This is a genomic window from Leisingera sp. ANG-Vp (assembly GCF_000813725.1).
Classification (GTDB): domain Bacteria; phylum Pseudomonadota; class Alphaproteobacteria; order Rhodobacterales; family Rhodobacteraceae; genus Leisingera.
The window spans coordinates 1-49,802 of sequence record NZ_JWLD01000004.1 but is presented as its reverse complement, the minus strand read 5'-3'; the positions used below and the strand labels follow the sequence as shown (position 1 = coordinate 49,802).

The window sequence follows — 49,802 nt, the reverse complement described above, 5'->3', positions numbered from 1 at the left end:
GGTCTCGGTCTCGGTCTCGGCCTCGGTTCCGGCAGGGCTGGTGCCCAGCTTAGCCAGCTGGCGGAACAGATCATCCCGCGGCGCAGGGTTCTGCAGCACCCCGTTCACAAGCTGGCGGATTTCTGGGTCATTGGCGGCCTGCGGGCCGGAATTCAGCAGCAGCACCGGCACCCCGCTCCAGGGACCGGCCTTGAGATCCTTGGCCAGTTGAACGCCATCCAGGGCCGGCAGGCTGTGGCTGCTGATGATCAGATTGATCTCCGGCCGCATTGCTGCCAGCGCAGCGGCTGCGGAGTCTGCGGTGCTCACTTGAATGCCCAGCATCAGGAGATGCTTCTGCAGGATCTCGCAGTTGAGCGGCACGTCATCCACCAGCAGCACATGGCGCAGCGTGCTCGGCAGCTGCGGCGCGGGCTGCTCCGGGACGCGTTCCATCGGCAGCGGCAGGCGGAACCCGAAACAGGACCCTTTGCCTTCCTCGCTGTCGACCCAGATTTCGCCGCCCATCATCTCGATCAGCCGCTTCGAGATCGCCAGCCCCAGCCCGGTGCCTTCGAACTTGCGGTTGCGCTCGTCCTCGACCTGATTGAATTCACCGAAGATATGCTCAATCTTCTCTTCCGGGATGCCGATGCCGGTGTCCTCGATGGTGACATGCACCGCGCATTGCATGTCGTCCGGCGAGGAGATGCCGGTCACCCGCAAGGTCACGTGGCCCTCCTTGGTGAATTTCACCGCGTTTCCGGCCAGATTGGTCAGCACTTGCCGGATGCGGCCCGGGTCGCCCACGAATTTGGTCGGCAGGAACAGGTCGTAATCCACCAGCAGCGCCAGCCCCTTGTCCCGTGCAGAAGGCTGCAGCAGCATCACCACCTCATGCAGGCTGCGCTCCAGGTCAAAGGGTTCGGGGTGCAGCTCCAGCTTGTCGGCCTCGATCTTGGAGTAGTCGAGAACGTCATTGATGATGACCAGCAGCGCCTCGCCCGAGTTCTTGATGGTGTTGGCGTAGAGGCGCTGCTCTTCGTCCAGCTCAGTATCGCTCAACAGCTCGGCCATGCCCACCACCCCGTTCATCGGCGTGCGGATCTCGTGGCTCATATTGGCGAGGAAGGCGGATTTGGCACGGTTGGCGGCCTCGGCGCGGGCGCGGGAATCGCGCAGCTCCTTTTCGTAGCGCACCGTTGAAGTGATATCGAGCGCCAGCGACACCACGTCGCCGCCATGGCCGCGCTGGTCCATCAGCCGCAAATAGCGCTCATCCCATAGCTGGATGTCGACTGGCTCCGGCGCCGGCAGCTGCCAGCGTTCGGTCATCATGGTCTGCCAGTCCTGCGGGCTCATATCGCCGGTATTGATCAGGCCCTCATCGGTCAGCAGCTGCAGGATGCGCATATAGGAGATGCCGGGTGTGACTTCCTCCAGCCCGTCGAAAATATTGAGATACGCCGTATTGGCGCCGATCAGGGTGCCGTCGGAATCAAAGAAGGCAAACCCGTCCTGGAACGCCTGGATCGAATGCCACAGCCGCCGTTCCGCGGTTTCGATTTTCTCATTGGCGGTGTTGAGGTCGGATTTGACCTTTTCGTTTTCGTCGCGGACGGTGGCCACCTCGGCCTGGGTCTGGCCGATCTGCTTGGTCAAGGCCAGCGCATGGCGGCCAAGTTTGCGGTTGGCGGCGGAAAGCTCGGCCTGCTTCAGCTCAAGCAGCCGTTCGGCGGCCAGCCGGGCCCGCCTTTCTTCCGCTAATTTCTCTGCAAGGCTCATCCCTGCGAACTCCGGCAATACGATAACACGAACAGCGCGCGGCAATTTCCGCACGCATGCGGCAGCAGGGCTGCTCCTATCGTGTTACGCGGTGGAATCTTGCTATGACGTTAAGCCCGTGCCAGCCTGCACCCAGTATTGGAGGGTGCCATGCCGCGTCTTTTTGCCTGTTTTTCCATTTTCTGCCTTGGACTTCTGATTTCCTTTTCCGCCGTTCGTGCAGGGCCGGCGGTGCCGGAGTTCCGCTATCAGTCTTTTGCCAACACAGATTTCTTCGGATCCGACCTGCAGCCGCTGTTCGACACCGATCAGGCCGCCTGTGCGCGGGCCTGTTCGGCGCAGGCCGAGTGCACTGGTTTTGTGTTTAACCAGCGCTCCAACGCTTGTTTCCCGAAATCGGTGCTGCAGGAGCCCAGTCCTTACGAAGGTGCGCTTTCCGCGGTGAAGCAGCCGGCGCCTGCCGGGCTTGCGGCCGCAGCACAGGAGCGTGCCGGCCGGCTTACGGCCATCGGGACGCAGGACCTGCAGCGGGCGGTGGATCTGTCCCGGTCGCTGGGGCTCGAATATCCGCTGGCGGCCAATGACGCGGCAGAGGCTGTTGCGGCGGCCCGCTCTTTGATTCGCGCAGGCGATCCGCTTGCTGCCCTGCGCTGGATGGGGCAGGCGGTGGTATTGACCGATTCAGCGCGCGACTGGACCCGTTTCTCGGATTACCTCCTGCGCGCCTCCAAGGAGCGCAGCAGCAGCCGGCAGCAGCGCCGGTTCCGGCAGGAGGCTTATCTTGCGGCCCTCAACAGCTACCTGCGGGCCGATGATCCTGCGGAACAGGCTGCTGCACTGGCTGCTGCCGCCGATGCGCAGGAAGCCCGCGGGCAGGGGCGCAGCATGATCCCGCTGCTGCGCCTGGCCGAAGATCTTGCGCCGGGGGCTGTCCCGGCCGGAAGGCTGGACGATGCCATTGCCAAATACGGCTTCCGGGTCACCGGCTCCACCGTAGAAAGCGACAGTGCCGCACCGCGGATCTGCGCCGAGTTCTCCGAAAATCTGGAACAGGCTGGCACGGACTACGAAAACTATGTCCGTTTGCCGCAGGGCGGCCTGGCGGTCAGCGCCTCCGGGCGGCAGCTGTGTTTTGACGGGGTGGAGCACGGCCAGCGCTACCGCCTGACCCTGCGCCGCGGCCTGCCTGCGGCCAGCGGCGAGCAGCTCTACAAGGATGTGGAGCTGACCCATTACGTGCGCGACCGCTCTCCGCTGGTCCGCTTCCCGGGCCGGGCTTATGTGCTGCCCGCGGGCGGTGAAGCCGCGCTGCCGGTGGAGACGGTGAACCTGACGGAGCTGGACCTGCGGCTGCGCCGGGTCAGCAGCCGCAATGTGCTGCGCACCCTGCAGGAGGGGTATTTTGCCAAGCCGCTCTCCCATTGGGAGGATGAGCACTTTGCCTCCGATATTGCTGAAGAGATCTGGCAGGGCAGCGCCGAAGTGGACACGTTCCTCAACCAGGCCATGACCAGCCGCCTGCCGCTGGACCAGGCTCTGTCAGGGCAAAAGCCGGGACTTTACGCGCTGACTGCGCGGGTGCCGGGCGCCGATCCCTATGATGATGCCGGCGCCACGCAGTGGTTTGTGATGACCGGCCTTGGCCTCAGCACCATGTCCGGCAGCGACGGGCTGCATGTGCAGGTGCAGGGGCTGGCGGATGCCACGCCCCATGCAGGCGCCGAGGTCCGCCTGATCTCTGCCGCCAACGAAGTTCTGGCCACGGAAACCAGCGACGCCAGCGGCTACGTCCGCTTTGCCCCCGGCCTGATCCGCGGCTCCGGCGGCGGTGCGCCCGCGCTGATCACCGCGCAGGCCGGAGCGGATGATTTCACCTTCCTGCCACTGACCGACGCGGCCTTCGACCTCTCCGACCGCGGCGTTGCCGGCCGTGCTGCGCCAGGTCCGGTGGATGTCTTCCTGGCCACCACCCGCGGCGCCTTCCGTGCCGGCGAAACCGTGCATGTGACCGCGCTGGCCCGCGACAGCAGGGCCCAGGCCATCGACGGTCTGCCGCTGACCGCGGTCCTCTTGCGCCCGGACGGGGTGGAATACACCCGCCAGACCTCCGCCGCCGGTCAAAAGGGCGGCCATGTCTTTGCACTTGCGACCGGCCCCGCCGCCCCGCGCGGCACCTGGCGGATCGAGATCAAAAGCGACCTGAAAGCACCCGCTCTGGCCTCCCGCCAGATCCTGGTCGAGGATTTCCTGCCGGAACGCATCGACTTTGACCAAGATGTTGCCAATGCAGACAGCCTCCAGCCCGGCGGTGCCGCGCAGATCAGCCTGCAAGCGGATTACCTGTTCGGTGCGCCGGGGGCCGGGCTTAAAGTGGAAGGCGATATCCGTCTCACCGCTGCCAGCACTCTGGAGCAATGGCCGGGTTTCCAGTTCGGCCGCTATGATGAACCTTCCTCAGCCCAAACCGCCTATTTCGGCGGGCAGGAAACCGGTGCCGATGGCCATGCGGCCTTCCCGGCCGGCCTGCCGGACACCATCCCGGCCGAAGGCAAACCGCTGCTTGCTGCGCTGACCACCCGCGTTGCCGATGGCGCCGCGCGGCCTGTGGAACGCAGCCTTGAGCTGCCGGTGAAACCCGCAGGCCCCGTAATCGGCATCAAGCCGCTGTTTGACGAGGTGGCCGCCGAAGGTGCGGAGGCCGGCTTTGAGATGATCGCCCTGGCGCCGGACTTTACGCCGATGCCGATGCGGGTGAAGTGGACGCTGAACCGGGTTGAGACCCGCTACCAGTGGTATCAGCTTTACGGCAATTGGAACTGGGAGCCGGTCACCCGCCGGACCCGCATTGCAACGGGCGAGGCGCAGCTGGGCAGCGATCCCCTGCCGCTGTCGCAACCGGTTGAGTGGGGCCGCTATGAGCTGGTGGTGGAACGCCTCGACGGCAGCTATGCCTCCGCGGCGCTGGACTTCTACGCCGGCTGGTACGCGCCCGCTGGCAGCCAGGACACGCCGGCCCGGCTGGAGCTGTCGCTGGACCGCGAAAACTACACTCCCGGCGACACCGCCCGCCTGCGCATCGTGCCGCAGGCCGCAGGCACGGCGCTGGTCTCGGTGGTTTCGAACCGGCTGATCCACCGGATGGCGGTTGACGTGCCCGCGGGCGAAACCGTGATCCCGCTGGACGTGACGCAGGACTGGGGCAGCGGTGCCTATGTGACCGCAACGGTGATCCAGCCTGTGGCAGGCAAAGAAGGCCGCAGCCCGCTGCGCGCTCTCGGCCTGGCCCATGCCGCTGTAACACAGCCGGGCCAGCAGCTGCAGGTTGCGATTGATGTGCCGGACGTGGCCCGCCCGCGCGGCACCCAGGTGGCGAAGCTCCGCGTTGATGGTGCGGACGAAGGCGAAGAAGTCTGGCTCACCGTTGCAGCGGTTGACCTCGGCATCCTCAATCTCACCGGTTTCGACAGCCCGGACCCCAGCACGCATTACTATGGCCAGCGCCGCCTCGGCATGGAGCTGCGCGATGTCTACGGCCGGCTGATTGATCCCGGCAATGGCGCCATGGGAAGGATCCGCTCCGGCGGCGATGCGGACAGCGGTCTCAAGATGCAGTCGCCGCCGCCCACCCAGGACCTGGTTGCGCTGTTCTCAGGCCCACTGCGCGTGGACGAAAACGGCGAGGCGGAATTCCCCCTGAACCTGCCGGCCTTCAACGGAACGGTGAGGCTGATGGCGGTGGCCTGGTCGGGCAAAGCCGTGGGCCAGGCGGAAGCCGACATGCTGGTACGCGACCCGGTGGTGGTTACTGCGTCGCTGCCGCGCTTCCTGGCACCAGGCGATGTCAGCCGCGCCCGCATAGAAATCGTGCACGCCGACGGTCCGGCAGGAGACATGGCGCTGACGGCCAGCACCGGCGGCGGCCTTTCGCTGGGCAGCCTCCCTGCCGCTGTTACCCTGGCGGAAAAAGGCAAGGCGGTGCTGGAGCTGCCGGTCTCTGCGGAAACCGTTGGCGACCACCAGCTGACCCTCACCCTCATCACCCCGGACGGGCAGGAGTTGCGCCAGGACCTCCGCCTGCCAGTGCGGGCCAATGATCCGGTGGTGGCGCAGACCCGCCGCTTCACTCTGGCGGGCGGCGACACCTTCCTGTTCAACGGAGAGGTCTTCACCGGCCTGCGTCCCGGCACCGCCCGTGCAACCATCTCCTCCGGTCCGCTGGCCAAGTTCGATGTGCCGGGGCTGCTCGCTGACCTCGACCAGTACCCCTACGGCTGCACCGAGCAGGTGACCTCCAAGGCGCTGCCGCTCCTCTACCTCAGCAGCGTTGCCGGTGCGGCGGGGCTGGGCGATGGCCCGGCAGTGGACAAACGGATCAACGCCGCTATCCGCAAGGTGCTGACCCGGCAGGCGCCCAGCGGTGCCTTTGGCATGTGGCGGGCCGACAGCGGCGAGTTCTGGCTGGATGCCTATGCCAGCGACTTCCTGAGCCGCGCCCGCGCGCAAGGCTATGAGGTGCCGCAGCAGGCCTTCGCCCAGGCGATGGACAACCTGCGCAACCGCATCAACTATGCCCCCGACTTCGACAAGGGCGGCGAGGAGATCGCCTATGCGCTCCTGGTGCTGGCCCGCGAAGGCGCCGCGCAAATGGGTGATCTGCGCTATTACGCCGATGTGAAGGGCAAGGCCTTTGCCACCCCGCTTGCTGCCGCCCAGCTGGGGGCGGCACTGGCGGCCTATGGCGACCAGCGCCGCGCCGACCGGATGTTCGCCCGCGCCGCGCAGATGCTGAAAGGAGGCCGCGAGGACACCGCCCTGTGGCGCGCCGACTTCGGCACCGCCCTGCGCGACACCGCCGGTGTTTTGGCGCTGGCGGCCGAGGCCGGTTCGGAGGTGGTGGACCGCAGCAGCCTGTCGGCCCGGATCGTGCAGGCCTCCAGCCGCCGCTCCACCCAGGAAGCCGCCTGGACCCTGATGGCGGCCCACGCCCTGGCGCAGCGGCCCGAGGATTCGGGCCTGCTGGTCAACGGCCAGCCGGTGGAGGGGCCTTTTGTGCAGGCAGCAGGCGGGCTGGAAACACCGGAGCTGGCCCTGACCGCCGCCAGCGGGCGCACGGCTGAGATCACCCTGACCACGCTGGGCGTGCCCGAAGCTGCACCTGCCGCGGGAGGCTTCGGCTACACAATCGACCGCAGCTATTTCTCGCTGGAAGGCCAGCCGCTGGATATCCAGGCGGTGCAGGCTGGTATGCGCTTTGTCACCGTTCTGCAGGTTCGCCCGCATGAGAAAACCGGCGCCCGGCTGATGGTCAACGACCCGCTGCCCGCAGGGTTTGAGATCGACAATCCCAACATGCTGCGCTCCGGCGATCTGCGTGATCTGGACTGGCTGAACCTGGCCGAGGCCGGTCACGCCGAGTTCCGCAGCGACCGTTTCCTGGCCGCAGTGGATGTGCGCGGCGGCGCGCCGGTGACGCTGGCCTATATCGCCCGAGCGGTGACACCGGGCAGTTTCCACCATCCGGCAGCCTCGGTCGAGGACATGTACCGGCCCGCCTACCGCGCCCGCACAGCAACGGGGCGCGTGGTTGTACAGTGAAACGCTGGCGGGAAAAACCTGAGGGCAGCGCCCGGCCCGGCGGGAAGGGACGGGTGCTGTCCGGCCATCGGCCAGGCAAAAGATGGAGCCGCCGTGCCCTAAGCTTGGCGTTGCTGATTGCCGTGGCATTCACCGCATGGCGCAGCTTCGACAGCTGGATCGACAATACCAGCCTCCCTCTCACCCTTGCGGACACCTCCACCGAAGTTCTCGACCGCAACGGCAGGCTGTTGCGTGCCTACCCTGTGGGCGACGGTCTCTGGCGCCTTGCGGTCCGTCCGGACCAGACCGATCCGCGCTTCCTGGAGATGCTGCTGCGCTACGAGGACAAGCGGTTCCATTCCCATGCCGGCGTCGACCCCGTCGCCCTCCTGCGCGCCGCGGGTCAGGCGCTGTGGAACGGCCGCACGGTCTCCGGCGGCTCCACTCTCACCATGCAGGTGGCGCGCCTGCTGGAAGACGGCAGCACCGGCCGCTGGTCCGGCAAGCTGCGCCAGATGCGGGTGGCGCTGGCGCTGGAGCGCCGCCTCAGCAAGGATGAGATCCTGACCCTCTACCTGACCCACGCCCCCTATGGCGGCGCGGCAGAGGGCATCCGCGCGGCTGCATATGCCTGGTTCGGCAAAGAGCCGGGGCGGCTGACGCCGGCAGAGGCTGCGCTGCTGGTGGCCTTGCCGCAATCGCCGGAACGCCGCCGTCCTGACCGCTTCCCAGAGGCCGCGCAGGACGCCCGCAACCGGGTGCTGGCGCGGATGCAGCGCCAAGGCGTTCTGACCATTGAAGACGCCGAGGCTGCACGCCGCACTCCGCTGCCGCACCGCATGGCTGCTTTCCCGCGTTTGGCGCCGCATCTGGCGGACCGGGTGGCCGCAGCCCATCCCGGCAAGCGCCAGCACCGCCTTACCATTGACGGCGCGGTGCAATCCCGGATGCAGCAGCTGCTGGCAGAGGCCGTGCGTGCCAGCGGCCCGCAGCTCTCGGCTGCGCTGATAGCGGCCGACCATCAAACCGGCGAGGTGCTGGCCCTGGCCGGCTCGCCAGATTATGCCGGTACGGCACGGCGCGGATTTGTGGACATGACCCTGGCCGTGCGCTCTCCGGGCTCCACGCTGAAACCGCTGGTCTACGGGCTCGCCTTCGACCAGGGCTTGGCGCATCCGGAAACGCTGATCCACGACGGGCCGGTGAATTTCGATGGCTACGCGCCGCAGAATTTCGACAATAGCTTCCGCGGAGACATACGGGTGCGCGAGGCGCTGCAGCTGTCGCTCAACATCCCTGTCGTGAAGCTGACGCAGGAATTGGGCCCGGCGCGGCTGATGGCGGCCATGCGCGCAGGCGGTGCCGGTCCGCGGCTGCCGGGCGGCGCGCCGGGGCTGGCGCTGGCGCTGGGCGGTGTCGGGATCAGCCTGCAGGACCTGGTGCAGCTTTATGCGGGGCTGGCCGCAGGCGGGCAGGGGCCGGGCCTGCAGGTTCTGCAAGGCGGGCCGCCGCTGCGGGCCGGACGGGTGATGTCAGCCGAGGCCGCCTGGCAGGTAGGAGATATCCTGCGCGGCCTGCCGGTGCCTCCAGGTGCCAAGGCCGGGACCATCGCCTACAAGACAGGTACCTCCTACGGCCACCGCGACGCCTGGGCCATCGGCTGGGACGGGCGTCATGTGATCGGCATCTGGATGGGCCGCGCCGATGGCACCCCGGTGCCCGGCATCTTCGGCGGCGATCTGGCAGCCCCGGTCCTGTTCGAAGCCTTCGGCCGTCTGAAGCCCGCGCTGGAACCTTTGCCGCCGCCGCCGCCCGCAGCGCTGATCGTCAGCTCCGCTGAACTGCCGCCGCCGCTGCAGCGCTTCCGTTCGCGCAGCGCGGCATTTGACGGCAGCGCTGAAGCGCCCGAACTGGTCTTCCCGCCCGAGGGCGCCCGCCTGGCTCTGGACGGCGGCAGCCTGACCCTGAAACTGCGCGGCGGCACCGCGCCCTTCCTGGTGCTGGCTGACGGTCTGCCGGTTCTCTCCGGCCAGCGCCGCCGCGAGTTCCCGGTGCCCAGCCCCGGCCCCGGCTTTTCCTCTCTGGTGATTGTCGATAGCGCTGGCCGCTCCGACCGGGTTAACCTGCGGATTGATTGACACCGTGTTTGCTGAGGCCTCTTCATGCTGAAACCCCTGTTCGCGGCCTGCGCCGTGGCTTTTGCAGCCCCCGCCGCCTGGGCGGCTTGTGCAACGGACGCAGAAATCGCGGCATTTGTAGGCAGCTACACATCCAGGACACCGGCCAAGGCTCTGTCCCCTGGCGGCAGCATGGCAGATGCGCTTTGCTCGCAGGCCAAGCTCGCAGCCGCGCTGACACCGCACATGGGGCCGGTCACCGGTTACAAAGCAGGGCTCACCAGCCGGCCCGCGCAGGAACGCTTTGGCGCCGGTGAACCCGTGCAAGGGCTGCTTTATGAAAACATGATGCTGGACACCGGCGCCACGGTGAAGGTGCCCTGGGGCGCGGTGCCGATGGTGGAGGCGGACCTGGTTCTGGTGGTCAAGGACGCCGGGATCAATACGGCAGGAACGCCTGAGGAAGTGCTGGCCCATACCGCCGCTATCCGCCCGTTCATTGAGCTTCCGGATCTGGCGCTGGCCAAGGGAGAGCCGATTACCCCGGTGACCATCACGGCAATGGGGGTGGGCGCCCGGCTTGGCGTACTCGGCCCTCTGGTGCCGGTAGAGGATCCCGCCGCGATGGCCCGCATGCTGGAAGAGATGGATGTCACGATGCACGACGGCGCAGGAGATGTTCTGGTGCAGGCACCGGGCCGTGCGGTGCTGGGCAACCCGGTGAACTCGGTCCTATGGCTGCGCTCCAAGGGGGTCTTTTTCAAGGCGGGCGACCTGATTTCCGTTGGCTCTTTCGGCCCTTTGTTCCCGCCGCAGAAAACTAGTGGCGGGGTCCGGGTCATCTACAAGGGGCTTCCAGGCAATCCTTCCGTCTCAGCGTCCTTTGCTGACTAAAGCCACGATTTCCGGCCCAGGGGCGGGCGGCAGCCGCCAGATAGCAGAGGTATTCCGCTCCGGCACGGATTCCGGCAGGAACCCGATGATGGGCGGGAGCGCATCTTTGGCGGATAGAACAATGTGCTGCGGCAAGAGCGCAAAAGCTCAGCGCCGCCCCTCGCGCAGCCAGCCGGCCACCAGGAAGAACGCCGCCAGCGCCAGCGCAAGCCAGGCCGGCAGCAGCGGGCCCTGGCTCACTGACAGGGTTTCATAGGCCTCCCGCGGCGTCAGGCCGATCCAGCCGCGGCCCGCTGCGGGCCGCCCGGCGCGCACGCTGCGCAAGGCAGGCAGGCCGTCCTCCAGCCGCAGCACTCCGCCCCGCAAAGGCGCCAGCACCGGTGCCAGAACAGCGCCGGTGGCAATGGTTTCCTCAAACTCCTTCGGCGCCGCAGGCCCCAGCCCGGCCACCGCGGTCTCGCCGCCTTCCTCCAGCCGGTAAAGCCCCTGTTCCGGCCCCTCGTACCGGGTTTCCCACTGGCCCGGTGCGGTCTGGCGCAGCTCCAGTTCCACGGTGGAGCCATCCGGATTGGTCACCGTGACCGGCCCGGCCTGCCCTGCAAGCGTGCGGCGCAGGATGCGCATCCGCTGGCCTGATGCCTCGGCCCAGAGCGCCTCCTCTTCCAGCTCCGGCTCCTTCATCATCCAATGCGCCAGACGGCGCAAAAGCTCCAGCTGCGGCCCGCCGCCCTCATAGCCGCGGCTCCACAGCCAGGCGTGGTCCGAGGCCAAAAGCGCAACTCGGCCTTCGCCAACCCGGTTCAGCACCAGCAGGGGCCGCGCGCCCGCCCCGTTCATCAGCACATGGCCCTCCGGCGTCCTGAGCTCAATCTGGCGCAGCCAGCGGCCCCAGTCCCCGGTGCCTTCCAGGCCCGAGGTCACCGGATGCTGCTTGCCCAGATCGGTCACTTCCGGCCGGTAGGGTTCTTCCAGCACACGGGCGGAAGGCTCGGCCGGCAGGATCAGCGACAGCGGCGAGCGGTAGATACTGTCGGCACTGGCAAAATCCGGCCCGGCGGCCACCAGAACGGCGCCGCCGCCCATCGCGTAATTCGCCACGTTGTCCAGGTAAACCGCGGGCAGGATGCCGCGCCGTTTGTAGCGGTCAAAGATGATCAGGTCGAAATCGTCGATCTTCTCCAGGAACAGCTCGCGGGTGGGGAAAGCGATCAGCGACAGCTCCTCCACCGGCACCCCGTCCTGCTTTTCCGGCGGCCGCAGGATGGTGAAATGCACCAGATCCACCGCGCTGTCGGATTTCAGAAGGTTGCGCCAGGTGCGCCCGCCTGCATGCGGCTCGCCCGAGACCAGCAGCACCCGCAGCCGGTCGCGCACCCCATTGATCTGCACCAGAGCGGTGTTGTTGCGCGCGGTCAGCTCTCCGGGTTCCTCCGGCACGCTGAACTGGATCACGTTGCGGCCGCCGTGCTGCAGCACCATCGGCAGCTCGAAATCCACGCCCACCGGCAGGGTGAACCGCTGCGGCTCCTCGCCCCGCACGGAAATCTCCAGTTCGGCAAAGCCGCCCGGTTCCGGCACCGCACCCTGATCCTCGATCCGCAGGGTCAGCTTCACCGGCTCGCCGATGATGGCAAAGCCGGGGGCGTTCTTGACGATCAGCCGCCGGTCCCAATCCTCCGCGCGGCCGGTCAGCAGCAGATGCATCGGCGCGGGCAGGGCCACCACCTGGCCTGCGTCATGCACCTGCCCGTCCGACAGGGCGATAATGCCCGCCACCCGCGCCCGCGGCTCATCCGCCAGCGCGCCGGCAATTGCCTCCATCAGCTGGGTGCCCTCATCGCCGGTCCCGTCTTCCACCGTGACCCAGCGCACGTCGGTCCCGGGCCGGTCTGCCAGGGCAGCCTTCAGCTGGGTGCGCGCCCGCGCCATCTGCTCAGGCCGGGTGCTGAGCTGCTGGCTGGCGGTCTGATCCTCAGCCACAATCACGATGTCATTGAGCGGCGCGCGGTCCTCGCTCTGATGCACCGGGCCGGCAAGGGCCGCCAGCAGCACCAAAGCTGCCAGCGCCCGCAGAGCCCAGCCCGAGAGCCCCTTCCACAAGCCCAGGATCAGCGCCGCCAGGGTGATGCCGCCCGCGGCCCAGATCACGGGCCAGGGCACCAGCGGGTCAAACAGGATCGTCTGTGTCATCTCACGCTCCTATTGCCCCAGCCGGTCCAGCAGTGCCGGCACATGCACCTGGTCCGATTTGTAATTGCCGGTCAGCACATGCATCACCAGGTTGACGCCAAAACGGAACGCCAGTTCGCGCTGCCGCTCGCCGGCATAGCCGCGCCCCACCGGCAGCAGCGGGCGGCCGTTCTCATCCACCGCCCAGGCCGCGGCCCAGTCGTTGCCGCCGATCACAACCGGTGTCACCCCGTCATTGAGATTGCGGAAGGGGATGCCCTCGGCCTGCTCCGCATCTGGCGGCGCCGCCTCGACCCAGACCGGCCCGCGGCTGTGCCGCCCGGGAAAGGCCTGCAGCAGATAGAAGGCACGGGTCAGCACGTGATCTTCCGGCACCACCTCCAGCGGCGGAATATCCAGGGGCAGGGCAATCTGCTGCAGCCGCCGCGCCGCCGGGCTGGTGGCGCCCGAGATGCTCAGATCGGCATCGCGGGTGTCAAACAGGATCATCCCGCCTGCCCGCAGATAAGCGTTCAGCTTGCCATAGGCCTCGGACGAGGGCAGCGGCTGGTCGCGGGTGACCGGCCAGTAAAGAAGGGGATAGAATGCCAGCTCGTCACGCTCCAGATCCACGCCCGCCGGATTGGCCGGCTCCACCGAAGTGCGGAAGAACAGCGTGTCCGACAGCCCGCGCAGGCCCGCTTCGGCAATGCGGTCAACCTGAGTGTTACCGGTCAGCACATGCGCCAGAACCAGTTCCGAGGCCAGTTCCGCGGCCCGGAAATCCTCTGCCGCCGGCGGCGATTGAGCCTGAACACCCTGCGGCAGCGCCAGTGCTGAAAGCCCCAGCGCTGCGGCCAGTGCTGCAGTGCGGGCGCCGCCCAGCAGGCCCGAGACCAGCAGCGTGCCCAGCACATCCAGCGCCAGCAGCAGCAGCGCCAGCGTCAGCAGTGCGCCTCCCAAAGGCAGCTCCTGCGGTGCGTCATAGCCGCTGACTTCAACCGAAGCAGGCCAGCGCGCCGCCAGCAGCTCGTCGTCCGGGCGCAGCACGTTGCGGGCCAGCATCCGCCGCCCGCCGTCATAGACCCCCGGCCGCAGCTCCGGCCCCGCGGGCGCGGCCACCAGATCCGGGCCCTTGACGCCTGGCAGCGTCTCTGCAGCCTCGATGCGGCCAAATCCATCCAGTACTTCAACCGGCGTCCAGGTGGTGCCTTCCAGGTCCTCCGCATCCGGCTGCGCCGCCGAGGAGGACACCGCCAGCCGCTCCAGCATCGAGACAAACAGGCCCGACAGCGGCAGGCTGCTCCATTCCGCATTTGCGGTCACGTGAAACAATACCACCTGGCCCTGGCCCAGCGTCTTGCGGGTCACCAGGGGCGTGCCGTCGGCCAGCTCAGCAATCACGCGCGCGGCCAGCTCGGGGTCGGGCTGCGCCACCACTTGCGAGCTGATCGAGACCTCGCCGGGCACTTCCAGTCCATAGAACGGAGAGCCCTCGGCAAAAGGCGCCAAAGTCTTCGGTTCCCCCCAGCTCATTGCGCCGCCGATGCTGCGCCCGCCAATGCGCAGGCGCACCGGCATCAGCGGTTCTTCACCCGCGCGGGCGGTATCGCTCGCTGCCAGCCGCGGCCCGGCAAAGCGCAAGAGCAGCCCGCCGCTTTCCACCCATTCGATCACCGCCTCTTCCTGCGCGGGCGCCAGCCGCGCCACATCGGCCAGCACGATAACATCGGGATTGGCAGGCAGCAGATCCGCCAGCGCGCCTTCCAGAAGTTCCGCCGAGGGCAGCAGCGCCTGGCGCAGGTAATGCAGCGGCGACAGCAGGGCGAGGCCCTCATCCTCGCTTTGGGCCGACACCAGTGCCACCTCGCGGCGGCGCAGACTGTCATCAGTCAGTGCCACGGCACCGGCAGATTTCATATCGCGGATCTCAAACCGCGACAGCCGCGCCCGCAATTCGGCCGGCAGAGACAGTTCGGCTGAGGCCGTGCGGCCACCGTCAGCAAAGCGCAGCGGCAGTGCTGCCAGGCTGCGCGGGGTGCCGCCCGGGTCGACGCCTTGCGCCAGCACCGTGACCTCCTGTGCAGGCCCGGCGCGGCTGCGCTGCACCGTCAGTTCGATATTGCCGCCGGTATATTGCGCAGGCAGCAGCCCCAGTACCGGCACCGGCTGTTCGAACACTTCGATATCGCCGCGGCGGCTCAGCGCTTCGATCAGCCCGCCCCGCCCCGCATATTCCAGCCCGTCGCTGAACCACAGCGTGTCAAAGCCGCCCTCGGCGCCGTCAATCGCTGCCAGGGCGCCCTGCAATTGCTCCGGCCCCGGCTGCCAGGGCAGGGGCACCAGCCCCGCGAGCTGCCGCTGCCAGTCGCTGGCGGCGCGGAACTGCAATGGCTCCGGTGCGGTCAGCCGCAGCACGGCCACCGGCCGCCCGGCGCGTCCGGCCTCCTCCAGCTGCGCTGCCGCCTGGGCGCTGGTCTGCTTCCAGCCCGCAGCAGCACCCCAGCCGGCATCCATCACAACCAGCAAGGGCCCGCTGCCGCCGCTTTCCTCAGCCGAGGGGTTCAGCACCGGCCCCGCCAAGCCAACAATCGCGGCAGCCACTGCCAGCATCCTCAGCAGAAGCAGCCACCAGGGTGTGCGGTCCGATAGGCTCTCGTCGTCCTTCAGACCCAGCAGAAGCGTCACCGCCGGAAACGGCTGCCGTTTCGGCGCCGGCGGAATTGCCCGCAGCAGCAGCCACAGCACCGGCAGCGCCAGCAGCCCCAGCAGCAGCCAGGGCGCGGTAAAGCCGATGCCCGCAATCGTCGTCATGGCGCGGTTCTTTCCAAAGCGTGGTAAAGCCACATCAGCGCAGCCTGCGCCGGGTCGCCGGTGTGATGCTGGCCGAACCGCCAGCCGGCCTCATGGCACAGCCGCTCCAGCGCATCCCGCCGTTCCGCCAGCCGGTCCAGATAGCGCTCCTGCAGCGCCGAGGCCTTCAATGTTTCATGTGTAACGCCGCCTTTGACGCTTTCAAACAGGGTGCGGCCGGAAAACGGAAAGGCCTCCTCCGCCGGGTCCAGCACCTGCAGCAGCACTCCGCGCACCCCGCGTGCTGCGGCTTTGGAAAGCGCCTGCTCCATTGGCTCATACGGTCCCAGGAAATCCGAGATGAACAGCGCCCGTGCATGCGGGATCAGCGCGCGGTCGTTGGGCGGGGCATAATCCTCCTCCTCGTCATCGGACAGTGCTTCAGCCAGCCGCAGGATCTGCACGTTGCCGCGCCGGGGCGGCAGGCTGCCGCCTGTAAGGCCGACCCGCTCGCCGCCATGCACCATCAGAACCGAGGCGGCCAGCCCAAGAAGCCGCGCCTGGTCAATCTTCTGCGGCAGTTTGGGCGAGGAGGAAAACCGCATGGAGGCGCCGGTATCGACCCACAGATGCACCGTTTGCGAGATATGCCACTCCCGCTCGCGCACATACTGCACGTCGCCCATGGCGGATCGCCGGTGGTCGATCATCTGGCGGCTGTCGCCGGGCTGCGCCGGGCGGTACTGCCAGAAGTCATCGCCGGGACCGGCCCGGCGGCGGCCATGCTCGCCCATCAGAACTGAGCCCGCCAGATGCCGGGCCTGCACCAGCAAGGGCGGAAAGGCGCTGGCCTCTGCCTCGGCGCGGTGCCGCAATCCGGTTGCAGCCTGAGAGGCGGCGGGCCTGGTCACGCGGCGGCTCCGGTCCGGGCCAGATCCGCTGCAGTGTCTTCGATCAGAGCCGTCAGGCTGTCGCCACGCGCCCGGGCCGCAAAGTTCAGCTGCATCCGGTGGCTCAGCACCGGCTTGGCCATGTCCAGCACATCCTCAGTGCTTGGCGCCAGCCGTCCGTGCAGCAAGGCGCGGGCCCGCACCGCCAGCATCAGCGCCTGTGCCGCCCGCGGACCCGGCCCCCAGGCCACAGTCTGCGCCACGCGTTCGGAAACGCCCTCTTCCTCGGGCCGGAACGCGCGCACCAGGTCGAGGATCATTTCGACCACCGAGTCTCCCACCGGCATCCGCCGCAGCAAGGTCTGCGCCGCGATCAGCTCAGCCGCTGTAAACACCTGATAGGCCTCGGCTTCCTCCGCCCCGGTAGTGGCCAGCAGGATATCGCGCTCGGTCTTGCGGTCCGGATAATTCACGTCGATCTGCAGCAGGAACCGGTCCAGCTGCGCCTCGGGCAGGGGATAGGTGCCTTCCTGCTCAATCGGGTTCTGGGTGGCCAGCACATGGAAGGGCGCGCCCAAGGGGCGGTCCTCGCCCGCCACCGTCACCTGCCGCTCCTGCATCGCCTGCAACAGCGCCGACTGGGTGCGCGGGCTCGCCCGGTTGATCTCATCCGCCATCAGGAGCTGGCAGAACACCGGCCCGGGTACAAAGCGGAACGAGCGATGCCCGTCCTCGGCGGTATCCAAGACCTCAGAGCCGAGAATATCCGCAGGCATCAGATCCGGGGTGAACTGGATCCGGCTGCCATCCAGCCCCATTACCGTGCTCAAGGTCTCCACCAGCCGGGTCTTGCCCAGCCCGGGCAGGCCGATCAGCAGCCCATGGCCGCCGCAGAGCAGCACCGACAGCGTCAGGTCCACCACCCGCTCCTGGCCGATGAATCGCTTGGTGATCGACTCGCGGGCCTGTTTCAGCTTGGCTTCCAGCGCCTCGATGCCGGCCAGCAGATCGTCGGTTTCAGGCATGTCATTCCTCGTTTCCAGGATATATGCTGTTACTCTATCGTGCTGACAGGAAATGGCAAAAGCAATGAGCGGACAAAAAGCTGTGACACCCGGTGCCGAAGGCCTCGCCGCGTCGGTGAAAGCGGCCAGGAAAGGCAAGGGTTTGCCGCCCGTCCACCTGTGGAACCCGCCGTTCTGCGGTGATCTGGACATCCGCATAGCCCGGGATGGCAGCTGGTACTACCTCGGCACGCCGTTCAACCGGTTTGAGCTGGTCAAACTGTTCGCCTCGATCCTGAAGCTGGAGGACGGCAAGTATTTCCTGGTCACACCGGTTGAGAAGGTCGGCATCACGGTTGAGGACGCGCCCTTTGTTGCGGTGGATTTCGATACAGCGGGAGAGGGCCGCGATCAGGTGATCACCTTCACTACCAATGTCGAGGACACCGCCGCAGCGGGCCCGGAGACCCCGATCCGGGTCGAGCGCGATGCAGAGAGCGGCGAGCCGTCTCCTTACGTGATGGTGCGCGCAGGGCTGGAGGCCCGGATCGACCGCAAGAGTTTTTACCGCTTGGTGGAGCTTGGCGAGCATCACGGCGGTTGGTTCGGGGTGTGGTCCGGCGGTGAATTCTTCCCGCTGATCGCGTCGGCGGAACTGGAAGCAGAATAAGCGCTTAGGCGTCCTGCAGAGTCATTGCCCGGCCGATAGGCCGGGCAGCGCCCGACCCTCCCGTCAAACCGAAGGTTTGCCTCCGGCAAAACGGAGAGCGCGCTTCGCACCCACCCAGGGTCAGGCGCCGCCCTCAGAGGTTTTCTTCGGGTTTTTACACCTGGCTGCCGCTCACCGGCTCCGCCAGCTTGGGCCGCTTGTCCTGGGCCACAATCACCCCCAGCCCGACAACCGCGGCGCCGATTGCCTGCGGCCACTCCCAGCTTTCGCCCAGGAACAGCATCAGGATCATCACGTAAAACGGCGCCAGATTGGTGTGGAACGAGGCCAGCGCCACCCCCAGCCGCTCCACCGACGACAGCCACAAAAGCTGGCTGAGCATCACCGAAACCAGGCCGAAAATCAGCAGCATCTGCAGCTGGTAGCCATCCACCGGCGCGCTCGGCAGCCATTCTCCGCCTAAGACAGCGGTGCCTGCGGTCAGCACGCTTGCCAGAATAAGCCCGCCGCAAATGGTGACCGCGCTGCGCCCCGAGGGCGACAGATCCGGCAGTTCGCGCACCGCGGCAGAGCTCGCCCAGGTGTAAAGCGTGATTGCGCCTGCGGCCGCCGCGGCCCCCAACCCCAGCTCTGCGCCGCTGAGCGAACTGGTGGCAATCACGCCGCCAATGACTGTCGCCACGGCGCCAAGCGCGAACCGCACTCCCAGCCGCCGCTGGCCCTGCAGCATTTCGATCACCCCGCCGATCACCGGAGCGGCAGAACAGATCAGCGCCGCGGTCACCGCATTGGTCAGCACCTGCGCCTGAATGAGCAGAAAGGCACTGAGGCCAAAGCCGCAGATGCCGATCATCAGCCCTTTGCGCCAGGGCGCGCGCAGCACCGTCTGCACCCCTTCGCGCACGGTCCACAACAGCAGGATACCGCTGGCCGCCAGAACCAGCCGTGCGGCCAGCAACATCACCGGCGGCCAGGTCTGCAGCAGCACCTCAGCAGCCGGAAAGCCGGCCGACCAGGTGATCATTGCTGCCGCCGCCAGGGCGTTGCCGCCAAGCGCCTGCGCGCGCGGCGAAGCAGAAGGGCCTGCGGACAGGCGCTCAGGGCTCATTGTCATCACTGCTATCCTTCGGGAATCCAGCGGAAATACGCCGGTTTCCTGCAGTTGCATCCGAATCCTGCTCCCAAGTCTTGCGGGAAAGCGACAATGCGTCGTTTTCTCTCTCTTGGCGTCACGGTTTTGCGCGGGATAAACCACCGTGAAGCCAGGAGAAGCCCCGGAGGAGCCAGATGCCCAGATTCGCAGCCAACATTTCGATGCTGTTTGCCGAGCTGCCCTATCTTGATCGGTTCAGGGCGGCTGCCGCTGCCGGGTTCGAGGCGGTGGAAATCCTCTATCCGTACGAGCTCGCCGCCAAGGAGACCCAGCGGGCCCTGCTGGCCAACGGGCTGGAGCTTTTGCTGATCAATGCACCGCCTCCGAATTACACCGGCGGTATGCCCGGCTATGCTGCGGTGCCTGAGGGTATTGACCGCTTCCAGCGCGACATCCGCCGGGTGCTGCGCTATGCCGAGGCGCTGCGGGCAGGCAGGATCCACGTAATGGCCGGCTACGCTAAGGGCGAGGCGGCGCAGGCAGCCTTTGTCGAAAATCTGCAATGGGCTGCCGACCGGGCGCCGGGCCAGCAGTTTACCATCGAGCCTTTGAACAGCGGCGACCAGCCGGGTTACTTCCTTGATGACTACAACCTGGCGATGGAGGTGCTGGCAGCGGTGGATCGTCCCAATGTCGGCCTGCAATACGATGCCTATCATGCGCAGCTGATCCACGGGGATGCCGCGAAAGTCTGGGACGAGTTCGGGCAGCACGCCGTGCATGTGCAGATCGGCGCGGCGCCAGGGCGCTGCGAGCCGGGCACCGGGCCGGTTGACTTCGAGCAGCTGTTTGCTGCAATCGACGCCAGCGGCTATGAAGGCTGGGTCAGTGCTGAGTATGCGCCTTCAACCAAACGGACCGAGGACAGTCTCGGGTGGATGCGCTGAGCCGCTGCTGGCCGGCTCACATTCATGAATTGAAAGGCGGCCGGGCAGCCTGCATAAGGTGGATGGGATTACAGGAAGGACACCGCTTATGCTGCCAGCCCGTTTTGCGCCGCTTTTGTTCAGCCTGCTCCTGTCAGGTCTGATGTCCTTTATCGTGACGGGGGTGGCAACCTGGAAGACGCTGGGCCTGGGGAGTGAGTTTGCCGGCGCCTGGATGAGCGCCTGGGGCCTCAGCTGGCCAATCGCCTTTGCCGTAGCCTTCACGGCGGCCCCCCTGGTGCGCAAACTGGTGGCAAAAGTGGTGAAACAGCCCGCCGGAAGCTGAACTGCCAAAAGGGGCCGCTCCCGCCCGCTTCAATCAGCATCAAAGATGCAGAAGAAGCCGTTGGGCGTGGCGCCGCTAGCGCGGCGGAAGGGGGTTCGATGAAAAGTCCATAAAGGCAGGTTTGAATTGATGGCGTGCCGGATGGGCTTGCCCGCGGGTTGCGTCTCGGGCAAGCCGCGCAGGACGCACGGGTCTTACGGCTCTCTTGGTCCGGAGTGGCAGCGGTCCGGCATATCCCGCGCCGCGTCAGCGGCGCTATGCCCAACGGGATGAGATCGTTAGATCGAAGCCGGGCGGGAGGGGCCCGCCTGCCTTAATGCGCCTCGGCCCAGTTTTGGCCGCGGCCCGCATCGACCACCAGTTTCACGTCCAGATGCACCGCCGGATCCGCAGCTGTCTCCATCACCCGGCGGGCGGTCTCGATGGTTTCCTCCACCGCCGCCTCCGGCACTTCGAACAGCAGTTCGTCGTGCACTTGCAGCAGCATCCGGGCGGGCAGATGGGCGATGGCCTCCGGCATCCGGATCATCGCACGGCGGATCACATCGGCAGCCGTCCCCTGGATCGGCGCATTGATCGCCGCGCGTTTGGCAAAGCCCGCCTTCGGCCCCTTGGCGTTGATCTCCGCCGTGTGGATCTTGCGCCCGAACAGGGTCTGCACGTAGCCATGCTCCTTGGCAAATTCCACCGTCGAGTCCATGTAGCGGCGGATGCCGGGGAAGCGTTCGAAATAGCGGTCGATGAAACCCTGCGCCTCCTTGCGCGGGATACGCAGGTTACGCGCCAGGCCAAAGCCCGAAATGCCGTAGATCACACCAAAGTTGATCGCCTTGGCCTGGCGGCGGATCTCCGGCGTCATCTCCTCCAGCGGCACCTCGAACATTTCCGACGCCGTCATCGCGTGAATGTCCTTGCCTTCTGCAAAGGCCGCCTTCAGCGCATCGATCCCGGCCATATGCGCCAGAATGCGCAGCTCGATCTGGCTGTAGTCGAGCGACAAAAGCACATTGCCCTCTTCCGCCACAAAAGCCTCGCGGATGCGGCGGCCTTCCTCGGTGCGCACAGGAATGTTCTGCAGGTTCGGATCGGTCGAGGCCATGCGGCCGGTGCTCGCCCCGGTTTGGGCATAAGACGTATGCACCCGGCCCGTCTCCGCATTGATGTGGTCCTGCAGCGCGTCCGTATAGGTCGACTTCAGCTTGCTCAGCTGACGCCAGTCCAGCACCCGCGCGGGCAGATCATGCTCGGTTGCCAGATCCTCCAGGATATCGGCGCCGGTGGCATAGGCGCCGGTCTTGCCCTTCTTGCCGCCCGGCAGCGCCATCTTGTCGAACAGGATCTCACCCAATTGCTTGGGGGAACCGACATTAAAGCTTTCGCCCGCCAGCTCGTGAATCTCCGCCTCCAGCCCCGCCATCTTCTGGGCAAAGGCATTGGACATGCGCGAGAGCGTATCGCGGTCCACCTTGATGCCGTTGCGCTCCATGTCGGCCAGCACCGGCACCAGCGGCCGCTCCAGCGTTTCATAGACCGTCGTGACCCGTTCCTGATGCAGCTGCGGCTTGAACAGCTGCCACAGGCGCAGGGTGATGTCGGCATCCTCGGCCGCATAAGGCACCGCGTCGTCAATCGGCACCCGGTCAAAGGTGATCGCGGACTTGCCGGTCCCCAGCAGCGGTTTGATCGGGATCGGCGTGTGATCCAGATAGCGCTCCGACAGCGTATCCATGCCATGCCCGTGCATGCCCGCATGCAGCGCATAAGACATCAGCATGGTGTCGTCGACCGGCGCCACATCCACCCCGTAGCGGTGGAAAATCTTGGCATCGTATTTCATGTTCTGGCCGATCTTGATGATCGCCGGGTCTTCCAGAACCGGCTTCAGCATCGCAACCGCTTCCTCCAGCGGCATCTGCCCGTCTGACAGCCCCTCGCCGCCAAACAGATCGTCACCGCCGGCCTTATGGGTCAGCGGGATATAGCAGGCCTCGCCTGCCTCGACGCAGAGCGAGATGCCGACCAGATCGACAACCATTTCGTCCAATCCGGTGGTCTCTGTATCCACTGCCACCCAGCCGCGCTCGCGGATCCGGTCAACCCAGACCTGCAGCGCCGCCGCATCGCGGACGCATTCGTATTTCTCCTTGTCGAACGGCACCGCCTCCGGCGCCGCTATCTCAGCCGTGGCAGACGGGGCCTCGGGGATCGCCGGTGCATCCAAGCCCAGCTGATCGGCCAGCCGCTTGGTGAGGGTCCGGAACTCCATCTCGCTCAGGAAGTTCAGCAGAGTCTCGCCTTCCGGCTCTTTCACCTCCAGGTCATCCAGGGTGAAGTCCAGCTCCATATTGCAGTCCAGCTGCACCAGCCTCTTGCTGAGTTCAATCTGATCCCGCTTCTCGATCAGCGTCTGACGGCGCTTGGGCTGTTTGATCTCTTCCGCCCGGTCGAGCAGTTCTTCCAAAGAACCGTATTCGTTGATCAGCAAGGCGGCGGTCTTGATGCCGATCCCGGGCGCGCCCGGGACGTTGTCAACGCTGTCGCCCGCCAGTGCCTGCACATCCACCACTCGATCGGGGCCGACGCCGAACTTCTCCACCACGCCGTCGCTGTCGATGCGCTTGTTCTTCATCGCATCCAGCATCTCGACGCCGCCGCCGACCAGCTGCATCAGGTCCTTGTCGGACGAGATGATGGTGACCCGCCCGCCGGCATCCCGCGCCTGATGCGCCAGAGTTGCGATGATGTCGTCAGCCTCGAAGCCTTCGATTTCCTTGCAGGCGATGTTGAAGGCGCGGGTGGCGTCGCGGGTCAGCGGGAACTGCGGCACCAGGTCCTCGGGGGCAGGCGGGCGGTTGGCCTTGTACTGGTCGTACATCTCGTTGCGGAACGACTTGCCTGAATGGTCGAAGATCACCGCCACATGGGTCGGCGCATCCGGGCCTTTGTTGTCCTCGACCTGCTTGAACAGCATGTTGCAAAAGCCCGATACCGCGCCAATCGGCAGCCCGTCGGATTTGCGCGTCAAGGGCGGCAGCGCGTGATAGGCACGGAAGATGAAGGCCGAGCCGTCGATCAGATGCAGATGGCAGCCTTTGCCGAATTGTGTCCCGCTCATAGTGCTGCTCCCCGGTTCATTCGCGCATGGTGGTTTGGACAGTGTTATTCAGTATCCGGCCGTCATCCGCAATCGCCCTGTTGCCCTCTGCTGCCAGCATTCCAGCCACGCAGATGTGATCCGCCCTGGCGGCCGCGCGATTGCATGGCCGCCGCAGCAGCAGCTAACTGGGATGATGCAAAGACTTGCCCTGGTTTCCCTGTTTCTGCTTCTGACTGCCTGCCGCGAGGACGTCCGGATGCTGGATGCTGATGAAATGCAGGCGCTATTGGCGCAGGACCGCAAGATCGCTTTCAAACGGCTGAGCTTTGCCGGCTCCGCAGTCCTGCGGGCGGACGGGACGTTTGAGGTCAGCATTCCGCGGCTGGGCGAGGACACCGGCAGCTGGTGGCTGGAGGACGGCCGGATCTGCAGCCGCTGGGCAGAGTTCCGCCGCGGCCAGGAATTATGCGCCTCGGCAGGGGGGCTGCCCGACGGCACCTACCGCGCGATGCATGGTGCCTTCGGTACGCGGCTTGGCGAGTTCTGGTTTGTCAACTGACCAGGCCAGGGTTCAAAACACCCCCATCGCCAGACCAGCTCCCATTGCCAGCCCCAGCTCCCGGCAAGCCTCCAGCTGATCCTCCGGGATCGCCTTTTCCGCCAGAATCGCTTCCGGCGTCTGCGCATGAGTGCAGAGGATCAGCGGCGGCTGCACCTCTTTCAGCCGCCAGCCGGTGGCAATCCGTGCGCATTGCCGGGCGGCGTTCTCGCCGTCTGATCCCGCGCAGATCATTTGTGCATAGGGCCGCCCCTCTATCCTTCCCAGCACCGGGTAATAGCAGTGGTCGAAGAACTCCTTCATCATGCCGGACAGGGCTGCCAGATTCTCTGGCGCGCAGAAGATGTAGCCGTCCGCCGCCAGCAGATCTTCCGGCCCGGCCTCTTCCGCCCGCTTCAGCACGGTTTCAATCTCGCCATGCGCGGCCTCAAACGCCGCCTCTGCCATCTGCCGGCTGCCGCCCGTGCGCGAGTGATAGATGATCAGAAGCTGTGCCATCCCTGCCTGCCCTTTGCCTCAAACACAGCGGGACCATACCGGGCGGCAGTAAATTTCTTCAAAGAAATTTGGCCGGAAAATTTGAATTTTCCGGTTTGCCCGGCTGGTCACTCTTTCAGAAACAGCGCGTGCGACAGGGACACCGAATAGGGCAGCGGCGTCCAGGCGCCAAACCGGCGGCCCGAGGCGCGGATCATCCGGGCCACCCAGGTGTTGCAGGTGCGCAGCAGATGAAACCGGCCTTCGGCTTCGAAAAATCTGTCTGTGGCGGTAAAGCCCGGATGCGCCAGGGCTTGCGCTGCCCCATCCGGCGTGCGGCGGAAACTGGCCGCGGCGGCCTCCAGGAACGCCGCATACTCTTCGGGGCTGAAGGAGACCGCAGGCAGTTCCTGCGCAGGGGCAATGGCGCCCAGAACATCCGCCCGCAGGGTGGAAGCATCGCCAAAAACACCTTTCAGCACCGCCTTGGCCGAGACATCCCGGTAGCTGCCGGCGCTGGTGTAAAACTCCCGTGCGCCCCAGCCCAAAAGCAGCCATTGCGCGTCCGGGTGGCTAAGCTGCAGGCCCGCCGTCTCCAGAAACGCAAAACGCGCCTTTGCAGGCGCGTCCAGCGGGATCAGGAAATCATAGTGGATCGGTCCCGCAACCATCAGGACCCTGTGCGGCCGGTCTTCGGCTGGACGGCTTCCGCCGCCTGCGGGCAGCACTGCGCCAATCACTGCGGCGATAAAATAGGCCAGGACGCTTCCGGCAATTGCCAGCAGCAGCCGCAGCGGCAGCCGGATCACTCCGCGGCCTTGGCCGCGTCCTCATAGATGAACTTGCAGTCGCAATAGGGGCATTCAACCCAGTTCTGCTCTTCCGGGATCTGCAGATAGACCCGCGGATGCCCCAGGGCGCCTTCGCTGCCGTCGCACGCCACTTTGCGGCTGTGAACGATCCTGGTTTCCGGCGCTTCGATGGTCATGGCTGGCAGTCCTTTCGGTTTTCGGCTAGGCGCATTTATGAGCCAAGGAAAAACCGGGGGCAAGAGCCGCGATGTCTGCTGACGCAATCCGTATTGAAGCTTTGCGTAAAACCTACGCCGGGCGCAAAGGCCATCCGGAGAAACACGCGCTGAAGGGCGTCGACCTGACGGTGCCGCGCGGCTCTGTCTTCGGCCTGCTCGGCCCCAATGGCGCGGGCAAGTCGACGATAATCAACATCCTGGCAGGCCTGGTGCGCAAAACCTCCGGCAAGGTGACGATCTGGGGCTTTGACCAGGACGCAAACCCGCGCCAGAGCCGCGCCGCCATCGGGGTGATGCCGCAGGAGCTGAATCTGGACCCCTTCTTCACCCCGCGCGGCGCGCTGGAGGTGCAGGCAGGCCTTTACGGCGTGCCCAGGCACGAGCGCCACAGCGACGAGATCCTGCGGATGATCGGGCTGGAGGACAAGGCAGAAGCCTATGCCCGCACCCTCTCCGGTGGCATGCGGCGGCGGCTGCTGCTGGGCAAGGCGCTGGTCCACCGGCCTTCGGTGCTGGTGCTGGATGAGCCTACAGCGGGCGTCGACATCGAGCTGCGCCAGATGCTGTGGGAGAACATCCGCAAGCTGAATGCGCAGGGCATGACCATCATCCTCACCACCCATTACCTGGAGGAGGCCGAGGAGATGTGCGACGAGATCGCCATCATCAACCAGGGCGAGGTGGTGGCGCGGGATTCCACGGCAAGCCTCTTGGGCCGGCTGGATGCCAAGACCATGGTGGTGCAGCCCGCGGTGCCGGTCACGGATCTGCCGCAAGGCGCCGGCATCGAGGCCGAACTGCGCCCGGACGGCGCTGTAGGCTTGCGCTACCGCAGCCGTGTGACCAGTGCCGAGGACGTACTGGGCGCTGTGCATGCCGCGGGCATTTCGATCCGCGATGTGAAGACGGAAGAGGCGGATCTGGAGGATGTCTTCCTGTCGCTGACAAAAGCGGGGTGAACTGGTTATAGTCTCAAGGCGGCCCGGGCATCCCGTCGAAACTGCGCTGATGTGCCAGCGCAGTTTTGCAGCTGCTCATTCGAAACAGGCGGCTGTTTCACCGTTGTGGCGGTCTATCAGAATCTGATCCAGCACATGATGCACCAGTAAATCCCGCCCGAGATTTGCCGTGCGGCGTTTCTGGGTTTGGCTCAGCCAGTGCCCGAAACGCCAAGCGTCTGCGAAAACGCTCTCGCATTCAAAACGGTCAACTTGCGGAGAAAACGGGTGGAGCCTGCGGACCATGGATTTGATGGCCGGCGGCATGTGCTGCACCGAATTGCGGGCGTATTCCTCGATCAGAGCCTGTGCTTCGGGGCTGCCGGTTTCACCGGTCCCGTCCAGGAACCCAGAGCGGATCTGGATCGGAATAGATTTTTCCGTCCAGATCCCATCGTGATCAATAAGGCCCAAACGGCGGAGGGGGCCGCGGAGGTTGCCTGAAAACGGCGCAGGAACCTGCCACTCCTTTGAGAGCCTTGGAGTGAGACCGTTTTGAAGGATCATACCGATGCTGACATCAATTGCATCTTCTAGGCAGGGCAGGCTTTCCAGGGGGAGGGCGCCAACAAAGGTTTCCAGAGCCTCGTCTGTCAGAAAGCCAGAGAATCCCCTGCCGGTATCTTTGGCCAGATGAAAAGCTGTCAGGAGGATTGTCAGGTCTTCGCCTGCCCCCGAGAAGGCGTGGTCGAAGGTTTCCCCTGATATGGAATGGCAGTACTCCAGTAGCTCTCTTAGGACGAGGCGTTCGGTCGTTTCGTCAACAGATACGAGGAATGCGGACATAACGCTTTTCTGGGCTTCATCGCGACGCGGCTCAATCATCTTGGTTCTATGCCGCTCCTGCCGCCCTTCTTACGCATCGCTGCTGACAATGCAACTTTGGCCTTAGCTGGTCAGGGGAACAGGCAAAAGTCTTGCAGCCTGCCAGCGGCCCGGCGGGATCGGTTGGGCCATTCGTGAAGCCGTTTGCCTTAAGGAGGCTTCTATGGGGCAAACGGCCACTTCTCACCCCCGGTCAATCCGCGCCTGGTAGCAGTTGTTGCGTGATGAGCGGATGTGGATGTACTTCACCCGGTCATCCTCAAAGATAGCCTCTGCCTGGCCCATCATCTCTGTCTGGGGAATGACGATCCCGGTGCCATAGACGATGCGGTCGTCAGCGCTGTAGCCCTTGATCAGAAAATCAGGGGAACCGGTCAGCATCTCCGGCAGCGCCTCGCCGTCATGGCGCGTGCAGCGATCTGCACAGAGGAACAGCGGGCCGGTCTCGGCATAGGGCTGCGTCTCAGGAAAAGGGCGGTAGGCCAGGACCAGCATCTCCGCGCCTTTGGGGATGTATTTCAGGCAATGGCGGCAGGGGTTGCCGCCGCCGTCTGAGATGGCGCGCTCCGGCGTGCGGCCATAGGCATCGGCGCCGCCCGCTTGCAGGGCGCGGACATCTTCGGTGGGAAGGGCGGTGATCTTGGTCATGTGAAAACTCCTTTGCTGCCTGGAGCATGCCTCAATGGATGGGGACCGATCGACCCGTTTCTTGCGCATCCCGCAGGCCGCAGGGGCGGGCTCCCGCCAGCCGTGCAGGCATTGGAAATGCCCTGCGGCTGTTGGGCCTGGCGCCGCGCTGGCGCGCGGCGCGGCACCGCAATCCGGCCGGTGTCTTTCAGGGTGACTCCACATGAGAACAAAACGGGAATACCATGCGACTCATGTTTGCCGAATTTGCCTGCCTCTCGAACTTCACCTTCCTCACTGGGGCGTCGCATCCAGAGGAATACGTGACCCGTGCGCTGGCGCTGGGGATCGGGGCGGTGGCGGTTGCGGATGAGAATTCGGTGGCAGGCATCGTGCGGGCCCATGCGGAATGCGCTGATATCGCCCGGCGGGTGCGCGAGCGGCAGGCCTGGGACCGGCGGAACACGCCCATCGGGCCGCCGTGTCCCGAGGGTATCGCGCCGCCGCACTCATTCCCGGTCTATGGCACCGTGCGGCTGATCCCGGCGGCGCGGCTCATGTTCGCCGATGCGCCGCAGATGATCGCGCTGCCGGTGAACCGCACCGGCTGGGGCAGCCTGACGCGGCTGCTCTCAACCGGGCGGCTCAGGGCAGAGAAAGGCAGCTGCATCCTGTATCTCTCCGACCTTTTGGGGTTTGCGGATGGCCTCCACCTGCTGCTGCTGCCGCAGGCGGAACATCTGCCCGGCGGCGCGGGCGGATGGGGGCCGCATATGGAGGGGCTGACGCGCCGCTTTGCCGGGAGGATGCATCTGCTGATGACGCCCGCCTATGATGGCGGCGACCAGGCGCGGTTTGCCCGGCTCTCAGAACTCGCCGGACACCTGAACCTGTCGCCGCTGGCCAGTGCTGCGCCGCGGATGCATCACGGCAGCCGCCGCCGTCTTTGCGATGTGCTCAGCGCCATCCGCCTGCGCTGCAAGGTGGAGAGCTTGGGCCGCGCGGCTCTGGCCAACGGCGAGCAGCGGCTGCGTTCTGAAACCGAGATGCGCCGCTTGTTCCGCGGCTATGACGCGGCGGTGGACAATGCCGCCCGGCTGGCAGGCCAGCTGACCTTCTCGCTGGATGAGCTGCGTTATGACTACCCGGACGAGGGCAGCGAGAGCGAAACCCCGCCGCAGCGCCTTAGGCGCCTTGCCGAAGAGGGCCTCAGATGGCGCTATCCGGGCGGCGCGCCGGACAAGGTGCGCGCGCTCTTGGAGCATGAGCTGGCCCTGATCGCCAAGCTGAACTACGACCCCTACTTCCTGACCGTGCGCGACATCGTCCACTTTGCCCGCTCCCGCGGGATCCTGTGCCAGGGGCGCGGCTCGGCGGCAAACTCGGTGGTCTGCTACTGCCTGGGCGTGACCTCGGTCAGTCCCGAGCTGGGCACCATGGTGTTTGAGCGTTTCGTCAGTGAAGCCCGCGATGAGCCGCCCGACATCGACGTCGATTTCGAGCACGAGCGGCGCGAGGAGGTGATCCAGTGGATCTATGAACGCTACGGCCGCCACCGGGCGGGTCTCTGCGCCACGGTGATCCACTACCGCGGCAAGCGCGCCATCCGCGAGGTGGGCCGCGCCATGGGGCTGACCGAGGACACCATCTCAGCACTTTCTTCGCAGCTCTGGGGCTTCTTCAGCGCCGAGGGCGTGGAGGCCGAGCGGATGCGTGAAATCGGCCTCGACCCCAGCAGCCGCCGCCTGCAGCTGACGATGCAGCTGGTGGAGCAGATCATCGGCTTCCCCCGCCATCTCAGCCAGCATGTGGGCGGCTTCATCATCACCCAAGGCCGCCTGGATGAGCTGGTCCCGATCGAGAACGCCACCATGGAGGGGCGCACGGTGATCTGCTGGGACAAGGATGACATCGATACGCTGGGCATCCTCAAGGTCGATGTGCTGTCGCTTGGCATGCTCACCTGCATCCGCAAGGCGTTCGACCTGATGCAGCAGCACCACCAGCTGGATTACAGCCTCGCCACCCTGCCGCCGGAGGACCCGGCAGTCTACAACATGCTGTGCCGGGCCGACAGCATCGGCGTCTTCCAGGTCGAAAGCCGGGCGCAGATGAACTTCCTGCCGCGGATGCGCCCGCGCAAATTCTACGATCTGGTGATCGAGGTTGCCATCGTCCGCCCCGGCCCGATTCAGGGCGACATGGTGCACCCCTATATCCGCCGCAGGAATGGCGAAGAGCCGGTGCATTTCCCCTCGGACGCGCTGGGCGAGGTCTTGGGCAAGACCCTTGGCGTGCCGCTGTTCCAGGAGCAGGCGATGCAGATCGCCATCGTCGGCGCCGGCTTCACGCCTGAGCAGGCCGACCGCCTGCGGCGGTCCTTGGCGACCTTCAAGAAACATGGCAACGTCAGCGAGTTCCGCAGCCTGTTCCTGCGCGGCATGGCCAGGAACGGCTATGATGCGGAATTCTCGGAACGCTGCTTTTCCCAGATCGAGGGCTTCGGCTCTTACGGTTTTCCCGAAAGCCATGCGGCCAGCTTTGCCCTGCTGGTCTATGCCTCTGCCTGGATCAAATGCCACCATCCGGGGATCTTTGCCTGCGCGCTTTTGAACGCCCAGCCGATGGGGTTTTACGCGCCCGCCCAGATTGTGCGGGATGCCCGCGCCCATGGGGTCGAGGTGCGTCCGGTCTGCATCAACCGCTCCTATTGGGACAACGCGATGGAGCCCGATGGCCACGGCGGTCTGGCGCTGCGGCTGGGGTTCCGGCAGGTGAAGGGGCTGCGGGATGAGGATGCCGCCTGGCTGACCGCGGCGCGCGGCAACGGTTATCACGAGGTGGAGGATGTTTGGCGCAAGGCAGGCCTGGCGCCGCCGGTGATCGAACGGCTGGCCGAGGCCGATGCCTTTGCCGCGCTGGGGCTGAACCGGCGCGAGGCCTTGTGGGCCGCCAAGGCGATCACCGCCCGCAAACCGCTGCCGCTGTTTGCCCGCGAGCTGGACGGCGAGGCGATCTATGAGCCGCAGGCGGACCTGCCGCAGATGGGCTTGGGCGAGGAGGTGGTGGAGGATTACGTCGCCATGCGCCTTTCCCTGCGCGCGCATCCGGTGGCGCTGATCCGGCATCTGCTGTCGCCGCAGAACAGCGGCGGCGGCGCGGGTGGCGGACCGGGGGATTGAGTATTTTTGGCAAGATGAAAAGCGTGGAAGAAGCAAGCTGCGCTGTGATTCCAATCTTGGTACCTTGATACCAAGATTGGAATCACATATAACGCACTCCGAAAGGAGGGCGCGATGAAATCTGTAACCCGTGTGCAAACCGGCCTGCGCCTTGAGGCGCGGCTGTTGAAAACCATGAAGGCGCTGGCGGAATATCTGGATATCTCCGTGGCGGAACTGGTCGAGGGCATGGCGCTGCACGCCTTTGAGGGCAAGGCGCCGTTCTCCGAGGAGACCCTGGGCAAGATCGAGGCGCTGCGCGCGGTCTACGGATTGGACCTGACCGCTGCCGACAGCCACAGCCTGACGGAGGATCCGCAATGAGTGAACGGACAGACTATGCGGTGATGGCGCAGGAACTGGCCGCGGGCACCCTGCAGCCGGAGGGCTTCAGCCACCGGGCGCATCTGGGGGTGGCTCATGAAATCCTCTCCCGCCACGAGGTGTTTGAGGGCATGGCGGTCTATGCCCGCGGCCTGCGCCGCCTGACGGAAGCCGCCGGAGTGCCGGAGAAATTCAACGCCACAGTGACACTGGCGTTCCTGAGCCTGACTGCCGAACGGATGGCCGCAGCGGATTACCCGGACACGGAGGCGTTTCTGAACGGCAACGCGGACCTGCTGCAGCCCGGGATTCTTGGGCGGTATTACCCGGCCGGGGCGCTTGGCAGCGATCTGGCGCGGGCGGTGCCGGTGCTGATGCCGCAGAACGCGGGCGGAAGCGATAGCGGACAGGCGGGTATTTGAGTATTTGGGCAAAGAAGAAGCAGGCAGGGAGATTTTGCGCCTGATCCCTGTCCTGATAACGCCAACTGTGGCAGGAATGCCGGTTCACCCCGGCGCAGCAAGGCGTTAGAAGGCTTGCGAACCTTGCCCCAACCTTGCTTTGCCCCGGAGCTGACCCATGAGCGCACCCAAACCCGTTGTCCTGTGCATCCTTGATGGCTGGGGCAGTGGCGAGCCGGGCAAGGCCAACGCGCCTTACCTTGCCGAAACGCCGGCCTTTGATGCGATCATGGCCAAGGGGCCCAAGGCCAGGCTGATCACCCACGGCCCGGATGTGGGCCTGCCGACCGGGCAGATGGGCAACTCGGAAGTCGGCCACACCAATATCGGCGCAGGCCGGGTGGTGGCGATGGATCTGGGGCAGATCGACCTGGCGATCGAGGACGGGTCTTTCTTTGAAAACGAGGCGCTGCAAGCGTTTATCAAACAGCTCAAGGAAAGCGGCGGTGCCGCGCATCTGATGGGGCTGGTCTCGGACGGCGGCGTGCACGGGCATATCAACCACATTCTGGCAGCGGTGAAAGCGATCACCGATGCCGGCGTGCCGGTCTGGCTGCACGCGATCACCGATGGCCGCGACGTGGCGCCGAAATCGGCCTTTACCCATTTCCGCAGGCTGGAAGAGCGGCTGCCGGAAGGCGCGCGCATTGCCACCGTCACCGGGCGCTATTTCGCCATGGACCGCGACAACCGCTGGGAGCGGGTCAGCGAGGCCTATGATGCGATGATCCACGCCAAGGGGCGGCCAGCATTCTCCGCGCATGGCGCGGTGGACCATGCCTATAACCAGTCCGAAACCGATGAGTTCATCGCGGCCACGGTGCTGGCAGGCTATGAAGGTGTGCAAAGCGGCGATGGCTTTTTCTGCCTGAACTTCCGCGCCGACCGGGCGCGTGAGATCCTGCGCGCCATCGGCGAGCCGGGGTTTTCGGAATTTGATACGGGCGGGCGTCCCAAGCTGGCTGGGCTGCTGGGCATGGTGGAGTATTCTGGCGGCCACAATGGCTATATGACCACCTGCTACCCCAAGGCCGAGATCGTCAACACGCTGGGTGAATGGGTTGCCAAGCAGGGCAAGCGCCAGTTCCGTCTGGCCGAGACTGAGAAATACCCGCATGTGACCTTCTTCCTGAATGGCGGCAAAGAAGCGCCGGAGGAAGGCGAGGACCGCTTTATGCCGAAGTCGCCAAAGGTGGCGACTTATGACCTGCAGCCGGAAATGTCGGCGCCTGAGGTCACCGGGAAATTCGTCGAGGCGATCGAGGCGGGCTATGACCTGATTGTCACCAACTATGCCAACCCGGACATGGTCGGCCATACCGGCGACATCAAGGCGGCGATGCTGGCTTGCGAAGCAGTGGACCGCGGCCTGGCGCAGGTTGTTGAGGCTCTGGAAAAGGCGGGCGGCGCGATGATCGTCACCGCCGACCACGGCAATTGCGAAGTGATGATCGATCCGGAAACCGGCGGCGCCCATACGGCCCATACACTCAATCTGGTACCGGTGGCGCTGGTGGGCGGGCCCGAAGGCGCGCAGCTGCGGGACGGGCGGCTGGCGGATCTGGCGCCCACCATCCTGGAGCTGATGGGGCTGGAAAAACCGGCAGAGATGACCGGGGAGAGCCTGCTGTCATGATCCTGCGCGCGGGCTTCCTGTCGCTGGCATTGCTGGCCGCGTCGCTGCAGGCGGCAGCGGACCCGGCCGGGGCTGCGCGGGAGGCGGCAGCGCAGCTTGAGGCGGCCTCGGTGCAGTTGCAGCAGGCCGACAGCTCCCGTGACCGGGTGAAGGCGCTGACCACCACCGTGCAGGCGTTTGAGGCCGGGCTGGCCGCAATGCGCGACGGCTTGCGGCGGGTGGCGCGGCGCGAGGCGCAGCTGAGCGCTCAGCTGGCCGCACGGCAGGAGGAAGTCTCGGGCCTGCTGGGCATTATCCAGACCATTGAAACGTCGCCGCCGCCGGTCTTGATGGTGCATCCTTCCGGCCCGCTGGGAGCTGCGCGCTCAGCCATGATGCTGGCGGAGGTGACCCCGGCGCTGCAGGCCAAGGCCCAGTCGCTGAAGGTGGACCTGGACGAGGTGCAAAGCCTGCGGCTCTTGCAGCAGAACGCGGCGCAGACTCTGGAAAAAGGGCTGGCCGGTGTGCAGGCTGCGCGGGTGCAGCTGTCGACCGCCATTGCCGACCGCACGACTTTGCCGAAGCGCTTCACCGCCGATCCTGTGCGCACCGCGATCCTGATTTCCTCGACCGAGACGCTGTCGGGCTTTGCCGACGGGCTGGCCGAGATTGCCGGCGGCGAGATTGCCGAAACCAGCGCCGACATCAGTGATCTGCGCGGCTCCCTGCCGCTGCCGGTCGAGGGCCTGGTGCTGCGCGGTTATGGCGAGCGCGATGCCGCGGGCATTGCCCGCCCGGGCCTGCTGATCGCCGCGCGGCCCCGGGCGCTGGTCACCGCACCCACGGCTGCCACCATCCGCTACCGCGGGCCGCTGCTGGACTTGGGCAATGTGGTGATTCTGGAGCCGCAGCCGGAGACCCTGTTTGTCCTCTCGGGTCTTGCCGAGGTGTTCGGCGAGGCGGGGCAGGTGATCCCGGAGGGCACCCCGGTCGGCCTGATGAGCGGAGAAAACCCCAAGCCGGACGCAATTCTGTCACTTAGCGGTGAAGGGGGTGGAACTGACCGGACAGAAACGCTCTATATAGAAGTGAGAATGGACAACAGCCCGGTGGACCCGGAAACATGGTTCCGCACTGGAAAAGGTGGATGAAGGCTTGATGAAAAAATTTGCGATGGCCGCCCTGGGCGGCACGCTGGCAGGGATCGTTGCAACAACCTATGTCGCAGGCCCCTTGCTGGCCCAGGAAGGCGCGCGCGAGGCCAATGTCTATGAGCAGCTGGACCTGTTCGGCGATATCTTCGAGCGTATCCGTGCGCAGTATGTCGAGGAAGTCGACGAGAAAGAGCTGATCGAGGCGGCTATTGGCGGCATGCTGACCTCGCTGGACCCGCATTCCAGCTATCTTTCGCCGGACGACGCCAGCCGGATGCGGGTGCAGACCCGCGGCGAATTCGGCGGCCTGGGCATCGAGGTCACCCAGGAAGAGGGCTTTGTCAAAGTTGTCTCCCCGATCGACGGCACCCCGGCGGATGAGGCCGGCATGGAAGCCGGCGATTTCATCACCCATGTGGACGGCGAAAGCGTGCTGGGCCTGTCGCTGGACGAGGCCGTCAACCTGATGCGCGGGCCGGTGGGCTCGGAAATCGTGATCACCGTGGTGCGCGAGGGTGAGGATGAGCCGTTTGATGTCTCGATCATCCGCGACACCATCAAGCTGACCGCCGTGCGCAGCCGCACCGAGGGCGACACCGTGGTGATGCGGATCACCACCTTCAACGACCAGACCACGCCGAACCTGGAAGCGGGCCTGAAAAAGCAGATCGAAGAAGCCGGCGGCATGGACAATGTGAACGGCATCGTGCTGGACCTGCGCAACAACCCGGGCGGGCTGCTGACCCAGGCGATCAAAGTGGCCGACAGCTTCTTGGAATCCGGTGAGATCGTCTCGACCCGCGGCCGCAACCCGGAGGACGGCGAGCGCTTCAACGCCACCCCGGGCGACTTGGCCGATGGCAAGCCGATTGTGGTGCTGATCAACGGCGGTTCGGCTTCAGCCTCCGAGATTGTCGCCGGTGCGCTGCAGGACCACCGCCGCGCCATCGTGGTGGGCACCAAGTCTTTCGGCAAGGGCTCGGTCCAGACCGTGATGCCGCTGAAGGGCGAGGGAGCGATGCGCCTGACCACCGCGCGCTACTACACGCCGTCGGGCCGCTCGATCCAGGCGCTGGGCGTCAGCCCTGATATCGTGGTGGAACAGCCCCGCCGCACCGCCTCGGCCGAGGAAGAAGAAGGTTCAACCCGCCGTTCCCGTTCCGAAGCGGATCTGCGCGGCAGCCTGAACAATGACAGCCTCAGCGAAGACGAGATCCGCCAGATCGAGGAAGACCGCGAGAAGGCCGAGAAAGCTGCCGAACTGCGCGAGCAGGATTACCAGCTGGCCTATGCCATCGACATCCTGAAGGGCCTGGTGGCGCTGGGGCCGAAATAAGGTTTGCCTTTTGGCAGCACGAACAGGGCCGTCCGGAAGGGCGGCCTTTTTCATGTCTGCTGCACCGCTGTATCCGGCGGTGCCTGCGTGTTGTGACGATCTGCGCTGAAGCCCGTTTCCGGGGGCGGCGCCGCCAAAGTGGAGAATGGACAGACCCCGCCGGGGGCCTGCTCGGACAGGATTTCCTGGACGCCCCCCTTTTTTTCAGGGCCGGTCTCCGGGTGTTGCGCAGGCAGCCGCACAGATGCCTGCGCCTCGTATCATGGCCCTTGCGCGGGGCCATGGCAGGGGATCGATCAGGGGCAGTCTGGCATGGGGGAATGAGGATCGCGTGAAGGGGGCGCACGGCGGGCGCGCAACATCTGCGTGCCTGTGCGCTATCGGCTTGCCCGCGTTAGGGAGGCTGATAGGGTCGCCGCGAGTCATGAATCAGGATTGCCCCCATGGACCTGCTTGCACCGCTGATTGCTTATTCCATCGCCTTGTCGATTGCCGCGGTCATTCCCGGACCGGGCGTGGCGGGGCTTGTCGGGCAATCACTGGGCAGCGGCCTGAAGGTGTCCCTGGTCTTCCTTGCGGGGATTGCCCTGGGGGACGTGGTTTATCTGACCGTTGCCATTGCCGGGCTGGCCGCCATTGCACAGCTGTTCTCAGGGGCGCTGCTGGCCATCAAGGTGCTGGGCGGGGCCTATCTGGTCTATCTGGCCTATAAGTTCTGGCGCAGCGAGGCGGGCCTGACAGCGGTTGCCAAAGCTGCCGACCGCAGATCGGCCAAGACTTTTCTGTCCGGATTTGCGCTGACCCTGGGCAACCCCAAGACGATCATCTTCTACCTGGCGCTGCTGCCGACCGTCATCGATCTGGAAGCCGTTGGCGTTGGGCAATGGGCAGCTCTCAGCGTTCTGACGGTGCTGGTTCTGTTCGCAACGCTAAGCCCCTATGCGCTGCTGGCCTCGGGGGCGCGGCAAATGATGGCGCGGGCTGATGCGCTGCAAAAGCTGAACCGTATTGCGGCCGCGATCATTGGCAGCACCGGCGTCTTCATCCTGGGCCAGGCTGCAACCGCCTTTGCCCGCAGGGCGTGAAGCCGGAGCCGATCAAAGAGTTTTGAACATCAACGCCCGATCTTCGGCGCATTGGCGGGTATTGCTGGTCTAAGCTCGCCTCATGATGTTTGACCTGCCTGATTCCCAGACGCTGTACCAAGCGCTGATCACCCGTGATGATGCATATGAGGGGCGCGCCTATGTGGGCGTCACCTCCACCGGCATCTTCTGCCGGCTGACCTGCCCGGCGCGCAATCCCAAGTTTGAAAACTGCCGGTTCTATGCCACCCCCGGCGAATGCATCGAGGCGGGGTTCCGGGCCTGCAAGCGCTGCAAGCCGCTGGCCGCCGCTGCCGGGGACGACCCGATGGTGCAGGACCTGCTGGCGCGGCTGGAGGAACGGCCCGCCTACCGCTGGGGCGAGGGGGACCTGGTGCGGATGGGGCTGGAGCCTTCGACCGTGCGCCGCGCCTTCAAGCGGCATTTCGGCATGACCTTCCTGGAGATGGCCCGCCAGCGCCGCCTGCGCGAGGGGTTCACCGCGCTGAAGGCCGGCGAGCCGGTGATTGCGGCGCAAATCGATGCCGGGTTTGAAAGTGCCAGCGCCTTCCGCGCGGCCTTTGCCAAGCTGGTGGGAATTGCCCCGGGCGCCTTCCGCAAGGATGCGCTGCTGCTGGCGGATTGGATCGACACGCCTTTGGGCGCGATGATCGCCATCAGTTGCCGGCATCAGCTGCACCTCTTGGAGTTTGCCGACCGCAAGGCGCTGCCCCGCGAGGTGGCCAAGCTGCAAAAGGCGCAGCCCGGCGGCTTGGGCTTTGGCCGCCCGGCGCCGACAGAGCAGATTGCCGATGAGCTGCGCCGGTTCTTTGCCGGCGAGGGGGCGGAGTTCCAGACCCCGCTGGCGCTGCACGGCACCGGGTTTGAACGCGAGGTCTGGCGCTATCTGCTGACCATCCCGGCGGGCGAGACCCGCAGCTATTCGCAAATCGCGCGCGAGCTGGGCCGGGCCTCGGCCACGCGGGCAGTGGCACGGGCCAATGGCTCCAACCAGCTTGCCCTGGTGGTGCCTTGCCACCGGGTGCTTGCCGCCGATGGGTCGCTCACCGGCTATGGCGGCGGCCTTTGGCGCAAGCAGCGGCTGATCGAGATTGAAACAGGCTACAAACAGAGGATTTCTGCATGACATATTCAGACCGCGCGGCAGATTTTGCGGCGCTGCACCAGCCCGGCAACCCGTTGGTTCTTTACAACATCTGGGATGCGGGCAGTGCCAAGGCGATTGCCGGGGCAGGCGCCCGGGCGCTGGCAACCGGCAGCTACCCGGTGGCTGCGGCACAGGGGTTTCCGGACGGCGAGAAGATCCCGCTGGACTTTGTTCTGGGCAATGCAGAGCGCATCATTGCGGCCACGGATCTGCCGGTAACGATTGATTTCGAGGGCGGTTATGCCCGTGAACCTGAACAGCTGACCGCCAATGTGAAACGGCTGGCAGAAACCGGCGCGGCGGGGCTCAATTTCGAAGATCAGGTGGTTGGCGGTGACGGCTTTTACAGCATTGAAGAACAGGCTGCACGGGTGGCTGCGGTGCGGGCGGCCCATGCGGACATCTTTGTCAACGCACGCACAGATCTGTTTCTGAAGGAAAAAGATGCCTCGCAACATGGATCGCTGATCAGCGAAGCCTTGGAGCGCGGTGCGGCCTATGCCGAAGCCGGGGCCAGCGGTTTCTTCATCCCCGGCCTGACCGACCCGGATCTGATCGCCAAGGTCTGCGAAGCCAGTTCCCTGCCGGTCAACACGATGATGCGCGGCATCACGCTGGAAACCGCCCGGCAGGCCGGTGTGGCACGCTGCAGCTACGGGCCGATCCCGCATGCGAAACTGATGCAGGTTCTGGCAGAGCACTTCCAGTTCTTGGAATAAGGCTCAGGTCGTCTCCAGGCAGTGGCGGCGGAAGGCGCGTTTGAGCATGTCCAGCTCGGCGCGCAGCAGCTCGACTTCGGCGCGCAGGTCGTCCGCCACCGCCTCGCCCGCGATCAGGGTGAAGTCGCCCAGGCGGGTGCTGCTGGCGCCGTCAAAAATCACAAAGGTCTGCACCCCGTCAGCCACCGCTTCCGCGGGCACCGGCACCGAGACCGTCCATTCGCCGCCCGACTGGCCTTCGTGCAGCTTCACGTCCTGAACCGGCTGATCCTGGAACATCACCGTGATATCCGGCCGTGCGCCGCTGGCAGGCGCATTGCTGATCTGGCCTTCCCAGATGCCGTTGCGGAAGCGGATTTTGGTCAGTGTCAGGTCGCTCATGGGGCAGGGCTCCTCAGATCGCCGCGCGGCGGTGGCGCGAGAAAGTCAGATCGCGCAGGATGATCTGGTTCAGGTCCGGCGCCTCGAAAATCAGATCCAGCCAGATTTTCTCGATCCGTTTCTCGTTCAGCTTGGAATAGGCGAGGTCGAACTCCACCACGATGTTCTTTTCATCCATTGGCAGCTCGCGCACGATTTGCTCGGTGTTGGGGCCGTGCTGGATGTTCAGGCGGGCGAAGATCTCGATCGGTTTTTCGGATTCGATAATGCTGTCGATGCGCAGCAGGTGCTGACGGGTCATGCCGCTGGCGGCTGCCGGCGGCAGGTCCACCACCAGCGACAGGAATGAGCCGTCGAATTTGAACACATCCATGCGCAGGCCGAACGGTGCCAGATCCTCTTCGCGGGTGTTCCTGAGCTGGCGCAGGGTGAGTTCGGAGAATTCGCAGTCGTGAAACAGCTGGACTTCTTCTCCCAGCCGGGCCTTTGCCGGCACCGAGGACAGCCCGCGCTCGGGCAGCGGCCCGCGCCACAGCTCCGGGCGCCAGGACCAGTCGGTGCCATGCGGGCGCGGAAAGAAGGAAGAGCCGATCTGCGGCAGCGCCAGGCGGCCGTCGGCGGTGTGGATCAGACGGTCGAGATGCGTGCGCAGCTGCCGGGCCTGATTGCGCTGACGGCGCAGCTCGGACAAGGGTGCGCGCGCCGAGTCCTCGGCCGCCGCGCGCCAGCGGCGCAGGCTGCGCAGGTGCATCAGCCGGTCCATGATCCTGCCCATCGTGCTCCCTCTTGCGCTGTTCTTGTTCCGTTGCCTGTCTTTGCCCGTGCTTTCTGCAGCGGGCGCTGGCGGCAGTCTAACCGCTGGCGGCTGTTGAAATAAACCGGCAATCGCCCGGCTCAGCCGGTGATTTTACCTGGCGCGGATGCATCCGCTGCTGTTTCGGGCGCCGCGGGCCGGGCCAGCGGGCGCAGCGACTGTTTCGGACCTTTGGGCAGGACAGCGCCCGCCGCCTCCAGATCCGGCAGCGCCGAGGCCTCCAGCGAGCGGTGGGTGACTTCATTCAGCAGCGCCGCGCCCTGGCTGCCAAGCGCCCGGCTGCCTTCGGGCGCATAAAGCGCCAATGCGATCAGGTGGCGGTCGAGTACAAAGGCGCCGCGCCAATGAACCGGGCTGGCCCCTTCGGCGACGGCACCGGCAACCTCCAGCTTGACCAGCGGCAGCAACTGATCCTCGCGGGTTTCCAGCAGCTTGGCCTCCGGGAACATCGCCAGGATGTCCTGGGCTTGCGGGGCGGCAGCATCCTGGGCGGCGGGGCCGATTGAGGCGGTCAGCACGGCCGCTTTGCGGGCGCCGAACCAGTTGCGCCGGTCCAGCCTGCTGCACATGGCGATCAGGGCAAAGCCGCCGTCACTGTCAGCTTGGCTGCTGCGGCGGTCAAAACAATAGCTCTGGGGGGCTGCCAGCAGCACATCGCCGCCGGCAAAGGACATCACCTGGCCGCTGAACTTGGGCGCGGGCCCCGGGTCACGGGCTGCAAAGGAGAGGCCCTTGACCGGTCCGGGCGTCTGGCTGCAGGCGGCCAGTGCCAATGCGGCCAATGCAGCTGCGCCAGCCCTGGCGAGGCGCCCAAGCCTGGGCGCTGTTTCGCTGGCTGGCGGAAAAAGCGCGGGTTTTCCGCCGTTTGTCCTGTTCACTGCTGGCCCTGCCTGTGTTTTTGTTTTCAAATTCAATATGAGGCAGCTGTGGCTGCGGCAAGTGTGAACAGAAGCTGCAGCCGCATGCCTTGCCATGGCGTTGCAGCAATGCATAACGTGGCCGGGATTTGGCGGCCAAAAACCGGGAGAGCAGCATGCAGTACGGGCACGGCTACAGGGCGCATGAGGCCTTGGTGCGTTTTGCCCGGGCACGGCCGGAGCTGTGGCGGCTGCTGCTGGGGCTGCTGCTGGTCGCCTCAGTCAGTTTTGCGATGACGGCTGCGCTGCAGGTGACATTGGCCGGCCTGTTCCCCGGCGCCTGGCTGCAGGGCCTCGCTGATGGCAGCAATCCGGGTGCAATGCTGGTGCTCCTGGGCAGTTTTGCCTTTCTGTCGCTAGGGGTCGCCATGGCCGCCCGCCTGTTCCACCAGCGCAGCTTTGCCACCGTGACCGGCCATCTGAAGCCGCTGGTCTGGCAATTTGGCCAGGTCAGCGTCTATCTGCTGGGCCTGATGCTGCTGCTGATGGCGCTGCCGCCCTACAGCATGGGGCCGCCGATGACCCCGAATCTGCCGTTCTGGACCTGGTTTGGAATTCTGCCTCTGGCGGTGGCAGGTGTGCTGGTGCAGACCGGTTCAGAGGAAATCCTGTTCCGCGGCTACATCCAGCAGGCGCTGGCGGCGCGGTTCCGGCACCCTGCAGTGTGGCTGCTGGCGCCTTCGGCCCTGTTTGCATTGGGGCACTACCTGCCGTCCGAGGCCGGCGGGAATGCACTGCCGATTGCGCTTTGGGCCGGGACCTTCGGGCTGCTGATGGCGGACCTGACCGCGCGGGCGGGCACCCTTGGCCCTGCCATGGCGGTGCATTTCTTCAACAATGTCACCGCGCTTTTGCTGTTTGCCTCGCCCACCAGCCTGAACGGGCTGGCGCTTTACCTCATTCCCTTTGATATGGCAGATGTGCAGGCCCTGCGCCCGTGGATGGCGGTTGACTTTGCCCTGATGCTGGTCAGCTGGCTTGCAGCACGGCTTGCCATACGCCGCTGATTGCAATTGCGGCAAATGCGCCTTATCTGGGGGGCAAACCGCGCCCCCGGAGAGGCAAGCAATATGAACTGGATCACCAACTACGTCCGGCCCAAGATCAACTCGATCTTTTCGCGCCGCGAAGTGCCCGAGAACCTTTGGCAGAAGTGCAGCGAATGCGGCACCATGCTGTTCCACCGCGAACTGAGCGACAATCAGAACGTCTGCACCAGCTGCGGCCATCACATGCATATCTCGCCGCGCGACCGTTTCACCGCGCTGTTTGACGGCGGCGTCTTCACCGAGGTGGCCATCCCCGAGCCGCTGGCCGATCCGCTGAAGTTCAAGGACCAGAAGAAATACCCCGACCGCGTGAAGGCGGCGCAGAAGAAAACCGGCGAGAAAGAGGCGATGCTGGTGGCTGCCGGCGAAATCGGCCGTACCCCGATCATCGCCGCCGCGCAGGACTTTTCCTACATGGGCGGCTCGATGGGCATGTTCGTGGGCAATGCCATCATTGCCGCGGCCGAGGAAGCCGTGAAGCTGGGCCGCCCGCTGGTCCTGTTTTCCGCCGCCGGCGGCGCCCGCATGCAGGAAGGCATCCTGTCGCTGATGCAGATGCCGCGCACCACCGTGGCGGTGCAGATGCTGAAAGAGGCTGGCCTGCCCTATATCGTGGTGCTCACCCATCCGACCACCGGCGGGGTGACCGCCTCCTATGCGATGCTGGGCGATGTCCACATCTCTGAACCAAACGCGCTGATCTGCTTTGCCGGCCCGCGGGTGATCGAACAGACCATCCGCGAGAAGCTGCCGGAGGGTTTCCAGCGCGCCGAGTACCTGCTGGACCACGGCATGCTCGACCGGGTGACCCCGCGCACCGAGATGCGTGAAGAACTGATCAGGATCACCCGCATGCTGATGGGCCTGCCGCCGCAGGTGGTGGGCGACCTGCCTTCTCCGGAAGAAGAGGCAGCCAAGGCCGCAAATGCGCCGGCCGATGGCGTTCCTAGTGAAGAAGCTGCCGAGTAACTTCGATTAAATAACCATGCCTGGCCGAAGGCCGGGCAGCGCGCGTCCCGCCTCCTCACAGGGCGGGACGTTTGCATATTAAAGACCCTGAGACCCCTGTTGCCAGAGAGCCTGCCATGACACAGACCTCCGACGCGATCCTCGCCCGCATGATGGCGCTGCACCCCAAGATCATCGACCTGACCCTGGACCGTGTCTGGCGGCTGCTGGAGGCGCTGGACAACCCGCAGAAAAAATTGCCGCCGGTGATCCATCTGGCCGGCACCAATGGCAAGGGCTCGACTCAGGCGATGATCCGCGCGGGGCTGGAAGGCATGGGCAAATCTGTGCACGCCTATACCTCGCCGCATCTGGCGCGGTTCCACGAGCGGATCCGGCTGGCAGGGGAGCTGATCTCCGAGGCGCATCTCACCGAAATCCTGGATGAGTGCTACGCTGCCAACAAAGGTGAAAACATCACCTATTTCGAGATCACGACAGTTGCAGGCCTCTTGGCCTTTGCCCGCAGCCAAGCGGATTACACGCTGCTGGAGGTGGGGCTGGGCGGCCGACTGGATGCGACAAACGTGATTACGCCTGAGCTGTCGGTGATCACGCCGGTTTCGATCGACCACGAGCAGTTCCTGGGTGACACGCTGGCCAAGATCGCTGGCGAAAAAGCAGGCATCATCAAGCGCGGCGTGCCGGTTGTGGTCGGACCGCAGCCGGAAGAGGCGATGGAAGTCATCGAGGCCACCGCTGCCCGCCTCGGCGCGCCGGTGATTGCCTATGGCCAGCACTGGCATGTGCACGAAGAGCACGGCCGCCTGGTGTTCCAGGACGAAAACGGCCTGCTTGATCTGCCGCTGCCCGCGTTGCTGGGCGCGCATCAGATCCAGAACGCCGGCGCAGCATTGGCTGCCCTGCGTCACCTGGGCGCTGACGAGGCTGCCTGCGCAGCGGCGATGAAAAATGCCGAATGGCCCGCACGCATGCAGCGCCTGAAGACCGGCCCGCTGGTTGAGGCGGCAGGCGAGGCGGAGCTTTGGCTCGACGGCGGCCATAACGCGGCGGCCGGCATCGCTTTGGCGGATGTGCTGGCGAAATTGCCCAAACGCCCCACGCATCTGATCTGCGGCATGCTCAACACCAAGGATGTGACGGGCTACATGGCTCCGCTGGCGCCGCAGGTTGCCAGCCTCACCGCGATCTCGATCCCGGACGAGATCAACACGCTGAGTGCCGAAGACACCGAAGCTGCTGCCAAGACTGTTGGCATCGAAGCCGCAACAGCGGAAAACACCCAAGAGGCCCTGGAGGCCATCCTTGCAAAGGACCCGCAGGCCCGGATTCTGATTTGCGGTTCGCTTTATCTGGCGGGCCATATCCTGCGCGAAAACGGCTGAGCCCTCTGGCGCCGGGGGCGCTCCCGCCCGCTTGGGACCTGACGGTCCCCGCTGGTTGGGCCCGGCGCCGCTGACGCGGCGCGCCTCCAGCTTCTTTCTGGTCCGAAATACCCGGGGGTGAGGCCAAAGGCCGAGGGGGCAGAGCCCCTTACCCCGTCTGTCCCCAATCCTTGTCCTGCATCTCGCGCAGGCGCGAGGCGGTGCGTTCGAACTCAAACGTGCCTTCGCCCTCGACATAGAGCATTTCGGGCTGCGCCGCCGCTGAACAGATCAGCCGCACCCGGGCCTCGTACAATGCGTCGATCAAGGTCACAAACCGCTTGGCCTCGTTGAAGTTGTTGCGGCTGAGGCGCGGGATGTCTTCCAGCACCAGCACCTTCACCTCCCCAGCGATGGCCAGATAGTCGCCCGGCCCCAGCATCTTGCCGCATAGGTCATAAAAGCTGGCCCGCGCGACGCCGTTGCGGAAGGCGGGCAGGGTCACTTCGCGGCCCTTCACCTCCAGCGTCAGCGGCTGTGCCGGGCCGCCTGAAAGGTCCTGCCAGATCGCGCGGATCTGCGCGCGGGCCTCTGCATCGACGGGGGCAAAATAGACCTGAGCACCGGTCAGCCGGTGCTGGCGGTAGTCGATGGGGCTGATCATTTCATGCACATCCATCTGCGCCTTGATCAGGTCGATGAAGGGCAGGAACAGCTGCCGGTTCAGCCCGTTCTTATAAAGATCATCCGGCACCCGGTTGGAAGTGGTGATCACGGTGACCCCGGCCTCGAACAGCGCCTCGAACAGGCGGCCGACGATCATCGCGTCAGTGATGTCGGTGATCTGCATTTCGTCAAAGGCCAGCAGACGCACGGACTCGGCAACCGCCTTGGCCACCGGGGCCAGCGCGTCCTCAACCTCGTTCTGGCGCGCCTCATGCATCTGCACGTGGATTTCCTGCATGAAGGCGTGGAAATGCACCCGGCGCGAGGGGATGTCTTTCAGGCTGTCCACGAACAGGTCCATCAGCATCGACTTGCCGCGCCCGACCCCGCCCCAGAGGTAAAGCCCTTTGACCTGCTCAAATTCCGCCCGCCGGAAGAAGCCGCGTTTCACCGGCGGCGCCTTGAGGCCTTCGGCGATACGGTCGAAATGGGGAAGGACGGCTTCCTGGGCCGGGTCGGGCTTCAATTCGCCCGCGTCGATCTTCTGCCGGTACAGCGTGCTCAAATGGGTCATGGCCAAGGGATAGCGCGGGGCGCGGGGGATGGAAAGCACTGCCAGGAGCGGAGCAAAGGATTAGCGCAGGAAGAGTCTGCTGCGCAAAAGCGGCAGAGATACATCAAAATTTCTTAATGGTGCGCCCAGAATTCCTGATTTGACGCCGGCCCCGATATCCTTGAGGGTTGCCGGACTTGCCAGGAGAGACGCCATGGACCGTTCCGCGCCGCTGTTTACCCCCGTTCTGATCGTCGGCTGCATCATCATCATGGTGAGCTTTGCGGTGCGCGCCTCCTTTGGCGTGTTCCAGATCCCGATTGCCGAGGAGTTCGGCTGGCTGCGTTCCGAGTTTTCGCTGGCGATTGCGATCCAGAACCTGGCCTGGGGCATTGGGCAGCCGATTTTCGGCGCCATTGCCGAGAAGATCGGCGACCGCAAGGCGATCATCATGGGGGCCATCGTCTATGCCGCGGGCCTGGTGCTGAGCGCCTGGTCGACGACGCCGTTTGAGATGCAGTCTTACGAGTGGCTGGTCGGCTTTGGCATTGCGGGCACCGGGTTTGGCGTGGTGCTGGCGGTTGTGGGGCGGGCGAGTTCCGACGAGAACCGGTCAATGTCGCTGGCGATTGTCACCGCGGCGGGATCCGCTGGCCAGATCTTCGGTGCGCCGACGGCGGAATGGATGCTGGGCTTCCTGCCCTGGCAGACGATTTTCCTTGTGTTTGCGGGCGTTGTGCTAGCGCTGATTGCGCTGTTGCCGCTGATGCGCGCGCCAGAGGCCGCCAGCAAGGCAGAGCTGGAAGAGAGCATGGGCGCGATCCTGATGAAGGCGTTCAAGGATCCCTCTTACACGCTGATCTTCCTCGGCTTCTTCAGCTGCGGCTACCAGCTGGCCTTTGTCACCGCGCATTTCCCGGCTTTTGTCACTGAGATGTGCGGGCCGATCCAGCCGGGCGGGGCGCTTTATTCCATGGGGATCACCTCGACCTCGGCCTTGGGAGCGGTTGCGATCTCGCTGATCGGCGCGGCCAATGTCGGCGGCACGCTGCTGGCGGGGTATCTGGGCAAGCGCTATTCCAAGAAATACCTGCTGGCGGCGATCTATACCGGGCGGACGCTGGCGGCGGCGGCCTTTATCATGGTACCGATCACGCCGCTCAGCGTCATCGTGTTCTCGATTGTGATGGGCTCGCTGTGGCTGGCGACGGTGCCGCTGACATCAGGTCTGGTCGCGCATATCTACGGGCTGCGCTACATGGGGACGCTTTACGGCATCGTGTTCTTCAGCCACCAGCTGGGCAGCTTCCTGGGCGTGTGGCTCGGCGGGCGGATGTATGACGCTTATGGCGATTACACTTTTGTCTGGTGGATCGGCGTGGCGGTGGGCGCATTCAGCGCGATTGTGCATCTGCCGGTGAAGGAGCGGCCGCTGCGGGTGGCGGCGGCATAACGGCGGCGGCAGGGTTTGCGGCGGTCCGGGAAGCCGGGGCGCTGCCCCGGACCCCGGGGTATTTAGGACCAGAAAGAAGCAGAAACTGTGCTTTGACCTGAGGCTCAGTTCAGGCCGCGGCGGTGGTTTCTTGAGATGATCTCCAGCACCTGGTCGGTATGGGTGTAGGGAAGGCCGTGGCCGGCGCCTGCGATTTCTTCCTGGCGGATGGAACGGGCATGTTCGGCGATTCGCCCGGCCGTGTTCGGCGGGATCACTGTGTCCTCCTGGCCCCAGACCGCCAGCACCGGCACGCCGGCCTGGTGCAGGCGGCGGTGGTCGGCGGTGAAGTCCTCATTCAGGATGCCGCGCAGCGAGGCCAGGACTGCCGGGATGAAGCCGCGGTAGGCCAGTTCCTGCTGCTGCAGGCCGGCGATGCCGGGGACCGAGCTGGGCAGTTTGCGTTCCGCATTGGTGCCGCGGATGTGCAGCACGGGGTAGACTGCCTGCATCAGCCAGTCGCCGACGCCCGGCAGTTGGCGGACGGCCCGGGTCAGCCGGTCCGGGCTGCTGCCGAAGCCTGCAGGCGCCAGCAGGATGATCTCCCGCACACGCTCCGGGTGGGCCGAGGCGAAGGCGGTGGCGATGGCGCCGCCCATGGAATAGCCGATCAGGGTGAAGTCTTCGCCCACCTTCTGATCCTCCAGCAGCTCTTCCAGCTGGGCAAGGAAGAAGGCCCGGTCCTGCAGGCCTGCAGGGCGGTCCGAGTAGCCGCGTCCGTAGAGGTCGTAGCTCAGCACCCTGTAGCCCATGGCGGCCAGACCCTTGGCAACCCCGTCCCAGACAAAGGAAGGCGTGGTCAGCCCGTGCACGCAAACTGCAACAGGCCCGCGCAAAGGGCCGCTCCAGCGGTAATGGGTGAGACCGCCGGAGAGCTGCGCGAACTCTCCAGGCGCGGTCTGCCGCGCCTTGGCGTCCATTGGTTTGCGCAAGCGTTCCCGCAGCAGGGGAGCAAAGATCAGGATCAGAACAACGGCACTCAGCAACACAAACCAGCTCATTGCTTTGCCTTCCACTTTTGCAGGATATGGTGGCTGGTCATCAGGTCGAGATGGGCGCCGCCGCCGTTTTTGAACAGGGTGATCTGCGCGGAGTCGAAGGCAGGGAAGCTTTCCAGGCTGTAATAATCTGCCAGCACATCGCTGCGCCGGATTGTGCCTTCGGCGAGCGGGATCTTGAATTCACCGATGTGATCCAGGGTGGTGTCGAAACTGTCGCAGTAGATTTGCGCGCGGCGCAGGGCTTCATCGTCGGCCTCGCGCATGTCGGGGCGGTAGGCGCCGATCATGTTGAGGTGCTGGCCGGGGCGCAGCCACTCGCCCTTGATCACCGGGTTTGAGGACATGGTGCAGGTGACGATGATATCGGCAGCGCGTACAGCGCTTTCCAGGTCCGGCGCAGGTTTGGCGGCGGGGTGCTGCCGGCAGAGGTCTTCGGCTTTCGAAAAGGTGCGGTTCCAGACCCGGATTTGCGCCTGCGGAAAACCGGCGCCAAAGGCTTCGATCAGCGAGGCGCCGACAGTGCCGGCCCCGACGATCAGAATCCCGCGGGCCTGCGGATCGGCCAGCCTGAGAGCACCAAGCAGGCTGTCGCCCGCAGTCTTCCATTTGGTCACCAGGTGGAAATCCACCAGTGCCTCGGGCGTGCCGTCCAGATCTGAGTAAAGGCAGACCGAGCCGTTGATCATCGGTTTGCCCGCATCCGGGTTGCGCGGGAAGATGTTGGCGGTCTTGACCGCGATCCCCAGCCCATCGATCCAGGCCGAGCGGCTGAGCAGCGTGTCGGGATCGCGGTAGAGGAACGTGTCGCCGATTTCCGCCTTGGGAAGCTGATGGCTGGCGGCCAGGGCATCGGCAAAGCTGACCCAATCCAGCAATGCCTCGCCCTCTTCGAACCCGATGAATGGAATGCTCATATCTTGCGCTTAAACCTCCGCTGCGGACCGTCTCAGGCGGCCTCTTTTTGTGTCAGCAGCCCCTCCTGCACCAGCCGCGCGGCAAACGGAGCGGGGCTGGTGAACAGATGGGTCTGCCAGCCGCGTGCTTGCGCGGCATCGATGTTCTCGGGGCGGTCGTCGGTGAATAGAAGCCTGTCCGGCACTACCCCGGTTTCGCGTTCCAGAATGGCATAGATTTCCGGTTCTGGCTTGACCGTTTTCAAATGCGCGGAGACGAATGTGTGGTCAAAACCACGCAGGAAAGGATAGGCATCGCAGGCGGTTTCAAAGGTTTCAGCGCCGAAATTGCTAAGCGCAAAGACCGGAACCCCCTTGTTCTGCAGGGCCCTCATCAGACGGACAGAATGCTGTATTTCCTGCGGAACCATCTGCAGCCAGCAATCGTGCCACCAGCGGATTTGCTGGCTCCACTGCGGATGCTGCTCAGCCAGGGCGTAGATGGAGGCGTGAAAGGGGGCGCCGCGGTCGATCTCCAGATTGACGGGGTGCAGCGGAACTTCGGCAAACAGCTGTTTGCGGCGGGCTTCACCTATGCGGCTGTCGTAGAATCGTTCCGGCTCCCATTCAATCAGCACGCGGCCTATGTCAAAAACGACGGCTTCAATTGGCATAGGGTGGAATTCCTTGCGGTTCAGCCTGCCGACCGCGGCCGGGGGCGGGAGGGAGGATGCTGGCGGCGGGGTTTGCGCCAGACCGCCCCC

At 65.4% G+C, this 49,802-nt stretch carries 40 protein-coding genes; 21 read left to right on the top strand and 19 right to left on the bottom strand.

Annotated elements, in window-relative coordinates:
• On the bottom strand, window positions 1-1,764 hold a 1,764-nt coding region (locus RA20_RS02255; protein WP_052248784.1), incomplete at its 3' end, for an ATP-binding protein.
• 150 nt (window positions 1,765-1,914) lie between these two features.
• Between RA20_RS02255 and RA20_RS02250 the strand changes: the two genes are divergently transcribed.
• The 3 genes from RA20_RS02250 to RA20_RS02240 all read left to right on the top strand — a co-directional run bounded on the left by RA20_RS02250 (window position 1,915) and on the right by RA20_RS02240 (window position 10,352).
• Window positions 1,915-7,359 (top strand): alpha-2-macroglobulin family protein, encoded by a 5,445-nt coding sequence (locus RA20_RS02250; RefSeq protein WP_082017885.1) that lies wholly within the window; start codon window positions 1,915-1,917, stop codon window positions 7,357-7,359.
• A gap of 122 nt (window positions 7,360-7,481) precedes the next feature.
• The gene (gene pbpC / locus RA20_RS02245) at window positions 7,482-9,479 is read left to right on the top strand and encodes a penicillin-binding protein 1C (RefSeq protein ID WP_241482198.1); all 1,998 of its coding nucleotides are present in this window, start codon (window positions 7,482-7,484) and stop codon (window positions 9,477-9,479) included.
• Window positions 9,480-9,503: 24 nt separating this feature from the next.
• A complete protein-coding gene (locus tag RA20_RS02240; RefSeq protein WP_039124207.1) occupies window positions 9,504-10,352 on the top strand; it encodes a 2-keto-4-pentenoate hydratase in 849 nt (282 codons plus the stop codon).
• Window positions 10,353-10,499: 147 nt separating this feature from the next.
• On the opposite strand, the gene RA20_RS02235 is transcribed toward RA20_RS02240, so the two are convergent.
• The 4 genes from RA20_RS02235 to RA20_RS02220 are packed head-to-tail and all read right to left on the bottom strand — an operon-like array spanning window position 10,500 to window position 17,229.
• Window positions 10,500-12,542: a membrane protein gene (locus RA20_RS02235; protein ID WP_039124205.1), complete on the bottom strand. Its 2,043-nt coding sequence runs from the start codon at window positions 12,540-12,542 to the stop codon at window positions 10,500-10,502.
• A 9-nt stretch (window positions 12,543-12,551) separates the two neighbouring features.
• Entirely contained in the window at window positions 12,552-15,335 is a 2,784-nt protein-coding gene (locus RA20_RS02230) for a DUF4159 domain-containing protein (protein WP_039124203.1), read from the bottom strand.
• Complete coding sequence (locus RA20_RS02225) at window positions 15,332-16,225, bottom strand: DUF58 domain-containing protein (protein ID WP_039124201.1); 894 nt, start codon at window positions 16,223-16,225, stop codon at window positions 15,332-15,334. The genes RA20_RS02230 and RA20_RS02225 overlap by 4 nt, the downstream gene beginning before the upstream one ends.
• Window positions 16,222-17,229, bottom strand: a complete 1,008-nt coding sequence (locus tag RA20_RS02220; RefSeq protein WP_039124199.1) for an AAA family ATPase — start codon at window positions 17,227-17,229, stop codon at window positions 16,222-16,224. The genes RA20_RS02225 and RA20_RS02220 overlap by 4 nt, the downstream gene beginning before the upstream one ends.
• A 64-nt stretch (window positions 17,230-17,293) precedes the next feature.
• On the opposite strand from RA20_RS02220, the gene RA20_RS02215 reads away from it, so the two are divergent.
• Window positions 17,294-17,878, top strand: a complete 585-nt coding sequence (locus tag RA20_RS02215; RefSeq protein ID WP_039124197.1) for a DUF1285 domain-containing protein — start codon at window positions 17,294-17,296, stop codon at window positions 17,876-17,878.
• A gap of 154 nt (window positions 17,879-18,032) precedes the next feature.
• On the opposite strand, the gene RA20_RS02210 is transcribed toward RA20_RS02215, so the two are convergent.
• On the bottom strand, window positions 18,033-18,992 hold the full coding sequence (locus RA20_RS02210) for a DMT family transporter (protein WP_241482197.1): 960 nt from the start codon (window positions 18,990-18,992) through the stop codon (window positions 18,033-18,035).
• A 173-nt stretch (window positions 18,993-19,165) separates the two neighbouring features.
• Here RA20_RS02210 and RA20_RS02205 point away from each other — a divergent pair, with 173 nt between their 5' ends.
• Complete coding sequence (locus tag RA20_RS02205; protein WP_039124195.1) at window positions 19,166-19,918, top strand: hydroxypyruvate isomerase family protein; 753 nt, start codon at window positions 19,166-19,168, stop codon at window positions 19,916-19,918.
• Window positions 19,919-20,006: 88 nt separating this feature from the next.
• The gene (locus tag RA20_RS02200; protein ID WP_039124193.1) at window positions 20,007-20,243 is read left to right on the top strand and encodes a DUF2798 domain-containing protein; all 237 of its coding nucleotides are present in this window, start codon (window positions 20,007-20,009) and stop codon (window positions 20,241-20,243) included.
• Between the two features lie 313 nt (window positions 20,244-20,556).
• Here RA20_RS02200 and polA read toward each other — a convergent pair whose 3' ends face one another.
• The gene (gene polA, locus RA20_RS02195) at window positions 20,557-23,358 is read right to left on the bottom strand and encodes a DNA polymerase I (RefSeq protein ID WP_039124190.1); all 2,802 of its coding nucleotides are present in this window, start codon (window positions 23,356-23,358) and stop codon (window positions 20,557-20,559) included.
• Window positions 23,359-23,530: 172 nt separating this feature from the next.
• Between polA and RA20_RS02190 the strand changes: the two genes are divergently transcribed.
• Window positions 23,531-23,899, top strand: a complete 369-nt coding sequence (locus RA20_RS02190; protein ID WP_039124188.1) for a hypothetical protein — start codon at window positions 23,531-23,533, stop codon at window positions 23,897-23,899.
• Between the two features lie 12 nt (window positions 23,900-23,911).
• On the opposite strand, the gene RA20_RS02185 is transcribed toward RA20_RS02190, so the two are convergent.
• From RA20_RS02185 to RA20_RS02175, 3 genes are all read right to left on the bottom strand, one after another.
• A complete protein-coding gene (locus tag RA20_RS02185) occupies window positions 23,912-24,397 on the bottom strand; it encodes a flavodoxin family protein (protein ID WP_039124186.1) in 486 nt (161 codons plus the stop codon).
• 107 nt (window positions 24,398-24,504) lie between these two features.
• Window positions 24,505-25,185 carry a TIGR02117 family protein gene (locus RA20_RS02180; RefSeq protein WP_052248783.1) on the bottom strand — a complete coding sequence of 227 codons (681 nt, stop codon included), beginning with the start codon at window positions 25,183-25,185 and terminating at the stop codon, window positions 24,505-24,507.
• Window positions 25,182-25,364 carry a zinc-finger domain-containing protein gene (locus tag RA20_RS02175; RefSeq protein WP_039124184.1) on the bottom strand — a complete coding sequence of 61 codons (183 nt, stop codon included), beginning with the start codon at window positions 25,362-25,364 and terminating at the stop codon, window positions 25,182-25,184. Before RA20_RS02175 ends, RA20_RS02180 begins: the two co-directional genes overlap by 4 nt.
• 71 nt (window positions 25,365-25,435) lie before the next feature.
• On the opposite strand from RA20_RS02175, the gene RA20_RS02170 reads away from it, so the two are divergent.
• Window positions 25,436-26,365: an ABC transporter ATP-binding protein gene (locus tag RA20_RS02170; RefSeq protein ID WP_039124181.1), complete on the top strand. Its 930-nt coding sequence runs from the start codon at window positions 25,436-25,438 to the stop codon at window positions 26,363-26,365.
• A gap of 75 nt (window positions 26,366-26,440) precedes the next feature.
• Here the strand turns inward: RA20_RS02170 and RA20_RS02165 are convergent, their stop codons facing one another.
• Window positions 26,441-27,229 (bottom strand): hypothetical protein, encoded by a 789-nt coding sequence (locus RA20_RS02165; protein ID WP_039124180.1) that lies wholly within the window; start codon window positions 27,227-27,229, stop codon window positions 26,441-26,443.
• Window positions 27,230-27,412: 183 nt separating this feature from the next.
• Entirely contained in the window at window positions 27,413-27,877 is a 465-nt protein-coding gene (locus RA20_RS02160) for a DUF1203 domain-containing protein (protein WP_039124178.1), read from the bottom strand.
• 233 nt (window positions 27,878-28,110) lie between these two features.
• Here RA20_RS02160 and RA20_RS02155 point away from each other — a divergent pair, with 233 nt between their 5' ends.
• From RA20_RS02155 to RA20_RS02115, 9 genes are all read left to right on the top strand, one after another.
• Window positions 28,111-31,038, top strand: a complete 2,928-nt coding sequence (locus tag RA20_RS02155) for an error-prone DNA polymerase (protein WP_039124176.1) — start codon at window positions 28,111-28,113, stop codon at window positions 31,036-31,038.
• A gap of 114 nt (window positions 31,039-31,152) precedes the next feature.
• Complete coding sequence (locus RA20_RS02150) at window positions 31,153-31,401, top strand: hypothetical protein (protein ID WP_039124174.1); 249 nt, start codon at window positions 31,153-31,155, stop codon at window positions 31,399-31,401.
• A complete protein-coding gene (locus RA20_RS02145; RefSeq protein WP_039124172.1) occupies window positions 31,398-31,823 on the top strand; it encodes a hypothetical protein in 426 nt (141 codons plus the stop codon). Before RA20_RS02150 ends, RA20_RS02145 begins: the two co-directional genes overlap by 4 nt.
• A gap of 157 nt (window positions 31,824-31,980) precedes the next feature.
• On the top strand, window positions 31,981-33,498 hold the full coding sequence (gene gpmI / locus RA20_RS02140; protein WP_039124170.1) for a 2,3-bisphosphoglycerate-independent phosphoglycerate mutase: 1,518 nt from the start codon (window positions 31,981-31,983) through the stop codon (window positions 33,496-33,498).
• Window positions 33,495-34,628 (top strand): murein hydrolase activator EnvC family protein, encoded by a 1,134-nt coding sequence (locus RA20_RS02135; protein WP_039124168.1) that lies wholly within the window; start codon window positions 33,495-33,497, stop codon window positions 34,626-34,628. The genes gpmI and RA20_RS02135 overlap by 4 nt, the downstream gene beginning before the upstream one ends.
• Before the next feature lie 7 nt (window positions 34,629-34,635).
• Window positions 34,636-35,967, top strand: coding sequence for a S41 family peptidase (locus RA20_RS02130; protein WP_039124217.1), 1,332 nt, complete (start codon window positions 34,636-34,638; stop codon window positions 35,965-35,967).
• A 443-nt stretch (window positions 35,968-36,410) separates the two neighbouring features.
• Entirely contained in the window at window positions 36,411-37,052 is a 642-nt protein-coding gene (locus tag RA20_RS02125) for a LysE family translocator (protein WP_039124166.1), read from the top strand.
• A gap of 82 nt (window positions 37,053-37,134) precedes the next feature.
• The gene (locus tag RA20_RS02120; protein WP_039124164.1) at window positions 37,135-38,199 is read left to right on the top strand and encodes a bifunctional transcriptional activator/DNA repair enzyme AdaA; all 1,065 of its coding nucleotides are present in this window, start codon (window positions 37,135-37,137) and stop codon (window positions 38,197-38,199) included.
• Complete coding sequence (locus RA20_RS02115; protein WP_039124162.1) at window positions 38,196-38,939, top strand: isocitrate lyase/PEP mutase family protein; 744 nt, start codon at window positions 38,196-38,198, stop codon at window positions 38,937-38,939. Before RA20_RS02120 ends, RA20_RS02115 begins: the two co-directional genes overlap by 4 nt.
• A 3-nt stretch (window positions 38,940-38,942) precedes the next feature.
• Here the strand turns inward: RA20_RS02115 and RA20_RS02110 are convergent, their stop codons facing one another.
• The 3 genes from RA20_RS02110 to RA20_RS02100 form a co-directional block, all read right to left on the bottom strand.
• Entirely contained in the window at window positions 38,943-39,320 is a 378-nt protein-coding gene (locus RA20_RS02110) for a hypothetical protein (RefSeq protein ID WP_039124160.1), read from the bottom strand.
• A gap of 13 nt (window positions 39,321-39,333) precedes the next feature.
• The gene (locus RA20_RS02105) at window positions 39,334-40,095 is read right to left on the bottom strand and encodes a DUF6478 family protein (protein ID WP_039124158.1); all 762 of its coding nucleotides are present in this window, start codon (window positions 40,093-40,095) and stop codon (window positions 39,334-39,336) included.
• A 119-nt stretch (window positions 40,096-40,214) separates the two neighbouring features.
• Window positions 40,215-40,916, bottom strand: a complete 702-nt coding sequence (locus RA20_RS02100; RefSeq protein WP_241482196.1) for a hypothetical protein — start codon at window positions 40,914-40,916, stop codon at window positions 40,215-40,217.
• 251 nt (window positions 40,917-41,167) lie between these two features.
• On the opposite strand from RA20_RS02100, the gene RA20_RS02095 reads away from it, so the two are divergent.
• The 3 genes from RA20_RS02095 (at window position 41,168) to RA20_RS02085 (ending at window position 44,454) form a co-directional block, all read left to right on the top strand.
• Window positions 41,168-42,058, top strand: coding sequence for a CPBP family intramembrane glutamic endopeptidase (locus RA20_RS02095; RefSeq protein WP_039124153.1), 891 nt, complete (start codon window positions 41,168-41,170; stop codon window positions 42,056-42,058).
• A 63-nt stretch (window positions 42,059-42,121) separates the two neighbouring features.
• Window positions 42,122-43,069 carry an acetyl-CoA carboxylase, carboxyltransferase subunit beta gene (accD, locus tag RA20_RS02090; protein ID WP_039124151.1) on the top strand — a complete coding sequence of 316 codons (948 nt, stop codon included), beginning with the start codon at window positions 42,122-42,124 and terminating at the stop codon, window positions 43,067-43,069.
• A 116-nt stretch (window positions 43,070-43,185) separates the two neighbouring features.
• Window positions 43,186-44,454: a bifunctional folylpolyglutamate synthase/dihydrofolate synthase gene (locus tag RA20_RS02085; protein ID WP_039124149.1), complete on the top strand. Its 1,269-nt coding sequence runs from the start codon at window positions 43,186-43,188 to the stop codon at window positions 44,452-44,454.
• A 148-nt stretch (window positions 44,455-44,602) separates the two neighbouring features.
• Here the strand turns inward: RA20_RS02085 and zapE are convergent, their stop codons facing one another.
• A complete protein-coding gene (zapE, locus tag RA20_RS02080; RefSeq protein WP_039124215.1) occupies window positions 44,603-45,673 on the bottom strand; it encodes a cell division protein ZapE in 1,071 nt (356 codons plus the stop codon).
• A gap of 193 nt (window positions 45,674-45,866) precedes the next feature.
• Between zapE and RA20_RS02075 the strand changes: the two genes are divergently transcribed.
• Window positions 45,867-47,105 carry an MFS transporter gene (locus tag RA20_RS02075; RefSeq protein WP_039124148.1) on the top strand — a complete coding sequence of 413 codons (1,239 nt, stop codon included), beginning with the start codon at window positions 45,867-45,869 and terminating at the stop codon, window positions 47,103-47,105.
• Between the two features lie 104 nt (window positions 47,106-47,209).
• On the opposite strand, the gene RA20_RS02070 is transcribed toward RA20_RS02075, so the two are convergent.
• The 3 genes from RA20_RS02070 to RA20_RS02060 are packed head-to-tail and all read right to left on the bottom strand — an operon-like array spanning window position 47,210 to window position 49,712.
• Complete coding sequence (locus RA20_RS02070) at window positions 47,210-48,145, bottom strand: alpha/beta fold hydrolase (RefSeq protein ID WP_039124146.1); 936 nt, start codon at window positions 48,143-48,145, stop codon at window positions 47,210-47,212.
• Window positions 48,142-49,059 (bottom strand): ornithine cyclodeaminase family protein, encoded by a 918-nt coding sequence (locus tag RA20_RS02065; protein WP_039124144.1) that lies wholly within the window; start codon window positions 49,057-49,059, stop codon window positions 48,142-48,144. Before RA20_RS02065 ends, RA20_RS02070 begins: the two co-directional genes overlap by 4 nt.
• 32 nt (window positions 49,060-49,091) lie before the next feature.
• Window positions 49,092-49,712, bottom strand: a complete 621-nt coding sequence (locus RA20_RS02060; protein WP_039124213.1) for an HAD family hydrolase — start codon at window positions 49,710-49,712, stop codon at window positions 49,092-49,094.
• Window positions 49,713-49,802 lie beyond the last annotated feature (90 nt).

Excerpts from the sequence above, each read along its gene's own strand:
- RA20_RS02135 (WP_039124168.1), top strand. The coding sequence starts at position 33,495 with ATGATCCTGCGCGCGGGCTTCCTGTCGCTGGCATTGCTGGCCGCGTCG.
- RA20_RS02165 (WP_039124180.1), bottom strand. The coding sequence starts at position 27,229 with ATGATTGAGCCGCGTCGCGATGAAGCCCAGAAAAGCGTTATGTCCGCA.
- accD (WP_039124151.1), top strand. The coding sequence starts at position 42,122 with ATGAACTGGATCACCAACTACGTCCGGCCCAAGATCAACTCGATCTTT.
- RA20_RS02210 (WP_241482197.1), bottom strand. The coding sequence starts at position 18,992 with ATGACAATGAGCCCTGAGCGCCTGTCCGCAGGCCCTTCTGCTTCGCCG.
- RA20_RS02205 (WP_039124195.1), top strand. The coding sequence starts at position 19,166 with ATGCCCAGATTCGCAGCCAACATTTCGATGCTGTTTGCCGAGCTGCCC.
- RA20_RS02150 (WP_039124174.1), top strand. The coding sequence starts at position 31,153 with ATGAAATCTGTAACCCGTGTGCAAACCGGCCTGCGCCTTGAGGCGCGG.
- RA20_RS02085 (WP_039124149.1), top strand. The coding sequence starts at position 43,186 with ATGACACAGACCTCCGACGCGATCCTCGCCCGCATGATGGCGCTGCAC.
- RA20_RS02115 (WP_039124162.1), top strand. The coding sequence starts at position 38,196 with ATGACATATTCAGACCGCGCGGCAGATTTTGCGGCGCTGCACCAGCCC.
- RA20_RS02095 (WP_039124153.1), top strand. The coding sequence starts at position 41,168 with ATGCAGTACGGGCACGGCTACAGGGCGCATGAGGCCTTGGTGCGTTTT.
- RA20_RS02220 (WP_039124199.1), bottom strand. The coding sequence starts at position 17,229 with ATGCCTGAAACCGACGATCTGCTGGCCGGCATCGAGGCGCTGGAAGCC.
- RA20_RS02105 (WP_039124158.1), bottom strand. The coding sequence starts at position 40,095 with ATGGGCAGGATCATGGACCGGCTGATGCACCTGCGCAGCCTGCGCCGC.
- RA20_RS02185 (WP_039124186.1), bottom strand. The coding sequence starts at position 24,397 with ATGGCACAGCTTCTGATCATCTATCACTCGCGCACGGGCGGCAGCCGG.
- RA20_RS02240 (WP_039124207.1), top strand. The coding sequence starts at position 9,504 with ATGCTGAAACCCCTGTTCGCGGCCTGCGCCGTGGCTTTTGCAGCCCCC.
- RA20_RS02130 (WP_039124217.1), top strand. The coding sequence starts at position 34,636 with ATGAAAAAATTTGCGATGGCCGCCCTGGGCGGCACGCTGGCAGGGATC.
- zapE (WP_039124215.1), bottom strand. The coding sequence starts at position 45,673 with ATGACCCATTTGAGCACGCTGTACCGGCAGAAGATCGACGCGGGCGAA.
- RA20_RS02155 (WP_039124176.1), top strand. The coding sequence starts at position 28,111 with ATGTTTGCCGAATTTGCCTGCCTCTCGAACTTCACCTTCCTCACTGGG.
- RA20_RS02145 (WP_039124172.1), top strand. The coding sequence starts at position 31,398 with ATGAGTGAACGGACAGACTATGCGGTGATGGCGCAGGAACTGGCCGCG.
- RA20_RS02060 (WP_039124213.1), bottom strand. The coding sequence starts at position 49,712 with ATGCCAATTGAAGCCGTCGTTTTTGACATAGGCCGCGTGCTGATTGAA.
- RA20_RS02215 (WP_039124197.1), top strand. The coding sequence starts at position 17,294 with ATGAGCGGACAAAAAGCTGTGACACCCGGTGCCGAAGGCCTCGCCGCG.
- RA20_RS02125 (WP_039124166.1), top strand. The coding sequence starts at position 36,411 with ATGGACCTGCTTGCACCGCTGATTGCTTATTCCATCGCCTTGTCGATT.
- RA20_RS02070 (WP_039124146.1), bottom strand. The coding sequence starts at position 48,145 with ATGAGCTGGTTTGTGTTGCTGAGTGCCGTTGTTCTGATCCTGATCTTT.
- RA20_RS02250 (WP_082017885.1), top strand. The coding sequence starts at position 1,915 with ATGCCGCGTCTTTTTGCCTGTTTTTCCATTTTCTGCCTTGGACTTCTG.
- RA20_RS02170 (WP_039124181.1), top strand. The coding sequence starts at position 25,436 with ATGTCTGCTGACGCAATCCGTATTGAAGCTTTGCGTAAAACCTACGCC.
- RA20_RS02175 (WP_039124184.1), bottom strand. The coding sequence starts at position 25,364 with ATGACCATCGAAGCGCCGGAAACCAGGATCGTTCACAGCCGCAAAGTG.
- RA20_RS02235 (WP_039124205.1), bottom strand. The coding sequence starts at position 12,542 with ATGACACAGACGATCCTGTTTGACCCGCTGGTGCCCTGGCCCGTGATC.
- gpmI (WP_039124170.1), top strand. The coding sequence starts at position 31,981 with ATGAGCGCACCCAAACCCGTTGTCCTGTGCATCCTTGATGGCTGGGGC.
- RA20_RS02230 (WP_039124203.1), bottom strand. The coding sequence starts at position 15,335 with ATGACGACGATTGCGGGCATCGGCTTTACCGCGCCCTGGCTGCTGCTG.
- RA20_RS02190 (WP_039124188.1), top strand. The coding sequence starts at position 23,531 with ATGATGCAAAGACTTGCCCTGGTTTCCCTGTTTCTGCTTCTGACTGCC.
- RA20_RS02065 (WP_039124144.1), bottom strand. The coding sequence starts at position 49,059 with ATGAGCATTCCATTCATCGGGTTCGAAGAGGGCGAGGCATTGCTGGAT.
- RA20_RS02200 (WP_039124193.1), top strand. The coding sequence starts at position 20,007 with ATGCTGCCAGCCCGTTTTGCGCCGCTTTTGTTCAGCCTGCTCCTGTCA.
- RA20_RS02075 (WP_039124148.1), top strand. The coding sequence starts at position 45,867 with ATGGACCGTTCCGCGCCGCTGTTTACCCCCGTTCTGATCGTCGGCTGC.
- polA (WP_039124190.1), bottom strand. The coding sequence starts at position 23,358 with ATGAGCGGGACACAATTCGGCAAAGGCTGCCATCTGCATCTGATCGAC.
- RA20_RS02110 (WP_039124160.1), bottom strand. The coding sequence starts at position 39,320 with ATGAGCGACCTGACACTGACCAAAATCCGCTTCCGCAACGGCATCTGG.
- RA20_RS02160 (WP_039124178.1), bottom strand. The coding sequence starts at position 27,877 with ATGACCAAGATCACCGCCCTTCCCACCGAAGATGTCCGCGCCCTGCAA.
- RA20_RS02120 (WP_039124164.1), top strand. The coding sequence starts at position 37,135 with ATGATGTTTGACCTGCCTGATTCCCAGACGCTGTACCAAGCGCTGATC.